General features: G+C 45.0%; 57 protein-coding genes, 1 tRNA gene and 1 other RNA gene (2 of these 59 only partly in view). 33 read left to right on the top strand and 26 right to left on the bottom strand.

What is annotated here, in order from left to right; genetic code table 11:
- From tpiA to ACOCLE_RS16575, 3 genes are all read left to right on the top strand, one after another.
- Positions 1-403 carry the 3' portion of a triose-phosphate isomerase gene (gene tpiA, locus ACOCLE_RS16585; RefSeq protein ID WP_419533411.1) on the top strand. 344 nt of this gene lie to the left of the window's left edge, so 403 of the gene's 747 nt are visible here — the last part of the coding sequence; its start codon lies beyond the left edge, outside the window; its stop codon occupies positions 401-403.
- A gap of 2 nt (positions 404-405) precedes the next feature.
- A complete protein-coding gene (secG, locus tag ACOCLE_RS16580; protein WP_419533410.1) occupies positions 406-813 on the top strand; it encodes a preprotein translocase subunit SecG in 408 nt (135 codons plus the stop codon).
- A gap of 70 nt (positions 814-883) precedes the next feature.
- Positions 884-970, top strand: a tRNA-Leu gene (locus ACOCLE_RS16575).
- Between the two features lie 167 nt (positions 971-1,137).
- On the opposite strand, the gene ACOCLE_RS16570 is transcribed toward ACOCLE_RS16575, so the two are convergent.
- Genes ACOCLE_RS16570 through ACOCLE_RS16555 form a run of 4 tightly spaced genes read right to left on the bottom strand, consistent with a single transcriptional unit; the run spans position 1,138 to position 5,102 of the window.
- Positions 1,138-1,938: a tyrosine-type recombinase/integrase gene (locus ACOCLE_RS16570; RefSeq protein ID WP_419533409.1), complete on the bottom strand. Its 801-nt coding sequence runs from the start codon at positions 1,936-1,938 to the stop codon at positions 1,138-1,140.
- 5 nt (positions 1,939-1,943) lie between these two features.
- Positions 1,944-3,107 (bottom strand): IS66 family transposase, encoded by a 1,164-nt coding sequence (gene tnpC, locus ACOCLE_RS16565; protein WP_419533408.1) that lies wholly within the window; start codon positions 3,105-3,107, stop codon positions 1,944-1,946.
- Positions 3,097-4,602 carry an IS66 family transposase gene (gene tnpC, locus ACOCLE_RS16560; RefSeq protein ID WP_419532963.1) on the bottom strand — a complete coding sequence of 502 codons (1,506 nt, stop codon included), beginning with the start codon at positions 4,600-4,602 and terminating at the stop codon, positions 3,097-3,099. Before tnpC (ACOCLE_RS16560) ends, tnpC (ACOCLE_RS16565) begins: the two co-directional genes overlap by 11 nt.
- A 47-nt stretch (positions 4,603-4,649) precedes the next feature.
- A complete protein-coding gene (locus tag ACOCLE_RS16555) occupies positions 4,650-5,102 on the bottom strand; it encodes a hypothetical protein (RefSeq protein ID WP_419533407.1) in 453 nt (150 codons plus the stop codon).
- A 514-nt stretch (positions 5,103-5,616) separates the two neighbouring features.
- Here ACOCLE_RS16555 and ACOCLE_RS16550 point away from each other — a divergent pair.
- From ACOCLE_RS16550 to ACOCLE_RS16520, 7 genes are all read left to right on the top strand, one after another.
- Entirely contained in the window at positions 5,617-6,246 is a 630-nt protein-coding gene (locus ACOCLE_RS16550; RefSeq protein WP_419533406.1) for a VWA domain-containing protein, read from the top strand.
- A 59-nt stretch (positions 6,247-6,305) separates the two neighbouring features.
- Positions 6,306-6,953: a vWA domain-containing protein gene (locus ACOCLE_RS16545; protein ID WP_419533405.1), complete on the top strand. Its 648-nt coding sequence runs from the start codon at positions 6,306-6,308 to the stop codon at positions 6,951-6,953.
- Positions 6,954-6,967: 14 nt separating this feature from the next.
- The gene (locus ACOCLE_RS16540) at positions 6,968-8,002 is read left to right on the top strand and encodes a TerY-C metal binding domain-containing protein (RefSeq protein ID WP_419533404.1); all 1,035 of its coding nucleotides are present in this window, start codon (positions 6,968-6,970) and stop codon (positions 8,000-8,002) included.
- Positions 8,003-8,052: 50 nt separating this feature from the next.
- On the top strand, positions 8,053-9,867 hold the full coding sequence (locus ACOCLE_RS16535; RefSeq protein WP_419533403.1) for a PP2C family serine/threonine-protein phosphatase: 1,815 nt from the start codon (positions 8,053-8,055) through the stop codon (positions 9,865-9,867).
- On the top strand, positions 9,864-10,796 hold the full coding sequence (locus ACOCLE_RS16530) for a protein kinase domain-containing protein (RefSeq protein ID WP_419533402.1): 933 nt from the start codon (positions 9,864-9,866) through the stop codon (positions 10,794-10,796). The genes ACOCLE_RS16535 and ACOCLE_RS16530 overlap by 4 nt, the downstream gene beginning before the upstream one ends.
- Positions 10,797-10,869: 73 nt before the next feature.
- The gene (locus tag ACOCLE_RS16525) at positions 10,870-11,760 is read left to right on the top strand and encodes an IS982 family transposase (RefSeq protein ID WP_419533099.1); all 891 of its coding nucleotides are present in this window, start codon (positions 10,870-10,872) and stop codon (positions 11,758-11,760) included.
- 290 nt (positions 11,761-12,050) lie between these two features.
- Entirely contained in the window at positions 12,051-12,620 is a 570-nt protein-coding gene (locus ACOCLE_RS16520; protein WP_419533401.1) for a hypothetical protein, read from the top strand.
- Positions 12,621-12,713: 93 nt separating this feature from the next.
- Here the strand turns inward: ACOCLE_RS16520 and ACOCLE_RS16515 are convergent, their stop codons facing one another.
- The 4 genes from ACOCLE_RS16515 to tnpC (ACOCLE_RS16500) all read right to left on the bottom strand — a co-directional run bounded on the left by ACOCLE_RS16515 (position 12,714) and on the right by tnpC (ACOCLE_RS16500) (position 15,752).
- Complete coding sequence (locus tag ACOCLE_RS16515) at positions 12,714-13,181, bottom strand: hypothetical protein (RefSeq protein WP_419533400.1); 468 nt, start codon at positions 13,179-13,181, stop codon at positions 12,714-12,716.
- Between the two features lie 357 nt (positions 13,182-13,538).
- Complete coding sequence (locus ACOCLE_RS16510; protein ID WP_419537223.1) at positions 13,539-14,003, bottom strand: IS1 family transposase; 465 nt, start codon at positions 14,001-14,003, stop codon at positions 13,539-13,541.
- Positions 13,967-14,062 (bottom strand): hypothetical protein, encoded by a 96-nt coding sequence (locus ACOCLE_RS16505; RefSeq protein WP_419537222.1) that lies wholly within the window; start codon positions 14,060-14,062, stop codon positions 13,967-13,969. The genes ACOCLE_RS16510 and ACOCLE_RS16505 overlap by 37 nt, the downstream gene beginning before the upstream one ends.
- Before the next feature lie 184 nt (positions 14,063-14,246).
- Complete coding sequence (gene tnpC / locus ACOCLE_RS16500) at positions 14,247-15,752, bottom strand: IS66 family transposase (RefSeq protein ID WP_419532963.1); 1,506 nt, start codon at positions 15,750-15,752, stop codon at positions 14,247-14,249.
- A gap of 504 nt (positions 15,753-16,256) precedes the next feature.
- Here tnpC (ACOCLE_RS16500) and ACOCLE_RS16495 point away from each other — a divergent pair.
- From ACOCLE_RS16495 to ACOCLE_RS16485, 3 genes are read left to right on the top strand one after another with little or no spacing between them, the layout of a single operon-like run.
- Positions 16,257-17,348 carry an SMODS domain-containing nucleotidyltransferase gene (locus tag ACOCLE_RS16495; RefSeq protein ID WP_419533399.1) on the top strand — a complete coding sequence of 364 codons (1,092 nt, stop codon included), beginning with the start codon at positions 16,257-16,259 and terminating at the stop codon, positions 17,346-17,348.
- A 1-nt stretch (position 17,349) separates the two neighbouring features.
- Entirely contained in the window at positions 17,350-19,551 is a 2,202-nt protein-coding gene (locus tag ACOCLE_RS16490; protein ID WP_419533398.1) for a ThiF family adenylyltransferase, read from the top strand.
- Between the two features lie 7 nt (positions 19,552-19,558).
- On the top strand, positions 19,559-20,290 hold the full coding sequence (locus ACOCLE_RS16485) for an SAVED domain-containing protein (protein ID WP_419533397.1): 732 nt from the start codon (positions 19,559-19,561) through the stop codon (positions 20,288-20,290).
- Positions 20,291-20,298: 8 nt separating this feature from the next.
- Here the strand turns inward: ACOCLE_RS16485 and ACOCLE_RS16480 are convergent, their stop codons facing one another.
- Positions 20,299-21,579, bottom strand: coding sequence for an ISKra4 family transposase (locus ACOCLE_RS16480; protein WP_419532972.1), 1,281 nt, complete (start codon positions 21,577-21,579; stop codon positions 20,299-20,301).
- Positions 21,580-21,593: 14 nt separating this feature from the next.
- Between ACOCLE_RS16480 and ACOCLE_RS16475 the strand changes: the two genes are divergently transcribed.
- Positions 21,594-22,085: an SAVED domain-containing protein gene (locus ACOCLE_RS16475; protein ID WP_419533396.1), complete on the top strand. Its 492-nt coding sequence runs from the start codon at positions 21,594-21,596 to the stop codon at positions 22,083-22,085.
- 58 nt (positions 22,086-22,143) lie between these two features.
- Here the strand turns inward: ACOCLE_RS16475 and ACOCLE_RS16470 are convergent, their stop codons facing one another.
- Positions 22,144-23,028, bottom strand: coding sequence for a hypothetical protein (locus ACOCLE_RS16470; RefSeq protein WP_419533395.1), 885 nt, complete (start codon positions 23,026-23,028; stop codon positions 22,144-22,146).
- A 241-nt stretch (positions 23,029-23,269) separates the two neighbouring features.
- Between ACOCLE_RS16470 and ACOCLE_RS16465 the strand changes: the two genes are divergently transcribed.
- Entirely contained in the window at positions 23,270-23,626 is a 357-nt protein-coding gene (locus ACOCLE_RS16465) for a hypothetical protein (RefSeq protein ID WP_419533394.1), read from the top strand.
- 52 nt (positions 23,627-23,678) lie between these two features.
- Positions 23,679-23,870, top strand: a complete 192-nt coding sequence (locus ACOCLE_RS16460) for a helix-turn-helix transcriptional regulator (RefSeq protein ID WP_419533393.1) — start codon at positions 23,679-23,681, stop codon at positions 23,868-23,870.
- 269 nt (positions 23,871-24,139) lie between these two features.
- Here the strand turns inward: ACOCLE_RS16460 and ACOCLE_RS16455 are convergent, their stop codons facing one another.
- The 7 genes from ACOCLE_RS16455 to ACOCLE_RS16425 form a co-directional block, all read right to left on the bottom strand.
- The gene (locus ACOCLE_RS16455; RefSeq protein ID WP_419533178.1) at positions 24,140-25,174 is read right to left on the bottom strand and encodes an IS481 family transposase; all 1,035 of its coding nucleotides are present in this window, start codon (positions 25,172-25,174) and stop codon (positions 24,140-24,142) included.
- 101 nt (positions 25,175-25,275) lie between these two features.
- Complete coding sequence (locus ACOCLE_RS16450) at positions 25,276-26,499, bottom strand: tyrosine-type recombinase/integrase (protein ID WP_419533392.1); 1,224 nt, start codon at positions 26,497-26,499, stop codon at positions 25,276-25,278.
- A 232-nt stretch (positions 26,500-26,731) separates the two neighbouring features.
- Positions 26,732-26,911: non-coding RNA, 6S RNA (gene ssrS / locus ACOCLE_RS16445), on the bottom strand.
- Positions 26,912-26,998: 87 nt separating this feature from the next.
- Positions 26,999-27,304: a cell division protein ZapA gene (locus tag ACOCLE_RS16440; protein WP_419533391.1), complete on the bottom strand. Its 306-nt coding sequence runs from the start codon at positions 27,302-27,304 to the stop codon at positions 26,999-27,001.
- Positions 27,301-27,510: a TIGR02449 family protein gene (locus tag ACOCLE_RS16435; protein ID WP_419533390.1), complete on the bottom strand. Its 210-nt coding sequence runs from the start codon at positions 27,508-27,510 to the stop codon at positions 27,301-27,303. The genes ACOCLE_RS16440 and ACOCLE_RS16435 overlap by 4 nt, the downstream gene beginning before the upstream one ends.
- A 272-nt stretch (positions 27,511-27,782) precedes the next feature.
- Positions 27,783-28,391, bottom strand: coding sequence for a hypothetical protein (locus ACOCLE_RS16430; RefSeq protein WP_419533389.1), 609 nt, complete (start codon positions 28,389-28,391; stop codon positions 27,783-27,785).
- A 492-nt stretch (positions 28,392-28,883) separates the two neighbouring features.
- Positions 28,884-29,663, bottom strand: coding sequence for a class I SAM-dependent methyltransferase (locus tag ACOCLE_RS16425; protein WP_419533388.1), 780 nt, complete (start codon positions 29,661-29,663; stop codon positions 28,884-28,886).
- A gap of 122 nt (positions 29,664-29,785) precedes the next feature.
- On the opposite strand from ACOCLE_RS16425, the gene ACOCLE_RS16420 reads away from it, so the two are divergent.
- The 5 genes from ACOCLE_RS16420 to ACOCLE_RS16400 all read left to right on the top strand — a co-directional run bounded on the left by ACOCLE_RS16420 (position 29,786) and on the right by ACOCLE_RS16400 (position 35,343).
- The gene (locus ACOCLE_RS16420; RefSeq protein ID WP_419533387.1) at positions 29,786-30,394 is read left to right on the top strand and encodes a UPF0149 family protein; all 609 of its coding nucleotides are present in this window, start codon (positions 29,786-29,788) and stop codon (positions 30,392-30,394) included.
- A gap of 45 nt (positions 30,395-30,439) precedes the next feature.
- Complete coding sequence (gene ubiH, locus ACOCLE_RS16415) at positions 30,440-31,666, top strand: 2-octaprenyl-6-methoxyphenyl hydroxylase (protein ID WP_419533386.1); 1,227 nt, start codon at positions 30,440-30,442, stop codon at positions 31,664-31,666.
- A gap of 38 nt (positions 31,667-31,704) precedes the next feature.
- Positions 31,705-32,922 (top strand): FAD-dependent oxidoreductase, encoded by a 1,218-nt coding sequence (locus ACOCLE_RS16410; RefSeq protein WP_419533385.1) that lies wholly within the window; start codon positions 31,705-31,707, stop codon positions 32,920-32,922.
- A 108-nt stretch (positions 32,923-33,030) separates the two neighbouring features.
- Entirely contained in the window at positions 33,031-34,278 is a 1,248-nt protein-coding gene (locus tag ACOCLE_RS16405; protein ID WP_419533384.1) for a histidine phosphatase family protein, read from the top strand.
- Between the two features lie 249 nt (positions 34,279-34,527).
- On the top strand, positions 34,528-35,343 hold the full coding sequence (locus ACOCLE_RS16400; protein ID WP_419533383.1) for a hypothetical protein: 816 nt from the start codon (positions 34,528-34,530) through the stop codon (positions 35,341-35,343).
- Positions 35,344-35,535: 192 nt separating this feature from the next.
- Here ACOCLE_RS16400 and ACOCLE_RS16395 read toward each other — a convergent pair whose 3' ends face one another.
- Positions 35,536-36,402 (bottom strand): hypothetical protein, encoded by an 867-nt coding sequence (locus ACOCLE_RS16395; protein WP_419533382.1) that lies wholly within the window; start codon positions 36,400-36,402, stop codon positions 35,536-35,538.
- 723 nt (positions 36,403-37,125) lie between these two features.
- On the opposite strand from ACOCLE_RS16395, the gene ACOCLE_RS16390 reads away from it, so the two are divergent.
- Together ACOCLE_RS16390 and ACOCLE_RS16385 are read left to right on the top strand one after the other, a co-directional pair.
- Positions 37,126-37,518 (top strand): hypothetical protein, encoded by a 393-nt coding sequence (locus tag ACOCLE_RS16390; protein WP_419533381.1) that lies wholly within the window; start codon positions 37,126-37,128, stop codon positions 37,516-37,518.
- Positions 37,519-37,682: 164 nt separating this feature from the next.
- Positions 37,683-37,904 (top strand): DUF2835 family protein, encoded by a 222-nt coding sequence (locus ACOCLE_RS16385; RefSeq protein ID WP_419533380.1) that lies wholly within the window; start codon positions 37,683-37,685, stop codon positions 37,902-37,904.
- On the opposite strand, the gene ACOCLE_RS16380 is transcribed toward ACOCLE_RS16385, so the two are convergent.
- Complete coding sequence (locus ACOCLE_RS16380) at positions 37,901-38,797, bottom strand: LysR family transcriptional regulator (RefSeq protein WP_419533379.1); 897 nt, start codon at positions 38,795-38,797, stop codon at positions 37,901-37,903. The genes ACOCLE_RS16385 and ACOCLE_RS16380 overlap by 4 nt on opposite strands.
- 114 nt (positions 38,798-38,911) lie before the next feature.
- Here ACOCLE_RS16380 and ACOCLE_RS16375 point away from each other — a divergent pair, with 114 nt between their 5' ends.
- Positions 38,912-39,403 carry an FMN-dependent NADH-azoreductase gene (locus ACOCLE_RS16375; protein WP_419533378.1) on the top strand — a complete coding sequence of 164 codons (492 nt, stop codon included), beginning with the start codon at positions 38,912-38,914 and terminating at the stop codon, positions 39,401-39,403.
- Here ACOCLE_RS16375 and tnpC (ACOCLE_RS16370) read toward each other — a convergent pair whose 3' ends face one another.
- Positions 39,404-40,909 (bottom strand): IS66 family transposase, encoded by a 1,506-nt coding sequence (gene tnpC, locus ACOCLE_RS16370; protein WP_419532963.1) that lies wholly within the window; start codon positions 40,907-40,909, stop codon positions 39,404-39,406.
- A gap of 74 nt (positions 40,910-40,983) precedes the next feature.
- Between tnpC (ACOCLE_RS16370) and ACOCLE_RS16365 the strand changes: the two genes are divergently transcribed.
- Positions 40,984-41,121, top strand: a complete 138-nt coding sequence (locus tag ACOCLE_RS16365; protein ID WP_419533377.1) for a hypothetical protein — start codon at positions 40,984-40,986, stop codon at positions 41,119-41,121.
- 74 nt (positions 41,122-41,195) lie between these two features.
- Here ACOCLE_RS16365 and ACOCLE_RS16360 read toward each other — a convergent pair whose 3' ends face one another.
- From ACOCLE_RS16360 to ACOCLE_RS16345, 4 genes are all read right to left on the bottom strand, one after another.
- Complete coding sequence (locus tag ACOCLE_RS16360) at positions 41,196-41,444, bottom strand: YfhL family 4Fe-4S dicluster ferredoxin (protein WP_101745606.1); 249 nt, start codon at positions 41,442-41,444, stop codon at positions 41,196-41,198.
- 67 nt (positions 41,445-41,511) lie between these two features.
- A complete protein-coding gene (gene coaD / locus ACOCLE_RS16355) occupies positions 41,512-41,994 on the bottom strand; it encodes a pantetheine-phosphate adenylyltransferase (RefSeq protein WP_419533376.1) in 483 nt (160 codons plus the stop codon).
- Positions 41,995-42,205: 211 nt separating this feature from the next.
- Complete coding sequence (locus ACOCLE_RS16350; RefSeq protein ID WP_419533375.1) at positions 42,206-42,955, bottom strand: DUF1810 family protein; 750 nt, start codon at positions 42,953-42,955, stop codon at positions 42,206-42,208.
- Between the two features lie 153 nt (positions 42,956-43,108).
- A complete protein-coding gene (locus ACOCLE_RS16345) occupies positions 43,109-44,566 on the bottom strand; it encodes a coniferyl aldehyde dehydrogenase (protein WP_419533374.1) in 1,458 nt (485 codons plus the stop codon).
- A gap of 251 nt (positions 44,567-44,817) precedes the next feature.
- Here ACOCLE_RS16345 and ACOCLE_RS16340 point away from each other — a divergent pair, with 251 nt between their 5' ends.
- Together ACOCLE_RS16340 and ACOCLE_RS16335 are read left to right on the top strand one after the other, a co-directional pair.
- A complete protein-coding gene (locus ACOCLE_RS16340) occupies positions 44,818-45,468 on the top strand; it encodes a TetR/AcrR family transcriptional regulator (protein ID WP_419533373.1) in 651 nt (216 codons plus the stop codon).
- Between the two features lie 98 nt (positions 45,469-45,566).
- Complete coding sequence (locus ACOCLE_RS16335; protein WP_419533372.1) at positions 45,567-47,468, top strand: hypothetical protein; 1,902 nt, start codon at positions 45,567-45,569, stop codon at positions 47,466-47,468.
- Positions 47,469-47,513: 45 nt separating this feature from the next.
- Here the strand turns inward: ACOCLE_RS16335 and ACOCLE_RS16330 are convergent, their stop codons facing one another.
- Both ACOCLE_RS16330 and rsmD read right to left on the bottom strand, forming a co-directional pair.
- Positions 47,514-48,608: a malate dehydrogenase gene (locus ACOCLE_RS16330; protein ID WP_419533371.1), complete on the bottom strand. Its 1,095-nt coding sequence runs from the start codon at positions 48,606-48,608 to the stop codon at positions 47,514-47,516.
- Positions 48,609-48,851: 243 nt separating this feature from the next.
- On the bottom strand, positions 48,852-49,469 hold the full coding sequence (gene rsmD, locus ACOCLE_RS16325; RefSeq protein ID WP_419533370.1) for a 16S rRNA (guanine(966)-N(2))-methyltransferase RsmD: 618 nt from the start codon (positions 49,467-49,469) through the stop codon (positions 48,852-48,854).
- A 195-nt stretch (positions 49,470-49,664) separates the two neighbouring features.
- Between rsmD and ACOCLE_RS16320 the strand changes: the two genes are divergently transcribed.
- The 6 genes from ACOCLE_RS16320 to rpoH all read left to right on the top strand — a co-directional run.
- Positions 49,665-51,641 carry a phospholipase D-like domain-containing protein gene (locus ACOCLE_RS16320; protein ID WP_419533369.1) on the top strand — a complete coding sequence of 659 codons (1,977 nt, stop codon included), beginning with the start codon at positions 49,665-49,667 and terminating at the stop codon, positions 51,639-51,641.
- Positions 51,642-51,909: 268 nt separating this feature from the next.
- Positions 51,910-53,121, top strand: a complete 1,212-nt coding sequence (gene cml, locus ACOCLE_RS16315) for a CmlA/FloR family chloramphenicol efflux MFS transporter (RefSeq protein WP_419533368.1) — start codon at positions 51,910-51,912, stop codon at positions 53,119-53,121.
- 410 nt (positions 53,122-53,531) lie between these two features.
- Positions 53,532-54,854 carry a signal recognition particle-docking protein FtsY gene (ftsY, locus tag ACOCLE_RS16310; protein WP_419533367.1) on the top strand — a complete coding sequence of 441 codons (1,323 nt, stop codon included), beginning with the start codon at positions 53,532-53,534 and terminating at the stop codon, positions 54,852-54,854.
- A 107-nt stretch (positions 54,855-54,961) separates the two neighbouring features.
- On the top strand, positions 54,962-55,630 hold the full coding sequence (gene ftsE, locus ACOCLE_RS16305; protein ID WP_419533366.1) for a cell division ATP-binding protein FtsE: 669 nt from the start codon (positions 54,962-54,964) through the stop codon (positions 55,628-55,630).
- Positions 55,627-56,700, top strand: a complete 1,074-nt coding sequence (gene ftsX / locus ACOCLE_RS16300; protein WP_419533365.1) for a permease-like cell division protein FtsX — start codon at positions 55,627-55,629, stop codon at positions 56,698-56,700. The genes ftsE and ftsX overlap by 4 nt, the downstream gene beginning before the upstream one ends.
- 134 nt (positions 56,701-56,834) lie before the next feature.
- On the top strand, positions 56,835-56,859 hold the start of the coding sequence (rpoH, locus tag ACOCLE_RS16295; protein WP_419533364.1) for an RNA polymerase sigma factor RpoH. The gene runs 830 nt beyond the window's last position; 25 of the gene's 855 nt are visible here — the first part of the coding sequence; it begins with the start codon at positions 56,835-56,837; the stop codon falls past the right edge of the window.

The raw sequence follows: 56,859 nt of genomic DNA, 5'->3' as shown, positions 1-56,859 counted from the left end.
TGATCAGGGTCTGGTTCCCGTCCTTTGTGTTGGCGAGACCCTGTCTGAGCGCGAATCTGGTGACACTATGAAAGTGGTTGCTCATCAGATAAATACTGTGCTTCGGGCTGCAGGCTCGGAGCGTCTGGCTAATTTTGTAATTGCCTATGAACCGGTTTGGGCTATCGGCACTGGTCTGACTGCAACACCAGAACAGGCGCAGGAAGTTCATGCTGACATTCGTGCGCTGCTGGCAGAGAGCGATCCGTCCATGGCGGACAGAACGCGTGTTCTGTATGGTGGTAGCATGAAGGCTGACAACGCAGCAGAACTGATGAGCCAGCCTGATGTAGATGGTGGTCTGATCGGTGGTGCTTCGCTGATAGCTGCTGATTTCAAGGTGATTTGTCACGCTGCGGGCTAGTAATGGAAACCATTATTCTTCTTGTGCACGTGCTGGTAGCTGTTGGTGTGATCGCTCTGATCATGCTACAGCAGGGCAAAGGTGCAGAAACAGGAGCCAGTTTTGGCTCAGGGGCTTCTCAAACGGTGTTTGGAAGTCAGGGCTCAGCTAATTTCTTGAGTCGAACAACAGCGATACTGGCGACGGTATTTTTTGTCACCAGTATTGGTCTGGCGATGATGGCCAGGCAGAAAGCTGATGGTGTTGCAGATGCCGGTTTACCCTCTGTTCAGATTGAGCAGATTGTACCTGCTAATGATGCGCCATTTTCGGTAGATGCTTTAGAAAGTACTACCGAAAGCGATGCGCCTGTGTTAGAGTCTCAGCCCGTTGAGAGCAGTGGCTCCAACAACTCTGAAAGCACTAAGTAAGATTAAAATCTTATTGATTTACAAAGGGTTTTCAGAAATAATTTCACTGTCGCTGAGAGCGGCAGTTAAGGCCGAAGTGGTGGAATTGGTAGACACGCTGTCTTGAGGGGGCAGTGCCTGTATGGGCGTACGAGTTCGAGTCTCGTCTTCGGCACCAAATAAGAGCCTTTGATTCTAAAGGCTTTTTTTGTATTCTCCATAATTGTCTTAACTTCTAAAAACCTACCCAACAACCTGTTTTCCTAAAAAAATACCTTATTTCTTAGGTTCAGTGTCTTTGTCATTAATACGACATATTTATTTTACACCCCAAAGATAATGATTCTATTTGGTTCCCTTTACCTCTTGGGTTTTGCGTATATAAACTTGTTTTGCCTGCAGGGTCTTATGGCCTGAAATAAGCCCTTCATGGTCAGATACTCCTTTTGCTTTAAGGTCGTGAAAATTAAAGCGCTCTTCCAACAACCCATCCTTATGAGCTTGACCCATTATTTTCTGCCATTGGGAGTCGAGGGTATCTTTTTTCATTTGAGTACCATTCGTATCGCAGAACAGATAGTCGCTCTTGGTTTCACGACGCAGCTCACTAATGATTTGATAGGCTTTTTTCAGTCTAGGTGTCCAAAGGGTGATTTCATCAAGAGAGCCCTTTGCACGCCTAAGCTGAATTCCTTTTTCAAGAATCTGGTCATGTGTCATACGAACTAACTCGATCCGCCTTGCCCTACAAATATAAGCAAATTCCATCATGGCCTTCCAAAATGACGGAGCGATGTAATAAACAACTGCATATTCATCATCTGTTATATAACGGGTTCGGCTGGTTCTAGGCGCGGCCTTTAACTCAAGGCATGGATTCCGAGGCACTTCATCATAGTACTCTCTGCCCCATGTCCACGCAGATGAAATCGTTTTACGAATATGATCACGAGCACCAGGTTTATCATTAAATTTTTCCAGAAATCGTTTGATAGTTGCTGGTGTTATTTTGGACAGAGGTACATTCCCAAATTCAACGAAGCCAATAACAGGAGATGCTGTGATCTTTGGTATATATAACATTCTGATGTATTGAACTTGTTTAGACAGTTTTTTGAATTGGCCTGATTTCTTATATTCATTCAACGTAACTATTCAGCACCCAGCAAAGGCGTATTGTTGTAATTTCGAACCGCTTTAAGAAGCGCCTGAAATATGTTCAACCCCTGCTTTTTAGCAGATGATAAATAGCTTCGGATTCGGGTAAACATGGTACCTCCGTCTTCGCTTCTGAAGCAGCCTGAGATCTTCTGCTTAAGTTTGGCCATCCTGGCATCACGTTCACTGCCATTGTTATCGAAGGGAATTGAAAAGTCCGACATGAAGCGCAACGTTTCAACCTTAAACTCAATAAGCCTTTTGAACAGGTTGTAGGCCTTGGTATTCCTGACCTTCTTACGTCCAAGCACCTGTCGTTGTTTTTCCATATAAGCGGTTTCCTTCGTGAGAGCCCTTTGAAGGATTTGGTCGTATATCGTCTCAATGCGAAGCTGTATTGCACCAGGCATTTGAGTCAGACCGGCTGCTTTGTATTTCTTGCAGAAGTGCCAGGAGAGCGTAAGCAATTTCATCAGCCGCAGAGCCAGCTTATTCGCATCCCTATCGACAACTCCCTGAAGCTCTCTCAGATGATGGGCATTACAAAGCACATGCACTGCCGCATAGGCAAAGTAGGACTTCCAATGATCGTGAACCAGAATGCCTGCAAAAGTCAGCAGGATGCCCATTGCATCCATTGCTTCACAACCTCGCCTTTCTGAGAGGTAGTAAAGCGTCCATTGGTCATCTCGCATAATGTGTAACCACCACAGTGAACCGTCAACCCGCATGCCAGTTTCATCCGCTCCTGCAACCGGACTTTCTTGTAAAGCATCGCGGATACTCTGCTCAGTAGAGGCCAGGTTCTCATGGGTATAGGCAACAAAATTGGCAACAGAGCCTGCGCTGACACTCATGCAATAAATAGTATTGAAATACTCAGACACCCGGTGATATGGGATGAAGTGATACTGGTTTAAATGAACAGCCATTGCCTGAGTCACTTCTCCGTATTGAGCAGCGGCTTTCACTCCTTGGGGAAACTCAGCGGTGTTCCGTTTACCACAAGGACATACTTTAACGTCTGCCCAGTACGCGGTAACTTCAAATTCTCCGGGTCTACCTGGATCAAAAACCTGTCGCTCAATGTATTTGGTGGGTTTAATATCGATAAGCGAAGACTGGCAACAGCAACATTTTTCGTAACTATTCAGCACCCAGCAAAGGCGTATTGTTGTAATTTCGAACCGCTTTAAGAAGCGCCTGAAATATGTTCAACCCCTGCTTTTTAGCAGATGATAAATAGCTTCGGATTCGGGTAAACATGGTACCTCCGTCTTCGCTTCTGAAGCAGCCTGAGATCTTCTGCTTAAGTTTGGCCATCCTGGCATCACGTTCACTGCCATTGTTATCGAAGGGAATTGAAAAGTCCGACATGAAGCGCAACGTTTCAACCTTAAACTCAATAAGCCTTTTGAACAGGTTGTAGGCCTTGGTATTCCTGACCTTCTTACGTCCAAGCACCTGTCGTTGTTTTTCCATATAAGCGGTTTCCTTCGTGAGAGCCCTTTGAAGGATTTGGTCGTATATCGTCTCAATGCGAAGCTGTATTGCACCAGGCATTTGAGTCAGACCGGCTGCTTTGTATTTCTTGCAGAAGTGCCAGGAGAGCGTAAGCAATTTCATCAGCCGCAGAGCCAGCTTATTCGCATCCCTATCGACAACTCCCTGAAGCTCTCTCAGATGATGGGCATTACAAAGCACATGCACTGCCGCATAGGCAAAGTAGGACTTCCAATGATCGTGAACCAGAATGCCTGCAAAAGTCAGCAGGATGCCCATTGCATCCATTGCTTCACAACCTCGCCTTTCTGAGAGGTAGTAAAGCGTCCATTGGTCATCTCGCATAATGTGTAACCACCACAGTGAACCGTCAACCCGCATGCCAGTTTCATCCGCTCCTGCAACCGGACTTTCTTGTAAAGCATCGCGGATACTCTGCTCAGTAGAGGCCAGGTTCTCATGGGTATAGGCAACAAAATTGGCAACAGAGCCTGCGCTGACACTCATGCAATAAATAGTATTGAAATACTCAGACACCCGGTGATATGGGATGAAGTGATACTGGTTTAAATGAACAGCCATTGCCTGAGTCACTTCTCCGTATTGAGCAGCGGCTTTCACTCCTTGGGGAAACTCAGCGGTGTTCCGTTTACCACAAGGACATACTTTAACGTCTGCCCAGTACGCGGTAACTTCAAATTCTCCGGGTCTACCTGGATCAAAAACCTGTCGCTCAATGTATTTGGTGGGTTTAATATCGATAAGCGAAGACTGGCAACAGCAACATTTTTCAACCTTCAGATGCCTGACATAATCGGGTAAGGCGACACGTCTCAAACAAGAGCCTTGATGACCTTTCTGGCCACCTGGTTTATTGCCTGAAGATGGTCTAAGGCTTTTGGGGTTCGGTGTTTCCTGTGAGGAGCAGGGGGCTTCTTTGGAAGATGTATCACCTTTATCACTCCCTTTTTTACTGGGCTTTTGATAACCATCTGACGATGGTGGCTTACTACTGTTTTGACTGTTTTTATTAACCCTTTCTTCCAGTTCGCTGCAACGTTCCCGTAAAAGCGCATTCTCGGTCCGAAGCTCTTCATTCTCTTTAAGGAGAGCTTCGGTAAACGGAGTAGCTGGGAAGTCTGGTTCCATACTGGAGATTTGTTAGAAAAATTGAGTATAAGATGATGGTCGAAAAATCAGAAAATTCCAGATTTATATGAAGGGTGCTGAATAGTTACAATCTGCTCTTTATTTTCAGTTTCTTTTTGCTTCAGGTTAGACATCGCCTCTTCAATTTTGACCAGGCTTTCTCTGGCAGACCGCTCTGATTCTCTGAGGCCAAGAATTCTCTGAGAGTAGTCGTTGATCCGCTGTTCCTTTTGTTCGATCAGAGAAAGGGCGTTATTATGATCTGCCTCCATACGCTCATGGGTGATGCGAAGAGCCTGCAACTGTTCAGCACAGCCTTTCTCGCTGCTTTTCGCTGTTTCCAGATCAGTAGTCAGCCGAGTATGGTCTGCCTTGTACTGTTTAAGCTCCGAAGCTGTTTCTAACTGGCCACGTTTGGTTTTCTGCGCTGAAAACATAAATCCCAGCAAAAAGGCCATCAGTGCAAGTGCACAGGCTATAAATAATGAGGTTGGTTCCATAATGTTTCCTTGTTAATTCAATAACTACAGCTTGAAGAGGTGCTGAGGTTTTTACTGGATTTTACTATTGGCTCTTATGAAGCCCGTTTATAAAAGCATAAAACAGATGCATTACCGCTCATCGACATATCCTGCCCGCTTGTTCTTTGAACAAATTGACATTCTTTATTGAATGAGTGGTTTGGAAAGTACCACTCATTCTGATTTCTACTGACTTTCTTAGCTGTAAGGATGTCAGGCTTAGGGGGCAGGGACGGCATCCTAGCACGGAAAAATATCTCAATATATCTGCGCAAATAACGACGATTGCTGGCGTATTACTACCCCGAAAAGTGAGTATATGTGTGCCTCAACCCTTCTGTTTATGATTTAATACATATCTTTTAACCAGAACCCCATTTTTAAAATGAAGGCTGGTATCTTTACAGGTATTATTCCGTAGTCGCTTATTTAATCTGACTTTTAACTATCTCCGGCATGTAATGACATAACCCGATTTTGGAGTTCACAGGTTATGAGACGTCTTCCCGTATACCTTCTTCTTGATGTTTCCACCTCGATGACTGGCGAACCGATAGAAGCCGTTCGCAATGGAATGGATACGCTGCTGAGCAGTCTTCGACAAGATCCTCATGCGCTGGAAACCGCAGCGTTGTCGGTTATTGAGTTTGGTTCTGATGCAAAACAGAGTGTTCCTTTAACTGAACTGATCAATTTTCAGGTGCCAGGTATTGAGGCAAATGGCTGGACGTCCATGGGGGCTGCACTGTCCCTATTAAATGCGCGCATTGATACTGAAGTCAGAAAAACTACAACTGAATCACGGGGGGACTGGAAGCCATTGGTTTTCCTGTTTACTGACGGTATTGCCACTGATGATCTCCAAAAAGGTTTATCGGATCTGGATCAATCTAAGCTTGGCATGATAGTGGCATGCGCTGCCGGTCCTCATGCCAATGTTGATGAGCTAAAAAAGATTACTGACTGTGTGGTTCGTTTAGACACTTTGGATAGTGCCGGTGTGGCTGCTTTCTTCAAGTGGGTGTCGGCTTCCGTAAGTACCAGCTCTGTTAAGATAGATCTGACCAAGAAAGATATATCGACCCTTGATGAACTCCCCCAGCCTCCTGAAGAGGTCAAGTAGTTTTCTGAAAATAAGTTTCACTGTTTATATCTTACAAATCACTACTTGGTGAGTGTGTTATGGCACGTCGTTTACCTGTTTACCTTCTGATTGATTCCTCTGGCAGCATGGCAGGAGAGCCTATTCATGCCGTAAATGTCGGCCTGAGCTCGCTAGTCGCCGAATTGAGACAAGACCCTTACGCTCTTGAATCTGTCGCTTTGTCCATTATTACGTTCAGCAACACTATTGACGAATTGTTTCCTTTGACGCCACTGGAAAGCGTTCAGGTTCCGGAAATAACATTACCAAGAAGTGGTGCAACACACCTTGGCGAGGCACTTGAGACGCTGTGCGCTAAAGTGGAAAAAGATGTTCAGAAGTCAACTCCAAACAGTAAAGGCGATTTCCGACCCATGCTGTTTATTCTGACAGATGGCAAGCCCAGTGACCTTCAGTTATTTGAACAAATGTCTGTCAAGGTAAAGCAGGCCAATTTTGCAGCCATTGTCGGGTGTGCAGCGGGACCAAAAGCCAGTTCAGAGTTTTTGCAAAAAATGACTGACACCGTGGTAACGCTGGACACCATGGATTCATCAGCTTTCAGCGCCTTTTTTAAATGGGTTTCTGATTCAATTGCTGCGGGCAGTCAGTCTGCAGGTGTATCTATGGGCACCAGCAGTGGAACATTGCCACCACCTCCTGCAGAAATTCAGTTGGTATTGTAAATAGGACGTTAGATATGCGCAGATTACCTGTTTATTTTCTGCTGGACGTATCAGAGTCAATGATCGGTCAGCCTCTTCGGCAGCTGGAAGCGGGCATGGAACAAATTGTTCGTTCGCTGCGTACCGATCCGCAAGCTCTGGAAAGTGTTTACCTGTCGGTTATCGCTTTTGCTGGAAAAGCAGATCTCATCGTTCCATTAATTGATGTTGTCAGTTTTTATCCCCCGCGTCTGCCTGTTGGAAGTGGAACAGCCTTGGGCGCAGCCCTGAATTGTCTGATGGATAATATTGAGAAAGAGGTTGTAAAAACGACAGCGGAGCGTCGTGGAGATTGGAAACCTGTCGTGTTTCTAATGACCGATGGACGACCAACAGATAATACTGATGAGGTGATTAAACGGTGGAGAACGGAATTTGCTAATCGAGCTCAACTGGTAGCCATTACCTTGGGAGACAGGGCTGATTCAACGTTACTGGCGGAGTTGACTGATGATGTGCTCTGTCTTGAAGGTAATGATGGAAAGACGTTCAAGCAGTTTATTGATTGGATTAGCGCTTCTGTTACTGCAACCAGTTATCTGGTGGAATCTAACCCGGGTTCTGGAATCTCTCTTGCCAAAAAGCCAACCGGATTAACACTGGTTAAAGACTTTCCAGTGCATACATCAAGTGCCGTAGACGAATCAGTCGTGGTGCTGACCGGCCGATGCCAGAAGAGTAAACGCCCCTATCTCATAAAATACAACCGCAGCGATGATGTTGGTTTTGGCGGACAGGAATTTGAGCTTGAGGGGGCATTTCCTGTAGAGGAGAGCTTTTTTGCATGGTCAGTTAACGATCACAATCGTGTGCAAGTCAATACTGAGCATCTTATCGGTTGCCCTCCTTGCCCTCACTGCGGTAACGGAACTGCTTTTGCCATGTGCTCTTGTGGGGGGCTGCTTTGTACCGATGGTGCTGCTCCTTATCTATGCCCATGGTGCAACCTGGAGGGAATGTTTTCTGAGGGAGATGGTGGTGATTTCGATGTAACACGAGGTATGGGGTGATGGGGCAACAACCGACGATATCCACTGCTGAGGTGGCAAGCCTGGTCTCTATGCTGAGCTATGAGCCGGATGATGTTTTAATCAGTCAACTGTTACATGATGAAGCCTTCTGTTCCATTTACTCTGCGATTAAGAGTTTGGTGTGCAAGCATATCGAACAGCAAACCTCATTGGTTGCAAATCAAAAGCAAGAAGGTCCATTGGTTTTTGATTCTGCCACAGATAACAAAGTGAATGATGGCAAAAGCTCAAAAGCGAAAGAGCTAGAAGCTGATTGCTTAGTCGATCAAGCACCTACTGATAAGGCTGAAGAAGTGCCGGAAACCGAGCAGATTCACTCAATAGAGCCTGAACTCAATGCTGAGCAAAAAAATTGCAGAGAAGTAACCTCTGAACCAGAATTCATTGAGATGGATTCAGAAATGGCTACCGCGAGTGATGAAGGTACAGCTGACAGCGAAACTATACCAGGTGCTGGCGAGGATGAAGCCGCCATTTCCTCCCCCGGTGCTGAAGTTACAAAGACTGTAGATAACTCCTCCGAGCCACACGTTGTTGAAGAGCAAGCCAGCATCTCAAATATGATTCTGGAGACTGACTTTAGCTCCAGCGAAGAGCATGATATGAAGTCTGAAACCCCGAGTCTTCAACCAGTGAAAGAAAGAGAAACCATTCATGTAAATATGCCAAATGGCATGTGTGGCCGAGAATATTGCCAAGTAATCCAGCTGGATAATTTACATGTTGAGGAAAGCTGGATACCGCCAGAACTAGGCATGAATTTTGACGAGAGTTCAAATTCTATACAAGGCCTGCCAAATCAGGCTGGTGACTTTGAAATTCGTCTCAAGGGTTACATTGCTTCTGAAAGCGCTCTTGATGAAAAGGCCAGAAAAGATGTATTCGTGATTTCCCGCTTTACTATCAACCCTGATCCGCGCTCACTTTGGAAAAACATAGCGTCTGATTCTCAAGCGAGGTTTCATAAGCCTGATTTTGCCAGCAGCAGCCTTGATATCGCAGGGCTACGTATGGTTGCTGCCAGTCAAAGAGGGCGAAGTCATGCCCATAAAGGCACACACCGCGATGATGAAGCAGGAGTACAATATCTTGAAAAGAGTGGCTGGCATATTCTGGCTGTTGCTGATGGGGCGGGTAGCTGTGAATACTCAAGGCGCGGCTCTCAACTAGCCATCAAACTAGCTATGCAACATTTATCTGATCAACTGGATGGGGAGGCTGGAATACAACTAGAGTCATCGTGTTTAAACCAGGAGGATCTTGATAGTGTACTCAATCAATCTACGATTGAGGCAGTTCATACCACATTGGTAGAGGCTGCATGGAAAGCAGTTAAGGGAATTAACGCAGAGGCAGAAAGAAATGAGCTGAGTTTAAAAGATTTTTCAACAACGCTGTTATTAATGATCTGCAAGTCAACAGAAAAGGGAAATCTGGTTCTTTCATTTTCGATTGGTGATGGAGCTATTGCAGCATACAGCGAAGAAAATGGTGTTCGTCTTCTTTGTGTGCCTGATAGTGGTGAGTTTGCTGGCCAGACACGCTTTCTGGATAGCGGTATTTTCAAACAACCTGACGTCTATCAGCGAGTAAAGGCATGCATACTACCGCAGTACAATGCTTTGATGGTTATGACCGATGGTATCACTGATGCACGTTTCGAGACTGAAGCTATGCTAAGTGAGAATGCTCCCTGGCAAAAACTGTGGATGGAAATAAAACCTCTATTATCAGGCACAAAGGAAGACGCTGAAATTGCTATTCTGGACTGGCTCAATTTTTGGTCGCCCGGTAATCACGATGATCGCTCCATTGCAATCCTGAATCGGGGGGGAACGCAATGAGTAACACAGTTCGGGTTTCATTACCGGATGGAAACCATATCGAATACATTGACGATTTGATTGGTTCTGGTGCCATGAAAGATGTTTATTTCACTCCGTGTAAAACGAAAGTTGTCGCATTCTATCGTGACCCTCAGGATGCGGCTGCCCGTGAGCGTTTAGAAATGATTACCGGAGTTTATAAGGAACGGATTTTTGAGGCATCCGGTGGAGAATATTGGAGGGACTTATTTTGCTGGCCAGAGCAGATCATTGAGCATGAGGGTAAGCTTGGCCTTGTGATGCCTGTTTATCCAGGACATTTTTTCTTTGAACACGGCAGCGTTAATGATGACATGCTGGGGATTAAGGGCAAGGAGAAGCAGGGGAAATGGTATGCTTCTGCCAATAATCAGAACCGATTCCTCGATCCAAGAGAACGAGGTAACTGGCTAAATTATCTGCAGGTTTGTCTAAAAATAGCTCGCACCATCAGAAGAATGCACGCAGCCGGTTTAGCTCATTCCGATTTGAGTTATAAGAATGTTTTGGTTGCACCAACAAAAGCACAGACCTGTGTGATAGATGTCGATGGACTTGTTGTTCCCGGAAAATATCCGCCTGATGTTGTTGGAACTCCAGATTTTATTGCTCCTGAATGTGTAGCAACTGCACATTTGGATAAGCATGATAGTGCAAGAAAATTACCTAGCATACAGACTGACCGGCATGCGCTGGCCGTTTTGATTTATCACTATCTTTTACTCCGCCACCCTTTACGTGGCGACAAAGTTCATGCACTTGACCCCCATGATGATGAAACATTGGGTATGGGAGAAAAGGCACTGTTCATTGAGCATCCGACCGATATCAGTAACCGAATTAAACTCGAAAATGTCCGGGATAGTGAGCTTCCCTGGAAGGATACTAACGCCATGTGCGACTTTTAGGTTTGCATAAGGAGACATGACTGATCCTGCTTTCTGCTATTAAAAGCAGTAGAAAGCAAAGAAGGTTTCAGTCATGCCCGTTGAAGAGTTTATCACTACAGTCTACTGCTTGATCGACGATTTGGTAAAAGAGCTTTTTCCTGTACCACTGCGACTTCGAGGGTTTCCACCAAAGCTCACTGATAGTGAAGCGATCACCATGGAAGTTGTCGGTGAATGGCTTGGGCATCATAAGGACACTGAGATTTGGAAGTATTTTACCCGACACTGGCGACACCTGTTTCCTGACATTCCTTCACGCTCGGCATTTGTCAAACAGGCCGCCAACTTATGGCATGTGAAACAACGACTGCAAATTCGTATAGTCCAGATGATGCATGCAGATAATGCAGATATCCATTTAATCGATGGTTTTCCGATTGATGTTGTCGTCAGAACCCGTGCACCACAGAGCCGTATCTTTAAAGCTGAGGCTGGTTATGGTTACTGCGCTTCCAAGGACAAGAAGTTCTATGGCTTTCAGGGGCATTTGCTGGTTGAAGCACGAGGGATTCCTGTGGGTTTTACTCTGACCGCAGCGAACGTAGATGAGCGTGATGCAGCCTATGACATGCTCGAGACCATTTCTGGCCTCTTGCTTGGCGATAAGGGCTATATAAGGCCTGAGTTTAAAGCTGATTGTCAGGAATTAGGTATTGATCTTCAGACGCCACTGAGAAAAAACATGCAAGATGAACGTCCGAAGTCGTTTGTAAAGCTGGTATTACGGGTACGACGGAGAATAGAAACAGTGATAGGTCAATTGACAGAGCGCTTTGAAATAGAAAAGTGCCATTGTCGAGATAGATGGCATATGACATCACGTATCGCTCGGAAGTTACTGGCACATAATATTGGTTCTTATCTGAATATAATTGCTGGTCGTCCTGCAATACAGTTTGAGAACCTTATTTCCGAAGATTAAAAAACGGAAAGCAAATAATTGCGTGATTTTGAAGATACAACTTGGACTTACCATCATGCTAGCCCGGATATTTCATAAACGTGCTCCCGTTCTCGCTTGTCCTTTGCCGCCCTAAGGGAGTTTTGCTCGGTCGACCGTACTCCCCGGTACGGCACTCCCTCACAAAATCCCTTAGGGCGACAAAGTCCTGCCCGAGATTCGGGGCAGTTTATGAAATATCCGGGCTAGTAATTTGAGATAGTTTCAGACAAAGTCGCACATCGCGTGATACTAATAAACTGCCTTATACGATGACTGGCCCATATCTGAGCCAGCTTTTTGAACGGGCATTTATTGATGGCCTGCATCATCCTGGACTAAGGCCAACAGCGGATGAATGGGAAACTGCGCTGATTAAAACAATGGATCTGGTACAACCATGCAATAATCCTGTTTGTTCTCAAAAATGGTATGTTTTTGATAACAGAACCAGTCCATCGTGCCCATTTTGTCAGACCAAGTATGAAGGCCTGCTTCCTGTTTTAAACCTTTACTCATCAAGGGATGGGCAAAGCTTCAAGCCCGATAATCATCGTTTGATGGTTTATCGTGACCAGTCATTGTTTCCATACCATATCAATAGAAATATTGTACCTAACGAACGACTGGCTGAGCAGGATAAAAGTCGAGTTGGGTACTTTATCAATCATCAGGGCCGATGGCTGTTGGTCAATGAAAAAATGCAGGACCTGACAGATGTTGCTAATAAACGAGCAATACCTCCAGGTGAGTATATTGAATTAACGGATGGGCTTCAGCTGTTGTGTAGCAAAGAGCCTGGGGGGCGCCTGTTTGTTGTGCAGTTAGTAAATAAAACCTGATATTGCGGTTTGAATTTTCACTATAAGCTTTGAAGAGTCAGTTGTTCATTCTGACTCTTCTCTAGCATGTATGGAACGAAGGATTCCGAGCAATTAAGCTGATGCAACGGTAGAGTGGGTGTGTCTTGAAGATTGCTTGTTTTGAATACTTTTCTCAATTTCAGGATATATTTTATTCAGGAATAGACTTTGATTATGGATAGACATCATAGCGAAATGTAGATAAACCACATCATGACTGGTGCTGATCTTAACGAATTTTTTGGTTATCGCTATGTTTGTAACTTCTCCAATTAGAATTTCCTTATTCCTTTTCTCGTGGTCATCATAAACTCTGATCAAAGTACCATCATAATCCAGAAAAAATTTCCCACTGATCCTGTAAAGCCTTAAAGATTCGGAGAGCAAAAAGTATACAGTGTAAGCAAGAGCTGCAATGTTGATGAAATCGTAGGCATTATCGAAACTAAGGTACATTGGAGATAATGCAACAATAGAAACTGCGCATAAAATACGGCTTAGAATGCCGAAAGAGAAGTTCTTAATTTTGATAAGCATCATAACTTTACGGCTTTAAGCATTGTTTACGATGCCTTTTTAAAGAAGCCCGCCTAGCTAGTCCTCATTTAAAAGCCATCATTAAGGGTGGTATAGGTTAGTTACATGAAAGCAATTCTTTAGCGAGTAACTGGCTCCTGAGCCTCACGCAAGACTAGCATAGCGATTAAATACTCAAAAATCGATTTGCGGAAAATACCTACAGCCATTCTTGGTCATATCAATAATGCGATTTGCTATTTCAGGGCAGTTTCAATTATAGGCCTGCGGTATGTTTTTAATACACACCAGCGTCAGATTCATAAGGTCAGCTTGTGCTAATTATCACTTATCACTCCGTTCGTTTTATGCGGTGATGTATCAAAACTGTTGATAGTGGTTTCGAGAGATAAACTCCCCGATAACCTTATCATGAATGTCTATTGATCCTGAGAAGCAGATAGTCCTTCTGGATAACCGTTTCAAGCAATTCCTCAAGGTCAGATTCTGCCGCTCAATCCGCTGAGTAAAGTACTTTCCAATGATATGTTGATCTTCTACTAAACAGGATGTATATGACTGCCAGTCATCTGTACAGTAAAAACTGACTTTGAAGCGGGCCAGACGCTCCAACAGCTTTTTGAGCGTCTCTGTGCTTCTGGAGCCGAACGCATGGGCAATGATCTTCTTGAAACGTGGCTCCCATGCATAAAACAGCCAGCGTTGCTGCTTCTTGCTACCAACAAATGACCACTGTTCATCCATTTCGAAGATAATCTTGATCCGGGCATTTTCGAAGGGGAGTTGTGTTACTGTTGGCGGGTCGAGTTTTTTAAGCGAGCCAATACAATCGTTGGACTGATCTCAAGGACACGTCTGATATCTCTGACCCCGGAGCCATTCATGGTCATTTTTATGATCTGCTCATGAGTACCAGGCAGATTGCAGTTATAGCGATACTCAAGTTGGAAGCTCTTATTACAGTCCTTGCAGGCTATGTTCCCTTTAGTGGTTGGCGTTGTTTTTTCTTCATACCTTGGAGTAATAAATACATAGATTTTTATAGGTACTTAAGAAAAACCAACGTAACTATTCAGCACCCAGCAAAGGCGTATTGTTGTAATTTCGAACCGCTTTAAGAAGCGCCTGAAATATGTTCAACCCCTGCTTTTTAGCAGATGATAAATAGCTTCGGATTCGGGTAAACATGGTACCTCCGTCTTCGCTTCTGAAGCAGCCTGAGATCTTCTGCTTAAGTTTGGCCATCCTGGCATCACGTTCACTGCCATTGTTATCGAAGGGAATTGAAAAGTCCGACATGAAGCGCAACGTTTCAACCTTAAACTCAATAAGCCTTTTGAACAGGTTGTAGGCCTTGGTATTCCTGACCTTCTTACGTCCAAGCACCTGTCGTTGTTTTTCCATATAAGCGGTTTCCTTCGTGAGAGCCCTTTGAAGGATTTGGTCGTATATCGTCTCAATGCGAAGCTGTATTGCACCAGGCATTTGAGTCAGACCGGCTGCTTTGTATTTCTTGCAGAAGTGCCAGGAGAGCGTAAGCAATTTCATCAGCCGCAGAGCCAGCTTATTCGCATCCCTATCGACAACTCCCTGAAGCTCTCTCAGATGATGGGCATTACAAAGCACATGCACTGCCGCATAGGCAAAGTAGGACTTCCAATGATCGTGAACCAGAATGCCTGCAAAAGTCAGCAGGATGCCCATTGCATCCATTGCTTCACAACCTCGCCTTTCTGAGAGGTAGTAAAGCGTCCATTGGTCATCTCGCATAATGTGTAACCACCACAGTGAACCGTCAACCCGCATGCCAGTTTCATCCGCTCCTGCAACCGGACTTTCTTGTAAAGCATCGCGGATACTCTGCTCAGTAGAGGCCAGGTTCTCATGGGTATAGGCAACAAAATTGGCAACAGAGCCTGCGCTGACACTCATGCAATAAATAGTATTGAAATACTCAGACACCCGGTGATATGGGATGAAGTGATACTGGTTTAAATGAACAGCCATTGCCTGAGTCACTTCTCCGTATTGAGCAGCGGCTTTCACTCCTTGGGGAAACTCAGCGGTGTTCCGTTTACCACAAGGACATACTTTAACGTCTGCCCAGTACGCGGTAACTTCAAATTCTCCGGGTCTACCTGGATCAAAAACCTGTCGCTCAATGTATTTGGTGGGTTTAATATCGATAAGCGAAGACTGGCAACAGCAACATTTTTCAACCTTCAGATGCCTGACATAATCGGGTAAGGCGACACGTCTCAAACAAGAGCCTTGATGACCTTTCTGGCCACCTGGTTTATTGCCTGAAGATGGTCTAAGGCTTTTGGGGTTCGGTGTTTCCTGTGAGGAGCAGGGGGCTTCTTTGGAAGATGTATCACCTTTATCACTCCCTTTTTTACTGGGCTTTTGATAACCATCTGACGATGGTGGCTTACTACTGTTTTGACTGTTTTTATTAACCCTTTCTTCCAGTTCGCTGCAACGTTCCCGTAAAAGCGCATTCTCGGTCCGAAGCTCTTCATTCTCTTTAAGGAGAGCTTCGGTAAACGGAGTAGCTGGGAAGTCTGGTTCCATACTGGAGATTTGTTAGAAAAATTGAGTATAAGATGATGGTCGAAAAATCAGAAAATTCCAGATTTATATGAAGGGTGCTGAATAGTTACAAACCAACAGAGCATAGGGCTTGGGAAGAGCAGTGAAAGACCTTGCTCAGTGGATTTCTTAGCTGGCAATGGCGGATATTTAGGCTGATATTTAATTTTAATAGCGTTTCAGTATTTCTGTTTAATACCTGAATATCTACAGCTATTAAAACTACCACCAACCATTAAAGGGAACTTAGCCGTCCTTGCATCTATACCACTGGTGACCCGTCTCAGCTTTCCTATTCTTAGCAAGATTGAACGTTTGTTGACAATGGATACAGGCAACTTGAACTACAGCTATAGATGACTCACAAAGACAGGAATGTATCAGATCAACAGCCCTGACACATCACCGTCTCTTTTATTTTTTTATTCTCTATTGAAATATAAGAGAGCAGATCAAATATATACCTTCTATATCATGGGGGAATACATGGCGATCCAGGCTCACTTCAATACGTTCAATAAGAAAATCTACCTCACCAACCAGTCCAAAGGCTACAAAGAAGCTAAAGCGAAAGACGAAGGTATTCTCTCGGCAATCAAGGAGGCATTTCGCGAAGCGGGGTATCCGGTCATCGATACCTTTTTTCAGGGTTCTTTTGCGGTATATACCGCAATCAATAGCCTTGATGATGACTTTGATATTGATCGGGCACTGGTGATTGATGCAAGTCAGGCACCGGAAGACCCGGTCGCTCCAAAAAAAGTTGTCAAAAAGGTATTGGAGGATCGGAACTTCAAGGAGTCGAAGATCAAGAAACCCTGCATTACGGCTGATTACCAGAGTCTCAATCTTCATATTGACTACACCGTGTATAGATTGGATACCTGTCCCTGGCTTGGTGACAGTTACGAGCTGGCTGTGGGTAAGGAGGGCTCCGATAATAACAATAAAGAGTGGTCACCTTCTGACCCGAAAGGACTGATTGGCTGGATTGATGATGCAGATCGATATGGCAATAAGCCATTGGAAAAGCGAAAACAGTTCCGACGTTTGGTGCGTTATATGAAGCGCTGGAGGGATGAAAACTTTTCACCGGAGGTTAAAAAGAAGCTGTTCTCCATTGGTCTGACGGTGATGATCAAGGAAGTGTACTCACCAGGTTACTTTAGTGAAGAGCTGGAAGATGACCTGATGGTACTCAAAAAGGTAGTTGATGATATTCTGAATGCTGGCTACCTCGAAAAGGATTTCTGGACTGATAATTACCGCCTTTCTGTGAGGTTACCAAAGAAGCCCGAGCGGGATATTTTTCAGCACAAAGTAGACGGCGGCAGTAGTCCGGGTAGTGACTACAACCTGGGTAACCAGTTTCGCAATAAGTTGCTCCGGCTACAGGACAAACTGCAAAAGGCACTGGAGGAAGAAAGCGAAGTGAAGCAGTGTACCCTGTTGAATAGCGTTTTTGGTGACGATTTCCCGATACCTGAAGAAAAGGCATCGAATGCTGCCAAGGTAGCAGCGGTCAGTACGGCATACCTTCCTGTCGCCGGTGCTTCCGGTACATCCCAGGGGGCTTGAGTTGGATTACGACGCCATCTATGAGCACTTTCTTGACGGGGAATATGATGTACAACCGCTGGAATATTCCGGGCAGACTGTGCTGTCGGTTAACTTTGAATGTGGCGATGAAATTGCCACTCTTATCCACTTCACTGTTTCAGAGTTGGAAGCGTTACCCTCATTTTATCTTTTGAATCATAAGCGGTATGGTCAGTTAGCTCACGTGCTGGCAGGCTTTGATGACCCAGATATTGGTTCGGTATGTGTGAATGACCGTGATTCGGTTTCAGTCAATTTTGAGCGACCAGAGCTGGCGTTTGAAGAGTCGATCAAACGTCATATCTCGCTGTTAAGGTCGGTAATAGAAAACCCTGAGCATAATGAGCAGGAGCTGCTGAGGGAGTTTCGATCTAACTGGCACCATGCAGCCTCGAAGCTGTGGGAGAGTTTTTTTAAGATGGTTTATGTCGCACCGGCCAGTAAAGAGTTTGAGGTGTTGGAGCTTTACTCACCGGTTCAGCCCGGTAAGTTCTTTTCTATACCGACGTCGCATGTTGCACTTTCATCGCAGGCTGCTGGGGAAGACCTTGCCGAGTACTTTCGAAAAAGAGATCGACATCGGTGTAATTATGCCCAGAGTCTGGTTATTCCACTGGAAAGCGTTGACGTAAATCTACCCCGCACAACACCTGAACTCAGGGAATGGGTAATTCGTAATCTGGAAAGGGTGAGTCAGCAAACCAGGGAACGGATTGAGCAGTCGGTTCTCGGCTTAAGAGCGAAAGAGTTCTGGTTGATGTTGAACTGTCCCACTCCTTCCGGAGTGACCTGGTTTGGTATCCGGCTTTTTCAGGGGGATAAAAAGTCGTTTCCAGATACCAATGAAAAAATATCGCGCTGGAAGGTTGAGCCACTGGTGGTGGAAGCGTTTCATAGAGAGCGCTTAATGCCCCGCAGTGGTGCTAACTGCGAATTGTCGGATAAACGAGTGTTGCTGGTAGGGTGTGGTTCAGTTGGCAGTGAGCTGGCCGATAAGTTGGGAGCTGCCGGGGTTGGCTATCTGGATATTTGTGATCCGGATAATCTCTCGGTGGCTAATATTTATCGCCATACGTTGGATCAGAACTTTATTGAATATCCCAAAGCATCATCGGTGGCTTTTCAGCTGAGACAAAAATACCCATGGTACAAAGTACGAGGGTATAGCGATCGTTTACTTGATTTCCGGAAGCAGGACCTTGCTTCGCGATATGACTTGGTCATTGTTGCTATCGGGTCTCCTACCCATGAACGATTGTTTCACCAGCATCTTCAGGAGCACAAAATTAATATTCCTGTCGTTTATACCTGGCTGGAAGGTTACGGTATTGGTGGGCACGTGGTGCTTGATATAGCCGGGAAGAAGGGCTGCTTGAGATGCGCGTATGTGGATAATGATAGTGGTCGGCGTGGATTGGCGTCTAACCTGAACTTCCTGCAAACCGATCAGAATATAGTGAAAAATTATGCTGGCTGTGGGGAAATGTTCATCCCTTATGGTGCGGTCAGTTCTGCCCAGACGGCGTTAACCGCTGCCGATCTGGCCATCCGTTACCTCAATGGAAAGCTTGAGCAATCATCAAAGGTGAGTTGGAAAGGGGACCGGAAATATGTGGATGAAGAAGGTTTTTTATTAACTCGCCGTTATGATCGGTTTAACGCTTCTTTAAAAGTGTTGCCTTTATATCATCCAGCCTGTGATATCTGTGGTTCGCACAATAAAGTCGTTTTTGCATATCAGGATATTCAGTTGTCAATTCCTGAGCACGTGTTAGAGAGGCTTTCAGAATTCAGGCAGATTTCACCAGAGCACCCTGAAGCAGCCGGACTATTGATTGGTTATGCAGATGTTAAGGGAAATACCACGATTGACAGGATAACCCTCCCGAAGCCCACTGATACCCGAAAACGTGCTTATTTCAGTCTGGATGCTGAGCGTCACCAGGAAGAAGTGGATCAGGCATTTGAAGATTCAGATGGCGTGCTTGGTTATTTTGGTACGTGGCATACACATCCTCAGGCTGTTCCGGCTCCTTCGAATCTTGACTTGATGGACTGGCAGAAACACTACGATGAAAATACGAACCGGCAGTTGTTCTTTATCGTCGCAGGTACTGAAAAAATGTCAGTTTATACCATGGTGAGTGGTAAATCGGTTGAGATGAAAATGGACGAGTATTGAGGAACATATGTACTGGGAGAGGTTCAAATGGCTGGCTTTAACAGCCCTGAGGCTCAAAAGGACGGCGTATCCAAAAACTAAATGGGGGGCTGGGCTTTGTGTATTAGCTATGCCGTCAGTTTTTTTCTCGATTGGTGTACTTGCTGTTGAGTTTGAAAGTGGATATCTGATTGACTCTATTACCTTAACGGGGCAAGAAGCTTCTGTATATGGAATGTTCTTATCTGCTTTTCTGGCTATAGTTGGTGCATTACTGATTTACTCTGAGTGGAATATGACAACACGACATACTGCAAAGGTGTTCATTTCCGCAATGCCCGGTGTGTCTAACGACTTTCCCGATGAGGTGTTGGACCCGACCGAGAAAGAATTCTGCCGGGAGTCGGTGGCGCTTGGAGTGCCTCAGGGTCGCAAGGAAAATATCGAGGAACAGGTTGTTCGTTACAACGCAGAACTAGAAGTTGATATTTTTAAGCGATTTATTCTTCATGGGAAGTGTCAGCGGGTCTATATGGGCGGATTGGCGAGAGTGCCTTTTATGCTGGCTTATGGAGCATTACTTCGAAATGTCTCCGCTGAGATAATTTATTTCGATAAATTTCACAAGCAGGGTAAGTGGTCTCTGCTGGATGATGAAAACAAGAGCATCTCATTAACCGAGGTGGTGCAACCTCAGTCGTCTATTAATGCCAGCGGTGATGCAGGAATCGCCATTGGCTTGGGTGCTCTCTCAATTTGATAACTGACTCATAGGTTAGCTTCAACCTTTCCAGTCATGAACTCAGACCAAAGTTGTTCCCAGCGCCCCTTACTCTGGATCAGTGCTCTTGTTGTCAAAAGCACTTCCGCTCCTGTTGCTTTCCACCTCATTCCAGAACCACATAATCGTTGCTTTACCAGAGTCTTACAAGCCGCTTCAGTAACTCCTGAACCTATTGGCCAATGGCGTTTAAGCGCCTGATGATAATTCATTAACTGGTGATTGTTTGTAAAATAGCTCACAGCTTTGTAGCGCTTCTCTGTCAGTGCGATTGTCTTTTTCGGGAGCTCGGCTGATTCAATTTCCTGAAGGATTTTTTTGGCTGCTCCACGCTTGTTTTTCAAACTATGTAGCCTGTCTTCAAGCCACTGGTGTCGCTTCGCCTTACTGGTTGGAAACAGTGCTTCCGCTGCTCCAGCTAAATATTCAGATGCATGATAAAAATCGAGTATCTGCCCAGAGGTATGTTGTTTCAAATAACTCCAGTTTTCTCTAGCCCCGTCAGCTACCCCGATGTATGTGGCATTTGGGTAGAGTCGTTTTAGATCTGCAATCTCCTCGTCGAGCTTGCTCATAAAGCTTTGTTTACCATACTCTGGCGAACTGGCTGTATATATCGTGTGGAGCCTGTCTCCATCTGCAGAATATAGGCTCAATGTCCCACACATGGCTTCCCTCCAGCCTTCTTCACAAAGCAGCATGCAGGTTCCATCCAGACCAATGGCTATTGTTTCAACAGGCTCTTTTAGTGGAGGAAGGTGGTAGTGAGTGTCTTGCTGGTCTTCAATTAATGCACCTACTCTGTCCGATAAATGCTTGATATAAGAATTTGAAAGCGTCCTTTGATGGTTGGTCTCAAAATCTTCTTTTACCGCAGGCGCTGGCATCTGGCTGTATTTCCAGGCGATAGACTTGGCAAATTTGGGGGTAGCTGAACCAATAATACCGGCACGAAGATCAAGTGCTGCCAGAGTACTGCCACCTCTGACACCCTGATATACGGAGCGCTCCAAAGGTATACGACCGTATAAGGTTTCATAGTGCTTAAGAACCTTTCCTTTGTAGTTCCACTTCTGCTGATTAACGACGATAGGTTCTTTATTGGGTGATTCAAATAGCCCCAATAACTCTTTTGTTCCAAGCTGCCCGGCTTCATTGAGTGCACGCTGTAAACTATCTTCAAGATTCAGCATGTTGCCTGAATCTATAGAAACTTCAATTTGCAAAACGATGCTTTTGGTAGAGCTGGAAATAACAGAAGCGGGCATGACAGTTAACTATTATGAGTGGTGTTCCCATAGTAGCTGTGAAAATAGAGCACTATTGTTTCAATCATTCAGAGAGAGCACCCATTGGCTTTACGACACCCATTACGAAAGAACAACTTCCGTCAGCTCTTCGGGAGTCGACCGTTGTTGTAGAGTCCAGTGAACGTTGTGAGCGTAACTTGATCAAGAATCAGGATAATCTTGTGGAACTCAGTGCAGAAGTAGGGCGAATGATTGATGATTTATCCGCTTTACCCCAGTGCAAACGGGTTCATATCTTTCTATCAGTACAGTCCAGTTTTGCTATTGAACTTGGAAGAAGATTTCAGGAAGGTGTTCACAAAAACTGGGTGATTCATAACTTTAACCCACAAACTAACAGTTACGAGTGGGCTCTGGAGCTTTCCCAGCATGGGGTGAAAAAATATCATACCTCATGTAGCGAGGGCAGAATAAGTGGTATCAAATCTGGAGGGGAGCGAGAGCTATGTAATGCTGCCAATTGAGCTTGATAATTGCCCTGTAACGATTATAACCAAGCTCAATTTTACTGGATATTTGTAATCAAATGACATCTAGCAAGTTTGGTAAAATACTGGTAGCAGAATTTTGTGGATCAGTACTAGTCCTTTGACAGTGGTTATAAATGGCAGTATAGAGCTTGGCTCTCTGTTTCATGTTCAATGGAATTGCTTGCCGGTCACAGAAAAAGTTCACCACATCAATAACGTTGTACAGTAAATCGGAGGAAATAGAATCAGAGCAATTTGAAGACACTGTTATATCGTCTTGTAAGGGTTTCAGTACCTTATGGACATTATCTACTTTTACTACTGCAAGCATAGGGGTGACTTTTTTTTGGTCCCCAAAAAGTATAAGTGGCGACATTTCTCCTTTAATAATGGAAGTCAGCTCAGCTGGTTCGACATAAGTGCTGTACCAGTTTACTTCTTGTTCCCCTGAATCTCGCAATGAAAAGTGCTTTTCGAGAATGTCGTATAGAGTTTGTGAGAATTGGCCGCTGGAGAGTTCCCAGGCTCGGTATTGAACTGCTTCATTTCTATACTTATATTCTTTCTCACTGGCGATAGCTATGACCATTCGCTGGTTATCGTGGCATAAGTATATGTCTTGTTTACTGGCTCTTTGTGACGCCAAAATTTGCATAACATGGTTGGAAAAGTCATTTGAGTCCGATGCATTATAGATGCGAAATGCTCTTCCTTCTCCGGTTACCAACCAAGTCAGTTCAACGCCTTCCTGCAGATTTATTGCTTTTAAGATTTCAGACCCAGGAGTCTGACCTTTCTGCATTTTCTCAGCAGCACCTCTCGATATTCCAAGATTGGCAGCCCAAGGGTATAGCTTCCTTCCTGCAAGCAGATAATCCAGCCTTTCTCTGAAAGGGGGAAGCCCAGACTGTAGAGGGTAATAATAGTAGTAGTACACAGCCTATTCCCATCGGTAAATACTAATGATTATTTTAAATTCCAGTTATCACCATATCATCAAAATAAGAATATACCTATAAAAAAGTATTCATCAAAAAAGGATAAAGTCATTTTGGATGTTGACTTAATCTCTAGCCAAGCGTTAACCTCATAAAAGCAGTACATATAAGCGTGATGTATCAACGATTCTGTAATTGATGCATCTGGAAAAAAGCTAGGACAAATATGAGGGAGCGATTATGGCTGCATCGGAACTTGAGAAAAGAATTCAGGCAATAAACACAGAAAATGCAGAAAGAAGGGAGCAGACCCTTCGAAACTTTACCAGGGAGACTGCGGCTGTTGATTTGGCTCAAATGTCATTGATGCACAGCGGTAGTGGTGCCCAAGCAGCCGCTAAGTTGCTTATTGCTATGGAATTTGGAAAGCCATTTGAATTTCAGATGCTACTTAGCCTGGATTATGAGAACCGAGCAAAGGCAGACTTGATGATCGAAGGCTATCTGCCTCACGATTTATGGCCATCTCGGTGGATGAGCAGTGCGGGGGTTGATGGCCAAGGATTGATGGAAAAAGTATTCGATAAGTGGAAATAGTGGCGGCTGATGATATCAGGTCAATAGGGCATTGGAGGCAGGTAGGTATAGGATGGAAGCTGAAAAACTTATATCAATTCGAGATATTACTCGACTAACTTCTTTATCATCACCAACGATATATCGACTGATTAATGATGGGAAATTTCCACCAGGTCGAATGATTACCAAAAATAGGCGAGTCTGGCGAATGACTGACGTTAAAGCCGCAATGGAACAACTGTGGAGTGATGCTGGCTCCTAATCGTTTCAGCCTGGATCAATGTCATTCAGCATTGAAAGTTGATAGACGTTAAAATGATATTTTTGATATATCTCACTTAATTGACGACATAGTTTCTGGTGGTCGAATGCTTGGAGGTACTTATTGTCAGCTTCACAGAAAAAATCAATAAGATCAGCATAGAGCTGAAATGCTACACGCATTAAGAGCATCAATGATGCTTGATTTGTAGAAGTTCAGACCTGACCTGACAGTTACCGATTTTCAAGAAGGTGTCTGTCAGGTTAAATTCAGGCTATGAACTTTTCCTTCCAGATCTCTTTCCCATCAATCAGTGTTTCTATCGGCGTTCTCCCGTTGCACTGCTTACCTTGATGGGTACGCTCAGTATTGTAGTGAATTAACCATTCGTCCAGATCTGACTGAATCATCTCAATACTCGTATACAGCGTCTTTCTCAATGCAGGTTGATAAAACTCCTGCAGAATCGTTTTATGGAAGCGTTCACAGATTCCATTCGTTTGTGGATGCCGGGTTTTCGTCTTCGTATGTTCAATGTCGTTCACCGCCAGGTAAAGTTGATAATCGTGTTGATCAGCACGACCACAATACTCTGTACCTCTGTCTGTCAGTATTCTGAGCACAGGTAGCTCTTGAGCTTCATAGAATGGCAACACGCGGTCATTGAGCAGGTCTGCAGCCGTAATTGGGGTCTTTGTCTTATAGAGTTTGGCCTGCGCTACCTTGGAGTAAGTATCAACATAAGTCTGCTGATAAACGCGGCCAACACCTTTAAAGGTTCCAACATAGAAAGTGTCCTGTGAACCAAGGTAGCCAGGGTGCGCTGTGTCAATCTCACCACTGGCCTCATCATCCAGCTTCTTGCGCTCAAGTGCCCTGACCTGGGACTCGGTGAGAATGATTCCTTCTCGAGCCACTTTCTCTTCAAGGGCTTTGAGGCGCAGTTTGAAGCTTCCCAGATCATTTCTTAGCCAGATGCTTCTCACACCGCTGGGAGAGACGAAGATACCTTGCTTGCGAAGTTCATTGGAAACACGGGCCTGCCCATGGGCAGGATCTTCTACCGCATACTCAAGAACCGCTTTTTCAACAGCGGGGTCTACTCGGTTTTTGAGGTTTGGAACTCTTCGGCTTTGATCAAGAAGTGCTTCGACCCCACCTTCATCAACAGCATCCCGGTAACGATAAAATGTATCTCTGGAGACACCCATGGTTTTACAGGCTTTAGAGATGTTTCCGAGCTCATCTGCAAGGTTCAGTAGCCCGACCTTGTGCTTGATGATTTTCTGGTTGGTGTGAATCATAAGGGTCACCTTTAATGATTTAGATTTCAGTGAACTCACCTTCTTTCTAAATCGGTAACCCTTTTCTTTTGATGAAAAGAAAATGTCAGATTAAGTCTGAACTACTCCACTTGATTGTATACGGCTTTTATCCCAGATTTTGAATGACCTGTCATGATGCTTGTTATATCGGAACTTACTCCCAAATTTCCCAGGGTTGTTTCAATAGAGCGTCTGAAATCATGATTGATTTTGTGACCTAGTTGATAATATCTGCGGTACTCTGTTATTACATTATGATAGTTTCGGTCAGATGAGGGACCTGTTTTTTGCCTCTGCCATCTATTGTCAATGAAGGCATTCTGCTTGCTACCAAAAACATGGGTGTCATTTCCAAAGCCGTCAACGGCTTCCTGTATAGTTTTGATAAACTGTTTAGACATAGGAAGCTTGAGAGGTTCCTTTTGCGATTGAGTTCGACCCTTCTGGTTTTTCAGTCGTTCTGCAGGAATTGTCCATATTTCACTGTCAAAATCGAACTCTTTGATCTCGGCATGCATGAGTTCAGACCTTCGTACACCTGACAAAATTAGTGCTTTTTGTATCAAATAGAAGTCTTTTCCAATCTTTATATCATCAGGGTTTGTCAGGAGGGTTTTTATTTCGCCCATGGTGTAGTATTCCTTCCTGACGCTCTTCTGGCGTTCTATTGTCACAGCTGAAAATGGATTTTTATTGATCCAAAACTGCTTGACTGCATGGTTGTACATAATGACCGCAAAGCGTATCGTGTCTGCTATTGTCTTTTCAGTGATGTTTCCACTTTCCCTCATTCCCTTCACAAAATCTTGAATCTTTGCGACGGGTATTGATTCAGCTTTATCATTTTTGAAGACTGGTAAGAGGTGATTTTTGATCCTGTTATAAGCTTTGGGATTAATATTATTGGGTTCAATGTGCTTGTTATAATAGTCATTGACCAATTGGGAGAAAGTCATCCCTGGTTGATGCTCGATGATGGCATCTTCACCCATAACCTTCTTGTAAATATTGGCGCGAACTTCGTTATCAAGGATATCTTTACCATTCTTTCTGGCAGCTACAGAGAGTTGATGAAGTTGTCTTGCAAAATCTAATGACAGGTCGGGATAATCACCATATTCGATACGTGATCGCCTGTTTCTGTGTTTATCAATAAAGCGCCATCCAAAACGCTTTCGACCATTAGGAAATATCCGGAGTAAAAGACCTGATGAGTCTCGGAGAATTGTTTCTTTTTCAGGTGTCTTGAGCTTGCGGATTTTCGCATCTGAAAGACTTTCACTCTTTGCCACTAGACCTTCCATAAAGCTTATTATTCTTAATTCATTTAAACACTATAGACTGTAGGAGTGAATAGGGCGTTTGGTATTTAAAGAAATACGGGCATTTCTATGGGTCTTTTCATTAATATTGTATGTAAATAGTGTACTGAATGGGTGATATGTACTGCATCAGATGAAGTGGATTTGATGGGAATATTTTTCTCTATCCAATTGAAATATTTATAGAATGTTGGCTATGAGAGGGAATGGGCGAAACCTCCCCACCCTGCCGCTGCCACGTTTGCCCGTGGCCGTAACGGTCACGGTGGGGACTGCTGAGGTGAATCGGGCTTTCCGCTACGAGGCGGACCTGCACTCCAGCACCTGCCAGGAGCCCCCTGGGTAGTATTATCGGCTCGGGACGTATGGTGACTGGCGAACAGGCCAGGGAGGTTTCAACGGCATTATATCGACAATTGAGAAGATGTCTGCAAGTTTTTTCAGCTATTAGTTTTCGTGAAAATCACAAAAGGTTATCAGCTTACCGCTCGACAGCTGCAAGTGCCTGATCCAGCTTGCCCAGGAGCTGGTCAATATGTTCCTGAGTGTCCAGCTTTTCATCTTCATTCTGGCGGCGGCTCTGCATCAGCTCATAGCTAATGTTAAGAGCTGCCATAACGGCAATACGCTCGATACCAACCACTTTGCCCGTAGAGCGGATTTCGTGCATTTTTTCGTTCAGATAGCGGGCAGCCGTGTGCAGTGCGTCCTGATTGTCTTTGGGGCAGGCAACACGGTACTCCTTGTCCAGGATATGGACAGATGTGACTGACGATTTATCCGTCATGACTCATGCTCCAGAGACCTGAGACGCTGAATCATCGCTTCTACTTTACTGCGTGCAACGTCATTTTTTTCCATCAACTTTGCTTTCTCAGCTCTCCAGGACTGCTCCTGCTGCCGAAGTTGCCGATTTTCTGTGGTCAACTTCTGGCAAAGAGCAACCAGGTAGTTGATTTTCTGGTCGAGGGCGATGAAATCGGATTCTTTCATAGCTTCCCTGAATGCTCGGTTATTAGGGTTACTATAGCCTCTGGAGAAATTCAGAACAACGACTTAATGGTTGGCAACGTTTTATTTTTAATTCGTTTGGTAATATTTTTAATGAGGTAACCGAGATATACAGCAAATTAGTTTTCAACAAACAAGTAAGCCTGCGACGTTGTCACAGACCATTACATTTTAGAGATTAGAGAGGCGTTTGTACAAAGTAGAACCTTTTTACTACATCATAAGATACTTGGGGATAATATTGTCGATAGTAATCAGGTGTTGGCTGTTTGAATATTAATCTCTGCTTCAGGAGATAGAGGTACTTCAGACAATTCACCAGAGAGTGGCTGATCATCTCCAGAGGTGACCTTTACGGAGGGGATCTCATCATCATCTTCAGCAACTTTTTCCTCTTGGGCCTTCAAAAGTGGGTCAGATTGACTGGGTTCTTTAACATCACTCGGCTGGCCTGTTGATGAAGCCGTTGCAGCTTCGTCAGCCCCTTTTTGGCTCATTTCTTCAAGTTCCTTATCTTTAGGGTCAGCATTATTGGGGTCGCTGGGAATTGGTTGATGTTCAGAAGAGAAGAGCCTCTCTTTGTTCTGATATGCGCAATAGGCGGTCAATGGTATTCCTACCACTCCAGCAGTAACTCCAACAACAGTAAGGCCTATTTTCCAAGCAGGCCAACCACTTTCGCTATTACCTCCCTCATTAGGAATAGGTTCGGAACCATTAGTTGCGTTTGCCATGGCAAATGCTTTTTGAGAAAGGTAAATTGTTCCTACAGCTGCCATTTCTACTTTTTCCTTAAATGAAAAGGAGCTTGGTGATGGTAACGCCGAGACTGCATTGGAGATGGCCGATTTGACATTACTCATAATACCTATGTTACGGCCTCCAGCATTTGCATTGTTCTGTTGAGGAATATTTTGGTTAGCGTTTACATTGCCGGGATTATGGTTGAATATTTGCCCTAAACCTTGAAATATTATTGATTGTCCATGTAAAGTTAGAAAAAAATTAGCATCAAGAACAAGCGAATAAAACTCAGAAATATATTGATTGTTAAATATTTAGCTTGAATTTGATGCTGTTGAGAAAATTTAAGTCATGTTGTTGTTTATGTTTAAATATTTTTTTTCATTAGTTTGTTTTTTTATTGAATTATATTTGTTTAAGTTAATGGTCAATTTAACTTTGGTTTTTGTTTGGTTGGATTGTAAGATAGTTTTAATTGATGGTTTTCTTTTGGAAGAGTACTACAATCTAGTAATTGTCTCTGCAAGTTAAGCAATAATTTTATAAGATTTTCTGCTGCATGCTAATTTAAAATAAGGCCATTTCTCATGGTCGTTCGAATCAAAAAACAATTAAATAACTAATTGATCAGGCTTTCTAGCAACAATTCTTACCTGGTCTTTACTTCCATGACTCCATACTGGGTAATGTGGGGCCTCTCCCTGCTCGCAGATTTCAATAATAAAACCGGCATTTTTTATTAATGTCCCCAACTGTTCAGAAGTGAAAAAACAAAAATCCCTGTCGGGAATATTTATTTCATGAGCAGCCAAAACCGGGGCAGTAATTTCAGGGCAATTAAAATTATTCGCGGCTTGTGCAAGAAGGCTCAGATAATCCCGCTGGCAGGTAACGGTTAATGGGGATTGTTTATTCGCTTCTCGAACCTCTTTACTAAGGTTTGTGCTTTTTAACACTTCTACGTCACATGAACAGCAGGTAAGCAAAAGAGTCCCCCCTGGCTCGAGAATTCTATAAAGCGCATTGATTGATGGAATTACCTCGTCATTACTGAGGAAATGAAATACTTCTGCGCAAAGAATGCCGCAAAAGGCATTGTCTTCAAAAGGAATATTCTCTGGAAGTTTTGCCGCCTTACATAGGACCGTCTCCTGTTGAGTCACTGGTAAGCTGTGTAACCATTCTGAAAGATCTGGCTCCTTTATATCGGTCGCTACAATATCTGCGCCATTAATCAGTGCAGCATGGGTGTTGATTCCGTGTCCACACCCCAGATCCAGCAGTGGTTTATTTCCTTTCCAGCTGCTCAACCAACGATCCAGGTACACAACAGGGTTGTGAAATGTAAAACCAACTCCCAACTGGTTTTTTTCGTACAAGCTCTCTGACACGATAAGACTCCTGGCTGATTGGACCTAACAGAATAGACACTTTCAATATTTAAGGTGTTTGCCTAACAAGTTTGTCAGGGAAGTCTGTTAGAATCGCCTTCAAGTTTGACTCAGGAATAACGATGACAATGACTTTCTCTTCCCAGCCTGGCGATTTACCAGTATCCGTATCTTTTGATGAGCTTGCAGACCGACTGGCAGACCAGGGAGGTCTTAGTCACCCCTCAGAGGTTCATGGTTATTTATGTGGTCTGTTATCTGCGGGAAGCCAGTTGAGTGCTCAGCAGTGGTTGCAGCACCTTCAGGAGCAGATGGGGGATAAAACCTTTGATGAACCCACAGCACAACTGTTAAGTCAGCTGTTTGCCTATACGCGAAGTGAGCTTGAGTCCGGTAGCCTTTCTGTAACCCTGTTTCTTCCAGATGATGATGAGGCGCTTGGCCTTAGGACTGAAGCACTTGGTATATGGTGCCAGTCTTTCATCTCCGGTTTTGGTCAAGGGCTGGAAAATCGGCAGGTCAGTGAGATGGTGGAGGAGGTTCTCCGTGATTTTGCCGAGATCAGCCTGATTGAAACGGCAGATGAGAGTGATGAGACTGAGCGGCTGTACATTGAGGTCAGTGAGTTTGTGCGTCTGGCCTGGTTGAATATAGTTGCTGAAGTATGTGGTTTGCCAGAGACTTCCAGTAATGAAGCCGGTAAACAGGAAACGCCTAACACATTGCACTGAGAAACATAACGTATGGTTTCAGCTGATTATGATGGTGACCGGAACGTGGATCATTCTACAGAAAAGGTGGATTTTGATGTTTTGATCATTGGTGCCGGATTGGTAGGAACCAGTCTGGTGTGCGCGCTGGAAAAGGTGGTTAGTCGACAGGGGTTAAGACTGGCGCTGGTTGAAACCCATGACCTGAGCAAGGTGAGGGACGTACCGCCGAGTTTTGATGCTCGGGCCTCTGCCCTGTCATGGGGAACCCATCGTATATATCAGCAGCTGGGACTATGGGCTGAGCTTGCTGATCAGGCTGAGGCCATTACCGATGTTCATGTTTCTGACAGAGGCAGCTTCGGTGTTTCTCATTTGAAAGCAACCGATGAAGGGGTACCGGCACTGGGCTACGTGGTCAAAAATCATGTACTAGGGGATGTGCTACTAAACCGGGTGCGGGATTTCCACCAGAGTGGTGCGGTAACGATCTTTAGCCCGGATGCAGTGGAAAGCCTGCGTCCGGTTCCAGGAGGAATGATGGTTCGGCTGGGGCTCTCAGAGGTTTCAGCTTCGCTGGTTGTTCTTGCTGATGGTGGTCGTTCAGGTTTGATGGGGCAGCTGGGTATAGCGCTGGAGCAGCGTGATTACCAGCAGCACGGGGTGATTGCCAATATTGCTCTTGATCGCCCTCATCAGGGTATGGCCTGGGAGCGTTTTGCCGGTAAAGGCCCTATGGCATTGCTTCCCTTGACGAGTGATAGCCATTACCAACACAGAATGGGACTCGTATGGACAGTACCAGACGAGGAAGTTGATACGATTTACAATCTGGCAGACGATGACTTTCTGGCATTATTGCAGGAGCGGTTTGGTTATCGGGCTGGGCGCTTTCTGGCAGTGGGTAAACGGGATAGGTACCCACTAACCATGCGAATCGCCAAAGAACAGGTAAGACCTGGGCTCGTTATCTTAGGTAATGCTGCCCATGCCATACATCCGGTCGCAGGTCAGGGTTATAACCTGTCTATTCGTGACACCGTTGCATTGGCAGATAATATCTCGAACTCTCTGGCAAGAAAGGTGCCTGTGGGTGATCTTGGCCGGTTATTGGAGTACTGGCAACAACAGTATGGCGATCAGAATTTGACCAGTCAGTTTTGTGATGGTCTGGTTCATCTCTTCTCCCGTACCGACAGTACTTCTATCCTGGCTCGGAACCTTGGACTGGTAACATTGGATTATTGTCATCCGGTAAAGTCAAAATTTACCCGCAAGGCAATGGGGTTATAAACCACGATAAGCGGTGATCTGGTAAATAAGGATCAGAAATGCAGACATATGACGTCATTATTGCTGGTGGTGGCATGGTGGGCGCCTCGCTGGCTCTGGCTCTTGATCGATCTGGTATGCGGATAGCGCTGGTTGAGCAGCAGGCTCTGCTACCTGGTTCTCTCTCCAGACGTGGCCCCTGGCAACCCAGAGTCAGTGCCCTGACTGAGGCATCGGTAAAACTGTTTAAGTATCTGGGTGTCTGGGAGGACATGATTGCCCAGCGAGTATGTCCTTATACTGATATGGTCGTCTGGGATGGTGAGGGTACTGGAGAAGTAAGGTTTGATGCCAAAACTCTGCCGCAACAAAATCTTGGCTACATCGTTGAAAATGACGTGGTTCGTAATGCGCTTTTGCATAAACTGGCCAGCTCTAAGGTCCAATGCTACGGAGAACAGAGTCAAGTAGATTACAAACTTTCCGGTCAGGGGGGAGACGTCATTCTCGAAAGTGGAGAACCACTTTATGCTCAACTGCTTGTCGCTGCAGATGGGGCAAATTCTAATTTACGTCAACAGTCTGGTATTCCGGTTAACCAGAAAGATTACAGGCACCATGCGCTGGTAACGACGGTTGAGACGGAACTCTTTCACCATTACACCGCCCGACAGGTTTTTTTGGACTCAGGTCCTTTGGCATTTCTCCCTCTTGAGAGTGTTGATGGGAGGCACTACTGCTCCATTGTCTGGTCGCTTTTACCGTCAGAAGCGGATCGAATAGAGGCATTAAATGATGATGAGTTTGCCCGCGAGCTCCAGAGAGTTTTTGAGAGTCGAGCTGGAGAAATTCTGAAGGTTGATGAACGTTTTCGCTATCCACTGCGTCAGCGTCATGCCCGGCAGTATCATCGGCAGGGTATTGTACTGGTAGGTGATGCAGCTCATACCATCCACCCTTTGGCGGGACAGGGGGTGAACCTGGGCTTGATGGATGTGGCGGTGCTGACAGAAGAATTGATAAAAGCTACTGGTCGGGGAGATGACTATTTTGCACCACATGTTCTGGATCGATATCAACGTCGCCGAATAGGCCATAATTCGCTGATGATGACAGCCATGAGTGGTTTTCAAAATTTGTTTGGAGCTAATGACCTGGGTATTCGATGGATGAGGAATACCGGCTTGAAGCTGACCAATCGATTACCCTTGATGAAAGAAATGATTGTTGGTCATGCAATTGGGCTATCAAACGATATCCCCGAGTTTATTCGTTAAATCTCAACCGATCCTGCAATTTTTTTCTATCCTGACTGCTGGATATGATTATCAAGCAGGCAGGATATGAAATTTCAGACTCTTCTTGGACGCTGTCTAAAAAAAGTTATGGCTTTTGACTTTTGCTGGAAGTCTCTCAAGCTATATCTTATGTGTGACAGGAAGAGTACCTGGTTTCACATTAATCCATCGTTATCTTTCTTAAAACCCTATTTGATCATCCAGGCGGTACTTGGAATTAGTATGTGCTGTCTTTCCATTGATACCTCTGCTGTCGGGATTGAAATAGAAACGCCTGCTGATTATCTGATCAGCCTTGTCAGACACGGTGATCGCTCCCCCAGAGATCTTGGCGGAATGGCAAAATACTGGCCGATGGGGCCAGGTCAGTTAACGTCTGAAGGCCTTGAGCAGGAATACCTTTTGGGGAAAACGATCAGGCGGCGCTATTTCTCTGAAACCATCCCCGATTTCTGGTCACCAAAAGTCAGCCAGCATTTTGCCAAAGGCCTGGATCGTACGATTCAAAGTGCCAGTGCCTTATTGCAGGGGTTTTATCCTGAACAGTCTGCTGAAACAGGGTTGCCAGGCGGCATTCAAGTGCCCCCAGTTTATGCTTCGCCCCTGGCCCTTGATGATCTTTTTTCAGCACAAAGGTTATGCCCTGGGTATCTTCATAGAGTACAGGCACTTGAAAAAAGTGCAGACTGGTTAAGAAAAAAAGAGCAATACCGTGATCAGCTCGCTTTCTGGCTTGAGCTTAGTGAGAATGAAGGTAATGGCGATCTCTACTCTTTTATCCCTCTGATAGATCAAATTGCAATACATAGAATTCATCACTTACCCATGCCAAGAGGTATTTCAAACCAGGAAGCTGTTGAACTGGAGGAATTATTAAACTGGGTCGTGAGCCGAATTGTTGCAAATTATGAAATTGCCCAACTTATTGGTGCACCTTTAGCCAAAGCAATGATCAGGGATTTCAAACGTGTGCAGCAGTGTCTTGAAGAAAAAGGCAGCTGTCAATCCTGTCAACGTTGGACTCTATACTCGGCCAGTGACAGTAATTTATTGGCCATCATGACCATGCTGGGAGCTCCATCTGACAAAATTGTTGATTATGCAACACACTTTGGTGTCCAGCTGAATTGGAATGGCGGTCGTCCAGAAGTGACTCTTTCATTGAATCACAAGCCTTTTGCCGTGCCGGGGTGCGTAGGGCGCTGTTCACTGGATCAGTGGTTGGTTCTGCTTGAGCAATCGCTTCCAGATGACTGGGACTATTTGTGTGCCAGAGAGCGAGGGGGAATAAAATTTGAACCTTATATCCCCAAGGGCAGTGTGGCTAGCCGATAATATTTGATTATCTCTTTCCGAGTTTATGAAATCTCAATAAATTCAGCGTGTTACTGTTTTTGGTGCCATTTTTATGGATGGAAAAGTCTTATTCATGAAAAAGGCTTATGAACATAAAGGTCTTATTAAGAAGTTAATAAAATCAAGCTCTTCCAAGGAAACCTGAAAAAAAACTGAACTATATTTAATCCGTTTCGTCAAAACTGTACTGAATAACAAGTTCACCAGTTTCTGTAAAGGAGTAATTAAATGCGGAAATATTTTCTGGCGGCAGCATTGCCAGTGGTTGGAATCCTGATTTGTTTGCAAGGCTGTAATAAGGCTCGTGAGTGCCCTGAGGTCACCACTGTGGTTTATGAAGATATATCCAGTGCTGATAAAGGGGTTGAGTCTTATACATGCAGTAGTCTAGGCAAAGCCAGCTTGCTTGAGCAGACCTGGTGTGAGGCAAAAGATCAGTTTGAGCAACGTGGTCAATCAACCAGTTCTGATGACTTTCTGGTTTACCTTAAAGGGTTCCGTGAAGGCTACTCATTGGCCAGTCAGGCAGAGGATAGCCGGTTGAGCCTCTTTGATGAGGTTAATAGCCAATCTGAGCCTCCCTACGATATGGGCTATCGTGACGGCTATGTTGCCGTTATGGGGGCAATGGGTATTTTAGAGTACAACTGTACTTCAACAGACCTGGCCAGTGAATACAAAGATCGTTGGTGCGAAGCAGCAGATGCTTATCGCAGTTCTGGCTCTGGTAGTGATAATAATCCTTTTGTGAGGGAGCGGTTCATTGATGGTTATATGACCGGTGGACGTGTTGCCTTGACGATCCCTACTTCAATGGAAGCATTTTTTGGTGGGGAGAACCCTGAAGGTAAGCAGCCTGCGATTGTTCAGCCATCTGGTGATTTGAAGAGTACGGAGTTAGCCTTTTATAGAGGTTTTGATGTTGGGTATAAAGCAATGATTGATAGTATTCGTGAGTCTATCAATCAGGTAATGCAGCAGATGCAAATACCAAACAACATGGAATTTCCTGAAGGGCTGATGCCTCCACCTCCTGGGCAGTAACTGCCTTCACTTCCTGGCTGTCATGGACTTTAGCCATTTCTGGTACCTGTTATACAGCAGGTACCCGATTTTTCCTTAATCAAGCTGTTGTCTTTTTTGTTAGAGACTTCTATCGAGGGTAGAATTAAACTTACCCGCTGCTTCTGGTAGTTTGGGGATTTTGCCGGTGCGAAAGCTCTAAAGCCGTTTGTTTTAATCAAATATCATAATGTCCCGTCCATAAGCAATGAATTCATCAATTGCCGCCTCATCAATTTTCCCATCGGCTACATTCGCTCCAACAATGCCATCGCGCTCCATTACCCAGCTTTTGAAAGCTGCGGCATCAATCTCCTCATCATGCTCATTGGACATTTCCTGAAGCAACCTCGAAAGATTGTCCTGGGCTGTCTGATTTTCATCTAAACCAGAAATAACTCTTGCTGAGTCGCTGCCACAGAAGCGCTCAAACCTTGCTTCGAAACAGGGGTCAGAATCTCCAAATAGTTCAACCAGCATCTGAGGGTTTTGTTGAAACTCGCTCAAACGCTCACGACAGGTATCAAACATGAATTGCAAACCACCGACAACCAGTTCTGGGCTGGTGGGGTCCTCTTCTCGCGTTAAGTGCGCCAACAGGTCGGTTGTCTCTAACAAGAAGGATTGCTTTTCTTGGTTGGTAACATCAGCGCTAGTCAAGTATGCCTCAATCTCGGAAAAATTAGCCTCAGCTCGTTCAAAGCGATTCAGACCGTCAAGAGCATCGTTAATGCGATCGAGTCCAGAGCCTTCAAGTAGCTGTGATAAGGTAGAAAAAATCATTTCCTCATCATAACCACTGTCTGTTGAGCCTATTGAGACTGTACGAGCTTGAATGCGCTTTACTTCTTTATTCGAGTTATGTTCTTCCCTTAGCTGGTCTATAAACCGGTTATTTTGGTCGGTATCTACTAACTTGTTGATCTTTCGCCCATTCTTTTCTACTGCTTTTGGCTCAGGCCCATTGCTGGATTTGGCCTGTTGATCCTTTTCCAGAAAAAGGTTGTTTTTATAGGTCGCATTCTCAATCAGCCTTCCCATGGCATTTTCTCCGTCGCTTGGCAGATATAAATCTCAAATATAATTATAGTCTTGGCTCTGTTGATACAAGGGGGTTGCAATAAAATGTTGAGTTTTGTTGTGATATGGGAATAGCCTTATTAGATGATGAGTAATGGTCACAGATACTGGCAGTTTTACAACTTTCATACTCAACTAAAGGTAGGTTGTCCCAACAAGAGCAGAGGTTTTATTGAAGCTGCCCTGTGGATACTCAGAACTGGAGCTCAATGGCATCAATTAGCGAAAGAGTACAGTTTATATAGCTGGTTGTCGGAATGTGAAATCTCAATGTTCATCCCTCCGAAGGCCAGTTGTAAAGAGTTTCGGTACTGCGACTGGTGGCTCTTTAGAGTGCTATGGAATTGAGTGTGTGTTTGGTAATTTAAAACATTGCAGAAGAACTGCAACCCGCTTTGAGAAGAAAGTCATTAACTACACGAGAATGCTGGCATAGATAGCGCTCATGCTATGGTTGAGCTGATTATATCAGCAGAACCTGACTCCACCCTCTTGATATTGAGAATTAGTTCACGGAACAGCTATTTCATATCTGGAAATTATCACTTTGTTGACTTCAGTTATGTTGGTGAGAAATTTGCTTGATGTAAGATCTCTGTCGTTTTTATGGTGAATGACACTCTGATTGATCGGTATACGTGTAGGTGATTGCGTGCTTCCTTGGTCAGTGGTCGAGAGAAGAACATGACAAGTCTAAAAAGCATCCTGATATTTACTTTACTGTTGGCTTTCTGGCCAATGATTTATGTCTCTTCCTGTTATCTTGCATTGGATGAAATCGGCCAACTCGCCATCCATGAACTCTATAACTTTATTCCACTGGGTGTTATCAGTGGATTAGCTGTGATTATTCCTCTGTGGTGCAGACGATACACTCATTGTCTGCTTTGGGGATTGTCTGGATTCATCATTGCTGCCCCCATTTCTTATTTTGCCAGCCTGTATGGTGGTCTGGTTTTGGAACCATGGCTTTCTGCAACTGTTCTGGGAAGCTTACCGGTACTGATTTTTACTTATATTGGCTATAAAGTTGGAGAAAAAGTCCAAAGTTATTCAAATGGATATTCATTTGGTTAAATCAGAGGACGTGATCCATCGATACTGATGCCGTCAAAATCTATTTTTTACTGCAATAACCGCAATTTAGCCTTGTTCTATAACCCTTGTGAGAGAAGGTTGCTAAACTAAAAGAAGCCTTCTTTTAACGATTATTCTGAATAAGAAACACAAAGGTTTGAACAATGCATAAGGCTGTGTTTTCCGTAAAACTAAACTCTGATCAGGTTCTTCAGTACTATAAAGGGCAGAAGAGCTCGGTAAGAGTCCGTACTGAATCAGGTCAGACAATGAGTATCCCCTACGACATCATGCTGAAATTTGTGACTAGAGAGGGCATTTATGGTCGTTTTGAAATTACCTATGGGGATGATGGAAAGTTTCTGGATCTTGTTCGTCTAAGCTAATTCCCGTCAGCCTCACTTTGGCAGCATTTTTTGAGGATCATTGCTAATTTGTGTGCTGCAGGACCAATATAGTTCGAGTCAGGAAAGACCATATACAGCTGGACATTCCGGCTATTACTGAGCTTGGTATCTAACCGTTTGATAACACCCTCTTCAAGCTCCTGCTGAATATGATGGGTTGGTAGCCATGCAAACCCAAGTCCCTGTCTGACAAGCCTTATCGAAGAGCTGATGTGGCTGACTGTCCACCGCTCTTCGGCTCCAAGCCAGCCAGCATCAGCTTCCCTTTTTATCCCTGAATCACGAATAACGATTTGCCGATATTGTTTTAGTTCTCCCTCACTGATTGCTTGATCACGCTGAGCCAGAGGGTGACTCCTGTGGGCGAAAGGCGCAAAATTAATGGATAACAATGGTTCTCCTAGAAAGCCCTGAGGAACGATGCCTGTGATAACAATATCGGCTTTGCCACTGACCAGCATGTCAGTTGTGCCGGACAGGACTGATTCAACAATCTCCAGGCGTGTATGTCTTGAAATGGGAGAGAACTGATCTAGCGCCTTGATTAACAATGAGTTAGGAAAGATGACATCGACTGCCAGAGTAAGCGTTCCCTCCCAGCCTTCTGAAAGACTTTCTGCCACTTTTTCCAAAGCGTCGGCTTCTTTAAGCAGTGTCTGTGCTCTTCTGAGCATGACTTTACCGGCTTCAGTCAATACGGCTTTTCGCCCCTTAATCTCCAGCAGTTCAATACCCAGCTGACGCTGAAGCTTGCTGATAGCATAACTGATGGTGGACTGGCTTTTGAAAATGGCTTTTGAAGCCTGGGCAAAGCCTCCATGTTCTACGACTGCCTGAAGCAGACGCCACTGATCAAGTGTTACCTTTGACATTTTTATATCTAATAAATCGATGGTTTTATACGGTATTTTGAACTTTTTTTTCGGTAATTTCGACGATAAATTTAAATCATGATCATAACAATACTGAATTGAAAGGTGTGAAGCATGACTAAATTACTGCAAATCAACAGCAGCCTGTTTGGTGAACATGGGCAGTCAACCCAGTTGTCACAGAAGTTTATTAAGCGTTTTCTGGCCGTTAATCCTGATGCTCAACTTAACGTGAGAGATCTGGCTAACGAGCAAATTCCGCACCTGGATGCTGAAATCGTGATGGGCTTTGGAATCCCCGAAGACCAGAAAAACAATCGACAGACAGAAATGACGGCGCTTTCTGATCAGTTGATAGAGGAAGTGAAGTCCGCTGATGTTCTGGTGATTGGGTTGCCTATGTATAACTTCAGTTTACCTTCAACGTTAAAATCCTGGTTTGATTTTATTGCCAGGGCTGGGGTTACCTTTAAATATACCGAGCAGGGTCCAGTTGGACTTCTGGAAGGAAAGAAAGCATACATCATGGCTGCCAGAGGCGGACAATATTCTGGTACTGAGTACGATACACAGACCGCACTGGTTCGACACTTTCTCAGTTTGTAACTATTCAGCACCCAGCAAAGGCGTATTGTTGTAATTTCGAACCGCTTTAAGAAGCGCCTGAAATATGTTCAACCCCTGCTTTTTAGCAGATGATAAATAGCTTCGGATTCGGGTAAACATGGTACCTCCGTCTTCGCTTCTGAAGCAGCCTGAGATCTTCTGCTTAAGTTTGGCCATCCTGGCATCACGTTCACTGCCATTGTTATCGAAGGGAATTGAAAAGTCCGACATGAAGCGCAACGTTTCAACCTTAAACTCAATAAGCCTTTTGAACAGGTTGTAGGCCTTGGTATTCCTGACCTTCTTACGTCCAAGCACCTGTCGTTGTTTTTCCATATAAGCGGTTTCCTTCGTGAGAGCCCTTTGAAGGATTTGGTCGTATATCGTCTCAATGCGAAGCTGTATTGCACCAGGCATTTGAGTCAGACCGGCTGCTTTGTATTTCTTGCAGAAGTGCCAGGAGAGCGTAAGCAATTTCATCAGCCGCAGAGCCAGCTTATTCGCATCCCTATCGACAACTCCCTGAAGCTCTCTCAGATGATGGGCATTACAAAGCACATGCACTGCCGCATAGGCAAAGTAGGACTTCCAATGATCGTGAACCAGAATGCCTGCAAAAGTCAGCAGGATGCCCATTGCATCCATTGCTTCACAACCTCGCCTTTCTGAGAGGTAGTAAAGCGTCCATTGGTCATCTCGCATAATGTGTAACCACCACAGTGAACCGTCAACCCGCATGCCAGTTTCATCCGCTCCTGCAACCGGACTTTCTTGTAAAGCATCGCGGATACTCTGCTCAGTAGAGGCCAGGTTCTCATGGGTATAGGCAACAAAATTGGCAACAGAGCCTGCGCTGACACTCATGCAATAAATAGTATTGAAATACTCAGACACCCGGTGATATGGGATGAAGTGATACTGGTTTAAATGAACAGCCATTGCCTGAGTCACTTCTCCGTATTGAGCAGCGGCTTTCACTCCTTGGGGAAACTCAGCGGTGTTCCGTTTACCACAAGGACATACTTTAACGTCTGCCCAGTACGCGGTAACTTCAAATTCTCCGGGTCTACCTGGATCAAAAACCTGTCGCTCAATGTATTTGGTGGGTTTAATATCGATAAGCGAAGACTGGCAACAGCAACATTTTTCAACCTTCAGATGCCTGACATAATCGGGTAAGGCGACACGTCTCAAACAAGAGCCTTGATGACCTTTCTGGCCACCTGGTTTATTGCCTGAAGATGGTCTAAGGCTTTTGGGGTTCGGTGTTTCCTGTGAGGAGCAGGGGGCTTCTTTGGAAGATGTATCACCTTTATCACTCCCTTTTTTACTGGGCTTTTGATAACCATCTGACGATGGTGGCTTACTACTGTTTTGACTGTTTTTATTAACCCTTTCTTCCAGTTCGCTGCAACGTTCCCGTAAAAGCGCATTCTCGGTCCGAAGCTCTTCATTCTCTTTAAGGAGAGCTTCGGTAAACGGAGTAGCTGGGAAGTCTGGTTCCATACTGGAGATTTGTTAGAAAAATTGAGTATAAGATGATGGTCGAAAAATCAGAAAATTCCAGATTTATATGAAGGGTGCTGAATAGTTACCTCAGTTTTATTGGCATTCAGGATGTAGAGTTTGTTTATGCAGAAGGGCTTAACATGGGAGATGATATCAAGGCGCAGGCAGTAAATGATGCAGAGGTGGAAATAGATAATCTCGTCGCTTGATGGGTTTCATGCTTATGCCTGAAGATACAAATATCGGGGAGTCGCAAAAGAAGTAATGCTTTTGCGACCCACCTTCAGGCTGCGGTGATAATAAGGTATTTTTCCATCAATTCATCCTGAGTTTCTTCGCAGTCCGGGTTTTTCGGAATACAGTCAACAGGACATACTTGTTGGCATTGAGGCTCATCATAATGGCCGACACACTCTGTACAGAGCAGAGGGTCAATCTCGTAAATTTCTTCCCCAGGTGAAATAGCGCTATTAGGACATTCCGGTTCGCAGACGTCGCAGTTAATGCAATCGTCAGTAATCATTAAAGCCATAGGTGACCTTTGAAATTTAGCTCCGCCTGATTGAGGCATATAAAAAACGATTCAGGCGGACAGTGTCTCAGTTTCCGTTGAACTTATCTGTTAGTGCTTTCTGAACACATGGCGATACAAACTTGGAAATATCCCCACCAAGGGATGCAATTTCCCGAACCAGTGTAGAGGAAATATAGGAGTACTGCTCGGCCGGGGTAAGAAAAAGGCTTTCCACTTTTGGCGCCAGCACCCGGTTCATATTGGCCATCTGGAATTCATATTCAAAATCAGAAACGGCTCTTAGCCCCCTGAGAATAACTTGAGCCTGCTGTTCTTCAACAAAGCTCGCAAGCAGAGAACTGAAGCCTGTCACCTGAACATTGGGCAGATGCGCTGTTGATTCTTCGGCGAGGCTGACCCTGGTTTCCAGATCAAATAGTGGTTTTTTTTTGGGGCTTTCAGCAACCGCAATGACAATGGTGTCAAACAGTTTAGCCGCTCTTTCAACAAGATCCATGTGGCCCTTGGTGATAGGGTCAAACGTACCAGGATAGATTACCTTGATCATTAAAAATGACTCTCCGGCCACAATTCCAGTGACAGGCTCAAGTGACTAACAAATAGCTAAAGCAGCTGGCTATTATTAGGAAACCATGCCTGACAATATGGCGACCTTTTCTTAGTAAAAGGGCATGTTAACGAAATAGTCAAAAGGGTTCAAATGGCTGGATTATTTAGCGCTTTGTCGTTATGTAGCTCAAAATGAGGGAGAAAGGGTATTAACTATCTGATGGCGTCCGTAGTTTAGGCCAGTGAGTAATGAGGTGTTGAGTTCTGGTGTCGGGTTTTCCCGAGTAAAAATTGTTGAGAACTTCATGAAAAACGGAGTGGCCAGTTAACTGGGCAAACAGAGTAACACAGACGTGTAACTTGAAGCTGTCTGTTTGCCCCATTTCTCCACCACCTAAGATCGTTTTAATACCGATATTTTTGTTCTTGTGCTGATTGATTGTATTACACACTGACTCCAGTCGGCTTCTCAGTGTGGGGTCTGACCAAAAGTTTTGAACATCCTGACGGCTTTTGAAAGCAAAATATTTACATCTATCACTCGGCCGATCTGTTCTACCATCAAGGATGGGAAATATAAACCAGCACCAATGGCCTCTCTTTTGACCATCTACTAACTCACATAGAGCCTGTTCATATTGAGTTTTAGAACTCCAGAAATTGACGAGTTGGTTTTGATAGATGAGGAAGCGTTGAAAATCATTACTGTCCGGTGCGTTTTGAAAATGTTGAAGGATATAAGTGCAAAAATTCTGAATAATACTTATCGCACGATCAATGAGGTTGGTTGCGGCAGAAAAAGCTGATTGAGCGAACCTTCCTGAAAGGTCAGCGGCATTGGATACGCTCCAGCGAGACCAGTCCGTCTGCTGGTGATTGGGTATGTCAACACCCGGCGTTGCGTTTTCTGGAGAGCCGCCATTGCTTGCGAGTAGAGTGGCAGGTCCATAAGTGGTCATATCAAGATCAGCTCTTATAGTTCTATAATATGTAAGACCTTTCTTGATGGCGATAGTTCAGTTTTGCTTGTGTTTCAACACTGTAACCATGAAAGGCCATAGTCTTTCATGGTTCTGGCTCCCAGGTTGGGAGCCAGACTTTAAAGGATAGAATTATTTGCCGCCAGAAAGGAACGCCAGCATTTTTTCCTGCAACCATCCTCCATAGGGGGGATAGACCATTTTGGCACTGTTCAGCTTGCCTTTGGTTAGCACTGCCTTTGCTTTAGAAAAGGTCTGGAAACCTTCGTAACCATAGTAGTGCCCCATACCTGATGGGCCGATGCCACCAAAAGGCATATCTTCCACCGCTACATGAAACAGGCACTCATTAATGCAGACTCCACCGGAATGAGTCTGTTCCAGAACCATTTCCTGATTTTTAGTGTTAGAACCAAAGTAATAAAGTGCCAGAGGCCTGGGGCGGTCCTGTACAAATTGAATGGCTTCGTCAAGGCTGTCAATACCGATGATAGGGAGCAAGGGGCCAAAAATCTCTTCCTGCATAATACCCATGCTATCGGATGGATTCTCGATCAAGTGGATGGGTATTCGACGGCTTCCGTCGTTAACTTCTTCGTTGCCTGGCGTATGAACAGTTGCTCCCTGCGCTTTGGCATCATCAAGCAGTTTCAATAAGCGCTGGTGATGACGGTTATTGATGATAGAAGTGTAATCATTGTTCCCGTTGACCTTTGAGTACATTTTTCGAAAGGCTTTCAGGTAGTGTTCAATAAAAGCGGCCTTTTGGTCATTTTTTACCAGAATATAGTCTGGCGCTACGCAGGTTTGACCAGCATTCAGGGCTTTTGCATAGCAGATTCTTTCCGCCGCCTCCTGTATCGGAAAATCGTTATCCACAATAACCGGAGACTTGCCTCCCAGCTCCAGAGTTACCGGTGTCAGATTTTTTGCCGCAGCTCGCATGACATGGTGGCCAACAGGCGTAGAACCGGTAAAAATAATGTGGTCAAAGGGCAGGCTGGTAAATTCAGTTGCCACTTCCGCATCACCACAAACCACCGTGACCAGATCTGCCGGGAAGGTCTGTTCAATGAGTTGGGCGACCAGTTCCGAGGTTTTTGGTGTGAACTCTGACATTTTGATCATGGCCCGGTTGCCTGCGGCAAGAATCGTTAATAATGGGCCTAGAGATAGGAACAGTGGGTAGTTAAAGGGCACCACAATACCTACAACTCCCAAAGGTTGATACACCACTTTGGCTGAAGCTGGCAAAAGCTGAGGGCTCAGCTTTCGCTTGCTGGGTTTCATCCATTTTTTAAGCCGCTTGAGCGTATAGTGGATATTGCCCAGGTTTGGCATAAATTCTGTGAGTAAAGACTCGCTTCTGGCTCGGCCACCAAAATCGTCATCTAAAGCTGACAGTAATGCATCTTTATTGCTCAGCAATGCTTTCTCAAGGGCCTTTATACGGGCCACCCGTTCCTGATAGGTTGGGTTAGGGTCTTTCAGAAACGCTTTCTTCTGAACGGCAAGAAGATCCTCTAGAGGGGTTGTGATTTGCTGGGTCACTTTCCTGTGCTCTGACGTAATGGGTTCGGCAGCGGTCATGGTTGTCTCCCTCTTAGGCATTAATGGTTGTTTTAATTATTTTTTATTTTCTAAAGACTGCTCTTAGAGAGGCTTGCCCACCCTCGTTGAAGGGGGAGAAACCTGCATTTTTGATGCAGACTCTCGATAGTGCTGAATAGCAGGACTATCGTGTTTATGTTATTTTTAGAGTAATTACTCTAAATCGTCAATTGCTTATTATTGCAAACAGTCTTTTTATTTCGTTAAGGGTACATGGTGAAAGTGGTTATATGGCTGTGAAAACGCGTGAAAAAATTCTCAATACTGCCATGCAACTCTTTAATGAGCTGGGTGAAAGAGCTGTGACGACTAACCATATTGCCAGCCACATGGGTATCTCTCCTGGAAACCTTTACTATCACTTTCGCAATAAAGACGCGATTATCCTTGCGCTTTTTGAGGGTTTTCAGCAAACGTTGACTGCCGACATTGTCCTGCCTGCAGGGAAGGGAATCACACTGGAGGACAAGCAGCAGTATCTGGAAGCGTTGCTGGCTGGTATGTGGAGATACCGCTTTATATTTCGGGGGCTGCATGGAGCTGTTGCCCGGAGCGATGAGCTGCAAGTCATGTACAGAGGATTTGCCAGCCTCTGTATCACGATGATAGAGCAGGTGTTCCGAGGGCTTATTGCATCAGGCTTGATAAAAGCCAGTGATGAAGAAATTGAAGCGCTTGCCCTGAATACATTTATGGTTCTGACCAGTTGGCATGAATTGGTCCATGGCGTGTTGAATGATGAAAAGGGGGAGCCGTCAAGAGCGATGCTCAACAGAATCATATATCAGGTTCTGATTATGGATCGGGGGTTCATTACGCCCGAAGCCATGGATTCCTTCAAAGCGCTGGAGCAGACTTACTTTTCTCCCCTTGATATCTGATATATACGACTATTTTTTATTTTGTAGTAGGCAGACATGTCGATACAGAAAAAGGGGTGTTGTCAGTTTCATGTTTATTCTGTTGACCCTTTATATGGATGCTTTTTCAGGAAGAAGAAATCATGTCGATCTCTGGTACCAATAATAATCGGACGCCTTTGGCACAGGGGCCGCATGAAAATCAGGAACCTGTTGGCAGCCGGGATGGTAAGGAGGTTCTTCAGGTAAGGGGGCGTGGGCTGGGCTTAAGAAATCCGAAGGGCAGTGAAGTCATGCCGGAGCCGAGAAAGCGAAAGTTACTGGATATGAGTGTTGCTCCCACCTCTGCTAAAAGATATGTGTCAGCCAATCAGCAGGATAAAGAAAACCAGAATTTATCAGTATCTGGAAGAGCGATGTCTTTGGAAAAGAAAGGTGGCATAGCTACTAAACCAGAACATTGTGCTGATGCTGAAATAGCCCAAACAGCAGAGTTGTTAGCTCAGAGTTCTGGGGTGGGGGTTGGATCTGAAGAACGACAGGAAGAGCTAAGCCTGTCTTTTGAATCCTGGAATAATGCTATTCGTGATGCGGCCCCCTATGTAGATGACGTAGTGGACTACCTTTTTGGTGAAAGTTATCCATCATCAGGTGTCTCAGATGCAACGAAAAAAATTGAAGCGTTATTGTCTGATCCTGAAACGAATCTGGCCCGATTTGAAAAAAAACTTCTCGATACATGGCAGGCGACAGCATCTCCAGTCCATCTGGAAGTTCTGAAGAATAAGTTAAAGAGTAAGCTGATTTTTGCCTGGCAGAGAATGGGGCAGGGAGATCTCTATAAGCTGCAGATGGTAATGGAGTCACTCTGTCTTCAACCTGGAGGAGGGCATCATCAGTCAAAGGAGTTAAAAGCATTTATTCAACATGAAGATCAGGTCATCCAGGCTTACCGTGATGGTTTTATTTATGATGGTGAAAATGCGGTTGATCCATTACACCCGGCTGGAGATGTTCACCGAAGTAGAAAAAAGGTGGTTGCAGTCGAGTCAACTTACCGGGGGAGTGAACATGGAACGGTCAGGAATGAGAGTAATATTCCTGATATTAGCCTGTCGAATCTTGATGATTCTTCGTTGGTTCAAGTTGAAGATGACCTGGTGATCAAAAACGCTGGCGGGAAAGTTTTGAAAGATTCTGTTGCCTTTTCTGATGGTACTTACTCATTTCATGGGGCATCTGTTGAAATGGAGCAGAGAGATAAGAAGATTTCTGCTCAACTGGAAAAAGCAACGCCTGAAGCTGACAGTGAGTTTGGAACAAGGATCAGAGCTTATATTAATCACCATACTGCTCATGGGCGTGACTTGAAAGATCTTGCTATTACTGGTGATGCCAATGTTTGTCTGTTTGATGATGATCCAGTCTCAGGCTTAAGAACGTTAAAGCCCGGTGTTCAGGAAATTCTGGATGAACACCATCTGGCTCTCGTTGTGCCCAGTGGTAAAGTAACTTGGGGACGGCCGATTTCTGATCAGTTGCACAAAAACGCAAAATCTTCAGAATTGTCAGGTTATAGAGATACAATGCTACTGATGGTGCCGGTGACATCAGATAATCTGCAAACGTTGAGAGCGTTGGGCGCTGATCCTGCTTTGAAGCAGGATACCTTCTTTCCCCTGAAAACACTTGAAGGCCTGAGTGTTAATGCAGTTAAGCCGGAGATGCCTGAATCGATTATTCACCGTTTATCTGCGGATCGACATCAATTCAGTTTGGCTTTTAATGATCGGGTGATGACGGATCATGCGATTCTTGTTGGGCCAAACCATATTGTTGGGAACACAGCAGATTGCAAGGGAATTGGAACCGAAGGGAAGAGTCTGACTTTTGATAAAGCCAAAGAGGTCTGGGGTGAAAGAAGACCTCCTGAAGAACAGTACGAAGAAATGGCTCAAAGTACGGCCCAGGTTCTTTCTGATGTGTTCAATGGCATTATGGATAAAAAGAAAGGCTCATAATTGAGCCTTTCCTGTCTTTTGGTATCAATCGACCGGATTTACTGCTTAGCAGATACGGTCTGCTTTGTAGTAAGACTCACCAGTATCAATACCTGCGTCAAACTCAGTCTGACCACTGCGGCTGGAAGTTCTCAGCTCTTCGCGGGAAGCAGCAGTTTCTTTAGGCAGCAGATGGTCTACAGCTGCTTTTTCTTCCAGCAGTTCCTGTTCAGTTTTCTTCATCATTTTCTGACCGTAGTCGTTAATGTGAAGGTTCTGAACAATCTGATAGCTGCCAAATTCACAGACGACAGGGAAAGAGTAGTAGATGCCTTTGGCGACACCGTAGCTGCCATCGGAAATAATTCCCATGGAAACGATGCGGCCATCACTGCCCAGGGCCCAGTCACGCATATGATCAAGAGCAGCCTGTGCGGCGGATGCAGCACTGGATAGGCCACGCCATTCGATGATTTCAGCTCCACGCTTCTGGATGCGAGGTGTGTATTCTTCCTTGTACCACTTCTCATCGATCATATCGATGGCAGCTTCATCACCCAGTACCTGGGCGTGGTGCAGATCAGGGTACATGGTTGGAGAGTGGTTGCCCCACACACAGACGCCTTCGATATCTGATGGGTTTACACCCAGCTTGTTGCCCAGGATGCCCTGTGCACGGTTGTGATCCAGTCGGGTCATGGCACAGAACTGGGATGGAGCCAGGTTCGGAGCATTGCGGGACAGGATCAGACAGTTGGTGTTCGCAGGGTTACCAACCACCAGGGCTTTAACGTCACGGTTAGCCACGTCATTCAGCGCTTTGCCCTGTTCAGCAAAGATAACCGCATTCGCTTCCAGTAGATCAGCACGCTCCATGCCCTTGGAACGAGGGCGAGCTCCGACCAGCATGGCGTAATGAATACCACGGAAACCATCAAATGGATTGTCGTGCAGACTGATACCGTGAACCAGTGGGAAGGCGCAGTCTTCCAGCTCCATGGCAACGCCACGAAGTTTGTCCATAGCCTGTGGGATCTCAACCAGTTGCAGGATCACAGGCTGATCAGGCCCCAGCATTTCACCGGCAGCGATTTTGAACAGCAGAGAGTAGCTGATGTTACCAGCTGCACCTGTGACCGCAATTCGTACGGGTTGTTTCATGGGGAACTGCTCCTTAGAGTTTTCAGGTTCGTTCTTAGATTAGGAATACGTCCAAATCGCCATGAGCCATTCTTTATGGAAACTTCTTAAACTAAAAAGTCGTAAAAGAGACACCCGACCCACGGCATCCATAATTGTAAGCCTGTGGATAATACAGCGTTCAGACGCACTGTTTATTTGATAAAGATCAGCCGCGCACAGATTACTGATATCGTTTCGGTAAGTCCATATGTGAGGCGTTGATTATTGTTGTTTTTTTATGCGAGACCAGAGGCTGAAGCTTACTTGCCCAGCGGTTTTGCTTTTCTCCAGCTGCCAGTTCTCCGGAACAGGCAAAGGGTTCAGTTCTTTCTCTACCTCAATATAAATATGGCTGTTTTCATTGAGGTAGCCGTTGCTTTCAAGTAGCTGACAGGCAGGCTCCAGCAGATTCATCCGAAACGGTGGATCCAGAAAAATCAGGTCAAAACTGGTTTCAGCTGTTTGGTTTAACCAGTTGAGGCTATCAGTCTCAACAACTTTTGCGTGCTCAGCTTTTAATAGCGCGAGGTTGCTCTTTAACGTTCTGGCGGCAACGGGACTTTTTTCCAGCAGGGTTGCTGAGGAGGCGCCTCGGGAAAGTGCTTCCATCGACAGCGCACCTGTGCCACTGAATACATCCAGAACCTTTGTTCCGGGGGTAATCATTGCCAGCCAGTTAAATACCGTTTCTCGCACACGGTCCGATGTCGGGCGCAACCCTGGAACATTGGCAACTGGCAGCTTCCTGCTACGCCATTCCCCCGCAATAATTCGCAGCTGACCTCCGCCAGTATGTGAAGAGTGCTTTGAATTGCTTGATTTATGAGTCTTAACGGCCATTTTTCAAAAATTGGTAATAGTATCATACGATATTCTTATTTATAGCAGTTTGTGTGCCGCTGCATTCAAACGGCAAGCGATAGACCTGAGAATAGTAAGATTGTTAACTTTACCTAACCATTTTGTTAGTAAACTTTAGTCTTGATGTTGCTAGGCTGCCCATTTTTTTAACAGTAGTAAATTAGGGATGACAAAATGGATGCGAATATGGAGTTAGCGGTGCATAGTGTTACTTATTCTGCCTCAAGCCGGTTCCAAGCCATGGAAATGGCGCACAATTTGTATAGTAAACATGGTTTCTTCAAGGGTTTAAAATGTGCTGTTGATGCTTTCTGTACACGTCGTGTCGCTTCATTCACGGTTTCTGACGAAGAGCTCATACAAGAAATTGATATTCAGATGAAGCAAAGATTAGGGCCTGATTTACCAGAGAGGTCCATAGTATCTGTTAAACCCACAAGTTATCATCATCCTATCTTTCGCATAAAGTCCATGGAGCCAGGAGCTTTTCCTGTTCTTGAATCGTTCCGTGGGGAAGGTATGGAGCTGTTTGAAATGCCGGAGTCATGGGGGAGTCTTTTTTGTCGTTGGTTTTATGCTCTTAGAAGTAAAGTACTTTCATTAAGTAGGGACTTGGGTATTAGTCCTTGTTTCAATGGAAGAAAAAAATCCCCAGATATGAGTAATGTATTATTTTTTCCAGTAAAAAACAGCAAAGTAGGTTTTCAAGTCAAAAAAGGAATGATAGAGACAGCAGAAAAAAGTGTTGTGTTAAGTGGTAATTATTGTGGCGGTAACTCTTTTGATGAAATTCTTGATGTTTTTATTTCCAAACTTCAGGATGGTAAAAAAATTAAAATATTATTACTTTCATCTTCAAAGTTCTTTACAGAATCTAATAAGTCCAAGATTGACCTCCTTACCAGCAATTATCCTGAATTATTTCAGATTATTTTGACTGATGATTGTTTTATGTATTCTGATGAGCTTAAGAAAATAACAAACCATACTAAGGGTCTTGTTGTGGACGGCATGTACAGTGTGATGGGGGGGAGTGGTATCGAAGATAAGTATGCTTATTATGAAGGTGTTGGTGATAGATGTGGGAATGTGGCTAGTAATGGAGGCTTCCTTGATTATCTCCTGCCGAGAGGTTTTCGTGATATGGATTTTGGTTTTGTAGGCTCTGAGTTTGCCATTAATCTCCAGGAGCAGCTTTTGAACTTAGGTCGTATATGGAAGATATATAATGGTGACCGGGGAGTTTCGTCAGGGCCAGATGTTACTACGCTTCTTTTAGATGAATTAAAATCTGAATATAAAACAAAAACAAAAACAAAAACAAAAACAAAAACTAAAACTAAAACTAAAACTAAAACTAAAACTAAAACTAAAACTAAAACTAAAACTAAAACTAAAACTAAAACTAAAACTAAAACAAAAAATGATCGTAAATGCCCTATGGATAAGGGGGCTTTGAAGAATCGGTGGGGGGGGGATAAGATGGCAGTAGGTACTGCTAGAATTTATTGTTCTGGTCCTGAGCAAAGTTCGAATGATTTTTATGACGAGGTAAAACGACGGGTAAAAGCGGCCAAAAAGCATATTTATATTGATCATATGTACTTTCATTGTCCTGAAGACTTAAAAAGTTTGCTTGCGAAAAAGGTAAACTCAGGTGTTAAATTAACAATCGTAACCAATGGTAATGAAAAGTTCTCTCCCTCAGGTCATAAAGCTTTTGGGCCGAGAAATCGTGCAGAAGTAAAATCATTGTTAACTCAGATTAGACCAGAGTGTATAGACAATATCTCTGTGTATGAATACGGGCAAAAAGAGGCTAATTTACCTCGAAAAACAACGCTTCATAAAAAAGTAATCGTCATTGATGATTTTGTTTTAGCTGGAAGCAGTAATCTTGGCTATAAGTCAATGGTTAGCTGTAGTGATCATGAGGTTAATTTTGTTGCAAAATCGAAAGAACTGGCCAGAAGAACAATTGCAGTAATTCAGGACGATGCCTACAAACTTCTCCGAAAGCCTGAGGTTGATGCAGCAGAAGATACTGCAAAGCCATTGTCAAAAAAACTAGACCTCTCAACGTTTTATGTTTCCACAAGGGAGCAGTTTGTTTCGTTTATGCATCGATATAACGCGTGGCTAATTGGGTGATCTACAGGTCAGGGGCTTTCATCACTTCAGGGCATGGAGTCCCAATCTCCTGATGAGTCATGTGCTGATATACGCATCAGCCATGATTGTTCTGTGGGTAATAATCACCTAGTCTAACGACTTATCTACAGTGAGAGCCCACAAAATGAGGCCAATGGTCAGAACACGAACTTAAGCCACAGCATCTATCTGGTGCTGTGGCTTGTCTGAAATACCTTCCGATATGCCGCAGAAATGTATTCTTCGCTTCTGACGGAGTTCTATCGGCTTGTCATTCTCAAAAAATTCATCGTCGCAAAAAAAGTGGACTTTCTCTCTGACGCGTACCCTGATGTTGATGGTGCCCTTTGATCTTTTGGCCTCCCTGGGGATGGATATCTATCTGCCCGCGTTGCCGGGGATGAGGGAATATTTTTCAACATCACCGTTGATGGTTCAGTTAACACTCTCCTTGTATATGTTGATGCTTGGGTGTGGTCAGCTGATCTTTGGGCCATTATCTGACCGCTATGGGCGCAGGCCTGTGCTGCTCTTTGGCAGTTTGCTTTTTGTCCTGTGTTCTATTGGTTTAACCGTGGTGGGGTCTATAGAAGCTTTTATTTTCTTAAGGCTCTGTCAGGCGGCTGGTGGTTCAGCAGCCCTGGTAGCAATGTTTGCTACTGTTCGGGATGTCTATGGCCATAAACCGGAATCAGCGACGTTGTACGCTCTTCTGGGAGGCATGTTGGCTTTTGTTCCAGCATTAGGACCTATTGTCGGATCACTTCTGATTGGTTGGTTTGGTTGGGAGTCGGTGTTTTGGAGTCTGGCTATGGCTGGAACGGTTGTTGGGGTGCATGCGTTGTTCTGCTGGCCTGAAACCAATCGCTCTGTGTCTGACGTGTGCATAGCCGATGCATTTGTCCGGGTTATCAGCTCCAGAGCTTTTCTTCTATATACCTTGGGCTTTACCGTGGCCATGGGGTCTTTCTTTGTCTACTTCTCCATTGCGCCAGATATTTTGATGGGCAGGCTGGGTTACTCGCCTTTTATGTTCAGTCTGTTGTTCGCCATGGCTGCTGTGGTGATGATTGTTGTCAGCCGGTTTGCCGGATCTATAGCAGGTAAGTTTGGTGTCTCTGGCACGCTAAGGCTGGGTATGGTGGTGATACTGTCTGGTGCTCTGCTGATGTTGCTGGGAAAATTTCTGAAATTGCCTGATGCTCTGGTCTTGCTGTTACCGATGATGGTCATTTCGGTTGGTATCAGTATTACCTGCTCTGTCTGTGCAACAGGGGCTCTGGCTGAATTTAAAGATATTGCCGGTACTGGGGTTGCCCTTTACTACTGCCTTGAAGCCATTCTGGTCTGTTTGCTCGGTACGGCTGCGGTGACACTTTTGCCAACAGGAAGTCTCTGGCCATTAATTGTTTTCTCTGGCTGTGGTTCCCTGGCTGTCATGGCTTTTTCTGCTCAGAGCAATAAACCGCGGAGAGTGTAAGCAGAGCCTGCTAGTCTGAACTCACATGAGATACCGCCTCATTGATTCGACTGGTGTCACGGGAAGGGGGGATTTCACTTTCCGTGATGGTGGCTTGATGTGTATAGGTGACGGAGTCTGGTGAAATAAAATAAACCAGAAAAATAAGTGCCAGACCTCCAGTTGCCCAGAGTAGCAGTCTTTTATTGTGGATTGTTTCATTCGGGTTCATGAGAGTTGGACTATTTTCCCAGAGAAAGTTCATTTCGTGACAGCCTGAATTAAGATAGGATAAGCGATTATTCATAGCCTGCATGATTGATTGTCATTGCTTTTCATTTGCTTTTACGGAAACGACTCCGGACAGGCTTCAGAGATATGACAATCCTGACATTCATCAGGCGTTCCCACCAAGGTTATTGAAGTAGTCTATGTTCGGTTCGCGCAAAGACGATGAGAAAAAAGCCAAACGCAGTTTTTGGCCCTGGGGTCGACGTACCCAGAATGACGTTTCTGAAGAACAGGTAGAGCCAAAGGCTGAGCCTGCAGTAGAAGACGTTGTATCCACTGTAGAAACACCCGAAGTTACTCCAGAGTCGGCTTCTGAATCCTCAACCAATGTTGTTGATGTTGTGCCTGAGATTGCTCAGCACGCTGAAGATAAGCCTGTTCATCATGAGACTCTGGATGAGCCCACCCATAAAGCACCAGAGGCTTCTGATGAAGAAGCCCCGGTTGCAACAGCTGCTGCTGAAATTGCTCAAGCTGCTGAGCCAGAAATACAGCCCGAAAAAGCGCCCGTTGAGTTAGAGAGCAAGCCTGAAGCCAAAGGGGGCTTCTTTGCCCGGATGCGTCAGGGGCTGAGCAAAACCCGTAACGTTCTGGTCGAAGGCGTTGCAGAACTGTTCATCGGTAAAAAAGAGATTGACGATGACCTTCTGGATGAGCTGGAAACTCAGTTGCTGGTCGCTGATGTGGGGGTTGAAGCCACCACTGAAATTATTGAAAAGCTGACCCAGAAAGTTAAGTACAAAGAGCTGGATGATGCCGATGCCCTGATGGCTGCGCTGCAATCCGAGCTTGCTGATATTCTTGAGCCTGCTGACCAGCCACTGGTCATTCCTGAACAGGACACGCCTTTTGTTATCCTGGTAGTGGGCGTGAATGGTGTGGGTAAAACCACCACCATTGGCAAGCTGGCTCGTAAGTTTCAGTCTGAAGGCCGCAAGGTTATGCTCGCAGCTGGCGATACATTCCGCGCGGCTGCTGTTGAACAGCTGCAGGTCTGGGGTGAACGGAATGAGATTCCGGTGGTTGCCCAGCATACTGGTGCTGACAGTGCCTCTGTTATTTTTGATGCCTTCGAAGCAGCAAGGGCTCGCAATATCGACGTGTTGATTGCCGATACCGCTGGTCGCCTCCATAACAAGGATCATTTGATGGAGGAGCTGAAAAAGGTGAAGCGGGTTCTCGGGAAGCTGGACCCTAATGCGCCTCATGAGGTGTTGCTGGTGCTGGATGCTGGTACCGGGCAGAATGCCCTGAGCCAGGCTCGCCTGTTCCATGAAGCTGTTCAGTTAACCGGAATGGCCCTGACCAAGCTGGATGGAACCGCTAAGGGTGGGGTGATTTTCGCACTGTCCAAACAGATGAAACTCCCTATTCGTTTCCTGGGGGTGGGTGAGCAGATTGATGATCTGAGACCGTTCTCGGGTAAAGAGTTTGTTAAAGCACTATTCTCCCGGGAAGGTTGAGGCCGTGGCTGGTGAGCGGCAAGTGTCGCTCATTAAATCGTTTTAGCAGCCCCCCTGATGTTGGCTACTTGAATAGCATCCAAGAAGGATAGATTAAGGACAGCTGGATGATTCGCTTTGACGGTGTCAGCAAGCGTTACCCGGGAGGTCATGTTGGCCTTGAGCAGGTCAGTTTTCACCTGGAACGGGGGGAGATTGCGTTTCTGACAGGCCACTCTGGTGCAGGGAAAAGTACCCTGATGAAGCTGATCATGCTTCTTGAAAGGGCCAGTGCAGGTCAGGTCTGGGTGGGAGGCCATAACCTGCGGGCTCTGAAGAACAGTCGTATCCCCTATCTCCGCCGCAATATTGGTGTGGTTTTTCAGGATCACCAGCTGCTGTTTGATCGTACCGTCTTTGATAATGTTGCTTTACCACTCCTTATTGCCGGCTATTCTCCCAGTGATTGCGCTGGCCGGGTTCGAGCTGCGCTGGATATGGTTGGGCTATTAAGCAAGGAAAAGCTGTTTCCTGTTGCTCTCTCTGGTGGTGAACAGCAACGCGTTGGTCTGGCGCGGGCAGTGGTGAATCGTCCAGCCTTGATTCTTGCGGATGAACCTACCGGAAACCTTGACCCTCAGTTGTCCACCGAAATCATGAAACTGTTTGAGAGCTTTAATCAGGTGGGTGTTACCGTGTTGATTGCCAGTCATGACCTGGCGCTGGTGGCTCGAATGCGACACCGTATTTTGACTCTGGATCATGGCAGGCTGGTTGCAGACCAGGAGGTTCAGTGAGCTTTTTTAATAAGAGCAACAGGCGTCAACAGGATGGCCGCCGACAACGAGCAGTTGATGACAAGGCTGGTGTGGGAAAATCTGCTGGAAGCACTGTTCATAAAGACGCTCATACCCACAAAAGAGGCGCTAATCGTCAGGCTGCAGCTACCCTGACGCTGCACTCGCTGTTTAGCCTGCATCGACAGGTGGGTAAGGATGCACTGAACCGCCTGCTGAAGAACCCTGTAGCCAGTTTGTTAAACAGTTTGCTGATCGCTGTTGCCTTTTCCCTGCCGGTTTTGCTGTTTGTGCTGGTGAGTAATGTTCAGGTGCTTGGGGCTACCTGGGATGGGCAACCCAAAATCTCTATCTACCTCAATAATGGGGTTAGCCAGAAAGTTATCGATCAACGCATTTCTGATTACCGTGAAAACCCGCTGATTAAAGAGGTTGTCTATATATCACCTGAGCAGGGGGTGAGTGACTTTCAGCAAAAGGCCGGGTTGCAGGATGTGATCGCCCAGCTTGGGTTTAATCCATTACCCGGTGTGATTGAGCTGTTGCCTGTCAGTGAGGCTTCTTTTGAACAACTGGATGATGCTGTTATTCATTTTCAACGAATGGATGGGGTCGACCAGGTTCGTCTGGATAGGCAATGGGTGCAGAGGCTTCAGGCAATATTAACCATGCTGGAACGCTTTGCCGTCATGCTGGGTGGAATTCTTGGGCTTACCGTGGTTCTGGTGATCAGTAACACCGTGCGCCTCAGCATTGAAAGCCGGCGTGATGAAATCAAAATTATCAGTATGGTGGGTGGGACACGGGGTTTTATCGCCATGCCCTTCATCTATATGGGGATCTGGTATGGCGTGATCGGTGCTGTTCTGGCTCAAGTTATTGTTTTTTCTTTATTAACTGTCTTGAGTCATGAAATGATGAATATTGCCGGACTGTATAATAGTGAGATGGTATTATCCGGCCCCGGTTTTAGTATTTTAGGTATATTGATGCTTTCCGGAATAGTGTTCGGTGTTCTGGGGGCAATGAGCAGCTGTTATCGACATTTTCAGGCTTTAGTACCGGATTAGTCCGTGTAAAGTAAGAAAATGTCCTGTAAAGTCGATAGCGATTATAAAGCTAATTGTTGTTATTATTAGTATTAGTTTGAACTTCAACTACTTTAATAGAGTCCAATTAAGAGGGTATCTTGACGGAGTCAGTTATGGGCACCAGTCTTCAACCAGTCG

Source organism: Endozoicomonas sp. (assembly GCF_965196975.1).
In the GTDB taxonomy this organism is placed as follows: domain Bacteria; phylum Pseudomonadota; class Gammaproteobacteria; order Pseudomonadales; family Endozoicomonadaceae; genus Endozoicomonas.
Note: the sequence above shows the minus strand (reverse complement) of the source record. Positions and strands in the feature narration are given on the sequence as shown.

What these genes read in the sequence shown, in the direction of transcription:
- secG (WP_419533410.1), top strand. Translation starts at nt 406, where the DNA reads ATGGAAACCATTATTCTTCTTGTGCACGTGCTGGTAGCTGTTGGTGTG.
- tnpC (WP_419532963.1), bottom strand. Translation starts at nt 4,602, where the DNA reads ATGGAACCAGACTTCCCAGCTACTCCGTTTACCGAAGCTCTCCTTAAA.
- ACOCLE_RS16555 (WP_419533407.1), bottom strand. Translation starts at nt 5,102, where the DNA reads ATGGAACCAACCTCATTATTTATAGCCTGTGCACTTGCACTGATGGCC.
- ACOCLE_RS16550 (WP_419533406.1), top strand. Translation starts at nt 5,617, where the DNA reads ATGAGACGTCTTCCCGTATACCTTCTTCTTGATGTTTCCACCTCGATG.
- ACOCLE_RS16545 (WP_419533405.1), top strand. Translation starts at nt 6,306, where the DNA reads ATGGCACGTCGTTTACCTGTTTACCTTCTGATTGATTCCTCTGGCAGC.
- ACOCLE_RS16540 (WP_419533404.1), top strand. Translation starts at nt 6,968, where the DNA reads ATGCGCAGATTACCTGTTTATTTTCTGCTGGACGTATCAGAGTCAATG.
- ACOCLE_RS16535 (WP_419533403.1), top strand. Translation starts at nt 8,053, where the DNA reads ATGCTGAGCTATGAGCCGGATGATGTTTTAATCAGTCAACTGTTACAT.
- ACOCLE_RS16530 (WP_419533402.1), top strand. Translation starts at nt 9,864, where the DNA reads ATGAGTAACACAGTTCGGGTTTCATTACCGGATGGAAACCATATCGAA.
- ACOCLE_RS16525 (WP_419533099.1), top strand. Translation starts at nt 10,870, where the DNA reads ATGCCCGTTGAAGAGTTTATCACTACAGTCTACTGCTTGATCGACGAT.
- ACOCLE_RS16520 (WP_419533401.1), top strand. Translation starts at nt 12,051, where the DNA reads ATGACTGGCCCATATCTGAGCCAGCTTTTTGAACGGGCATTTATTGAT.
- ACOCLE_RS16515 (WP_419533400.1), bottom strand. Translation starts at nt 13,181, where the DNA reads ATGATGCTTATCAAAATTAAGAACTTCTCTTTCGGCATTCTAAGCCGT.
- ACOCLE_RS16505 (WP_419537222.1), bottom strand. Translation starts at nt 14,062, where the DNA reads ATGAATGGCTCCGGGGTCAGAGATATCAGACGTGTCCTTGAGATCAGT.
- tnpC (WP_419532963.1), bottom strand. Translation starts at nt 15,752, where the DNA reads ATGGAACCAGACTTCCCAGCTACTCCGTTTACCGAAGCTCTCCTTAAA.
- ACOCLE_RS16495 (WP_419533399.1), top strand. Translation starts at nt 16,257, where the DNA reads ATGGCGATCCAGGCTCACTTCAATACGTTCAATAAGAAAATCTACCTC.
- ACOCLE_RS16485 (WP_419533397.1), top strand. Translation starts at nt 19,559, where the DNA reads ATGTACTGGGAGAGGTTCAAATGGCTGGCTTTAACAGCCCTGAGGCTC.
- ACOCLE_RS16480 (WP_419532972.1), bottom strand. Translation starts at nt 21,579, where the DNA reads ATGCCCGCTTCTGTTATTTCCAGCTCTACCAAAAGCATCGTTTTGCAA.
- ACOCLE_RS16475 (WP_419533396.1), top strand. Translation starts at nt 21,594, where the DNA reads ATGAGTGGTGTTCCCATAGTAGCTGTGAAAATAGAGCACTATTGTTTC.
- ACOCLE_RS16465 (WP_419533394.1), top strand. Translation starts at nt 23,270, where the DNA reads ATGGCTGCATCGGAACTTGAGAAAAGAATTCAGGCAATAAACACAGAA.
- ACOCLE_RS16460 (WP_419533393.1), top strand. Translation starts at nt 23,679, where the DNA reads ATGGAAGCTGAAAAACTTATATCAATTCGAGATATTACTCGACTAACT.
- ACOCLE_RS16455 (WP_419533178.1), bottom strand. Translation starts at nt 25,174, where the DNA reads ATGATTCACACCAACCAGAAAATCATCAAGCACAAGGTCGGGCTACTG.
- ACOCLE_RS16450 (WP_419533392.1), bottom strand. Translation starts at nt 26,499, where the DNA reads ATGGAAGGTCTAGTGGCAAAGAGTGAAAGTCTTTCAGATGCGAAAATC.
- ACOCLE_RS16440 (WP_419533391.1), bottom strand. Translation starts at nt 27,304, where the DNA reads ATGACGGATAAATCGTCAGTCACATCTGTCCATATCCTGGACAAGGAG.
- ACOCLE_RS16435 (WP_419533390.1), bottom strand. Translation starts at nt 27,510, where the DNA reads ATGAAAGAATCCGATTTCATCGCCCTCGACCAGAAAATCAACTACCTG.
- ACOCLE_RS16430 (WP_419533389.1), bottom strand. Translation starts at nt 28,391, where the DNA reads ATGAGTAATGTCAAATCGGCCATCTCCAATGCAGTCTCGGCGTTACCA.
- ACOCLE_RS16420 (WP_419533387.1), top strand. Translation starts at nt 29,786, where the DNA reads ATGACAATGACTTTCTCTTCCCAGCCTGGCGATTTACCAGTATCCGTA.
- ACOCLE_RS16410 (WP_419533385.1), top strand. Translation starts at nt 31,705, where the DNA reads ATGCAGACATATGACGTCATTATTGCTGGTGGTGGCATGGTGGGCGCC.
- ACOCLE_RS16405 (WP_419533384.1), top strand. Translation starts at nt 33,031, where the DNA reads ATGGCTTTTGACTTTTGCTGGAAGTCTCTCAAGCTATATCTTATGTGT.
- ACOCLE_RS16400 (WP_419533383.1), top strand. Translation starts at nt 34,528, where the DNA reads ATGCGGAAATATTTTCTGGCGGCAGCATTGCCAGTGGTTGGAATCCTG.
- ACOCLE_RS16395 (WP_419533382.1), bottom strand. Translation starts at nt 36,402, where the DNA reads ATGGGAAGGCTGATTGAGAATGCGACCTATAAAAACAACCTTTTTCTG.
- ACOCLE_RS16390 (WP_419533381.1), top strand. Translation starts at nt 37,126, where the DNA reads ATGACAAGTCTAAAAAGCATCCTGATATTTACTTTACTGTTGGCTTTC.
- ACOCLE_RS16385 (WP_419533380.1), top strand. Translation starts at nt 37,683, where the DNA reads ATGCATAAGGCTGTGTTTTCCGTAAAACTAAACTCTGATCAGGTTCTT.
- ACOCLE_RS16380 (WP_419533379.1), bottom strand. Translation starts at nt 38,797, where the DNA reads ATGTCAAAGGTAACACTTGATCAGTGGCGTCTGCTTCAGGCAGTCGTA.
- ACOCLE_RS16375 (WP_419533378.1), top strand. Translation starts at nt 38,912, where the DNA reads ATGACTAAATTACTGCAAATCAACAGCAGCCTGTTTGGTGAACATGGG.
- tnpC (WP_419532963.1), bottom strand. Translation starts at nt 40,909, where the DNA reads ATGGAACCAGACTTCCCAGCTACTCCGTTTACCGAAGCTCTCCTTAAA.
- ACOCLE_RS16360 (WP_101745606.1), bottom strand. Translation starts at nt 41,444, where the DNA reads ATGGCTTTAATGATTACTGACGATTGCATTAACTGCGACGTCTGCGAA.
- coaD (WP_419533376.1), bottom strand. Translation starts at nt 41,994, where the DNA reads ATGATCAAGGTAATCTATCCTGGTACGTTTGACCCTATCACCAAGGGC.
- ACOCLE_RS16350 (WP_419533375.1), bottom strand. Translation starts at nt 42,955, where the DNA reads ATGACCACTTATGGACCTGCCACTCTACTCGCAAGCAATGGCGGCTCT.
- ACOCLE_RS16345 (WP_419533374.1), bottom strand. Translation starts at nt 44,566, where the DNA reads ATGACCGCTGCCGAACCCATTACGTCAGAGCACAGGAAAGTGACCCAG.
- ACOCLE_RS16340 (WP_419533373.1), top strand. Translation starts at nt 44,818, where the DNA reads ATGGCTGTGAAAACGCGTGAAAAAATTCTCAATACTGCCATGCAACTC.
- ACOCLE_RS16335 (WP_419533372.1), top strand. Translation starts at nt 45,567, where the DNA reads ATGCTTTTTCAGGAAGAAGAAATCATGTCGATCTCTGGTACCAATAAT.
- ACOCLE_RS16330 (WP_419533371.1), bottom strand. Translation starts at nt 48,608, where the DNA reads ATGAAACAACCCGTACGAATTGCGGTCACAGGTGCAGCTGGTAACATC.
- rsmD (WP_419533370.1), bottom strand. Translation starts at nt 49,469, where the DNA reads ATGGCCGTTAAGACTCATAAATCAAGCAATTCAAAGCACTCTTCACAT.
- ACOCLE_RS16320 (WP_419533369.1), top strand. Translation starts at nt 49,665, where the DNA reads ATGGATGCGAATATGGAGTTAGCGGTGCATAGTGTTACTTATTCTGCC.
- ftsY (WP_419533367.1), top strand. Translation starts at nt 53,532, where the DNA reads ATGTTCGGTTCGCGCAAAGACGATGAGAAAAAAGCCAAACGCAGTTTT.
- ftsE (WP_419533366.1), top strand. Translation starts at nt 54,962, where the DNA reads ATGATTCGCTTTGACGGTGTCAGCAAGCGTTACCCGGGAGGTCATGTT.